Source organism: Streptomyces sp. NPDC003036 (assembly GCF_040611175.1).
Taxonomy (GTDB): domain Bacteria; phylum Actinomycetota; class Actinomycetes; order Streptomycetales; family Streptomycetaceae; genus Streptomyces.
Window position 1 is genome coordinate 56,927 of the sequence record NZ_JBEXNO010000022.1, and the last position, 57,551, is coordinate 114,477.

Below are 57,551 nucleotides of genomic sequence, written 5' to 3' on the forward strand. Positions count from 1 at the left end.
CGAGGTGGGCACGGACGATCTCCTCCAGGTGCCCCGGCAGCGGCCGGCGGAGCTCCAGCGTCACACACCGGCGCAGGAACGCGGGCGGGAACTCGCGTTCCCCGTTGCTCGTCAGCACCACGAAGGGAAAGGCCCGGCAGCGCACCCGGCCGTGCCGTACCGGCACCCGATCGTCCGAGTCGGCGACCATCACGGCCGCCTCGGGGCGCGTGCGGGCGGCGCGGACCAGCTCCGGGATCTCGTACTGCCCCTCCTCCAGAACGTTCAGCAGATCGTTGGGGAGGTCGAGGTCGCTCTTGTCGATCTCGTCGATGAGGAGTACCCGGGGCCGTTCGTACGGCAACAGCGCGGTGCCCAGCGGTCCCAGCCGCAGGTGGTCCTCGATGGCGCTGTCCTCGGGCTGGTGGCCCGCGGCGTACAGCCGCGAGAGGGGGTCGTACCGGTACAGCCCGTCGGCCAGCGCCGACCGGCTGGTGACGTTCCAGCGCAACACGGGCCCCAGGCGCAACTCACGCGCCACCGCGTACGGGAGGCTCGACTTGCCGCTCCCGGGTGGGCCCGTCACCAGCAGCGGCCGGCGCAGGAAGAGCGCGGCGTTCACCAGCGCGACGCTCTGCTCCGTCGGCCGGTACGCCCGGGCGCGGTGCGCCCGGTCGGGGGAGTCGGCGGCGGCCGCGCGGGGGGCCGGGAGGGGCGGACCGCCGTCGAAGTCCCGCCACGGCGGCGGTGCGGGCAGGCGGTCGATCCCGTCGTGCGGTTCGTTCGATCCGTTGTAGACGGGCCATGGGGCCTGGGGCGTCATCGAAGCTCTCCGGAAGGGGTCAGCCGACGGGGGACCGGCGCAGCGGACGGATCTCGGGGAACCAGCGGGGGTCTTCCCACAGCAGGGACAGCTCGGCCGCCCAGTGCGGCTGCGGACCCTCGTGCAGAAAGGCCTCCTTGCGCAACTGGAGGATCCTCTCCGGCAGTTCCGCCGGAGGGAGGGCGGAGAGGTACGCGGCCAGCCGGTCCAGGAAGCCGTTACCGTCGCAGGCGCCGTGGCACGCCCCACCGGGCGGGCAGTCCGTACGCCGCGGCCACAGCACGATCGGCGCCGGGGCGTCCAGCGCGGCACCGTGCAGCTCCCGGTCGCGGGCGGCTCTGGGCGGTCGCGCGAAGCCGACCGGCGCGTACACGTCCTGCAACAGGACGGACAACCGCGCCGGCCGGTACGGCCCGTCGCAGCCGATCCGGTGCAGCGAGGAGCCGTCCTGCCGGTCGAGGTCCTCCCACATCCTCCTGAGCCGGAACTGCAGCCGCTCCCGTGCCCGCCGCTGATGGTCCATGACCACGACGGGCGAGTGGCAGCCGAGCGGCGCCTCCTTGTCCTTGCGCCGTGTCCACCGGTCGACCGGCTGGTTGAGCCAGTCGCGCGGCAGGGAGAAGGCGATCAGCTCCCGGCCGTCGGTGTCGATCTCACCGAAGGCCTCGTCGATCCGGTCCAGCACCCAGGAGCGGACCTGGCCCTTCGGCAGGCGCTTCTCACCGACGAGCAGCCGGCCGCCCTCGCGGTACGCGGACACCTCCGCCAGGACGACGTTGCGGTCCGCGCCGCTGCGCTCGATCTCGACGAGGATCGGCGACCAGCGGCGGCGTTCCCGCTGCCCGACCGTACGCGCGGCGGGGGCCGGGGCGCCGTGGCGCGCGCGGTGTGCCCGCGCCCAAGCGCGCAGCTCCCCGCCGAGCCCCTCGTCCGGTACCAGGTCGGCGAGGCGTACCGCCAGCTCGGCCAGCGGCAGGGCGCCGCGGCGCGGAGGTGCCTCCGACAGCAGGTACCAGACGGCGTGCCAGAGCCCGTTCAGCCGTCCGGCAGGCGGCGGAGCGATGCCGAGCGGGCTGACCGCCGAACGCATCAGCCGGTCGACGGGCACGTCCGGTGCGGTGACCCGCTCGACCAGTTCGCGCAACCGCCGCTTCTCCGCGGCCGGGTAGCCGGGGGTGGGCACGAGGTCGGCGAGCGCGGGCCAGTGCCGGACGAGCACCCGGGCGGGGAGCATGCGCCCGTTGCGGATGGCCGGATCGTGGGCGGTGACCATGCCGACCACGGTGCCGCTGCCCTCCAGCATCGCCGCGGCGCCGCTGAACCCGTGGGCGGGCTCCTGGCCGTAGCCGCTCCAGGACTCCAGCTGGGCCCACTCGTCCTGGATGAGCTGGTGGGAGGTGACGCGCAGCTCGCTCTGGACGCCGTCCTGGTCGTACCCGTCGGGGAAGCCGTACGCGACGATCCGCTGCGCACGGCCGTGCGCCGGGTACGGCTCGTCGAGCCCGGCGAAGGCGGCGGGCTCGATGTCCACCGGCCGGTCGAGGCGGAGCACCGCCACGTCGCCCCGGTCCAGCGGTCCGCTCGCCCAGGAGCCGCGTACCGCCACCGTCGCCGTCAGCCGTTCGAGGCCCGGCGCACCCGGGAAGGAGACCTCCGCGCGGTCCGCGGCGCCCACGACATGGGCGCAGGTCAGCACGGAGTCGGCGGTGACGAGGAAGCCGGAGCCCGCCACCACGCCGTCCAGCTCCACGCGCGCGTGCCAGGCGGGGGAGGCCGTCACCGGTCGGCCGTGCCGGCCTGATCCGTGTCGGCCTGGGCCGTCGCCCCCGGGTTCCAGGAGAGCTTGACCGTCAGGTGGCCCTCGAGCGCGCTCTTGGCGATCACGGCACCGGCCTCCGCCGTGAGCCTGACGCCGAACTCCAGCTCCACCCCGTCCGGCCTGAGGGAGCCGTCCCTGAACACGGTGAGCGCGGACTCGGCCGCCGAGCGGATGCCCTGAAGCGCTTCGTCGAAGGTCCGGCCGGCCACGACCAGGGAGTTGCCGCCACGCGAGACCAGCTTCGCGCCGGGCTGGTGGCGGTCGACCTCCACCACGACCTGAGCGCCGCTGTCCGTGGTGAATTCCATCAGTGCGCTCACGACAACCCCCGCGGTGATACGACGTGGACCAGGTGTTCATTCTGTCCGACCGTCAGGGCCGGTGTCAGGCGTCCAGCGGTTCAGGCGTTCGGACGCCTAGCCTGGGAGTCGTGTACGAGGAACGACCCGCACGCCTCGACGGCGCCGTCGTGTGGAGCCGGACCGGTTCCCCGGGCCGCGTCGGCAGGGTGCTGCCCGACGGGTGCATGGACCTGCTGTGGACCGACGGGCGGCTGCTCGTCGCCGGTCCCGACACCCGGGCGTACGTCCCCGAGGACCCCGGTGCCGCGTACGCCGGGGTCCGGTTCGCGCCCGGGGACGCGCCGCTGATCCTGGGCGTGCCCGCGCACGAGCTGCGCGACCGGCGCGTCGACCTGGACGCCCTGTGGCCCGGCGCGCGGGTGCGGCGCCTCGCCGAGCGCGTGTCGGCCGCCCCCGACCCGGTTGCCGCGCTGGAGGAGCTGGCGCTGCGCCTCGCCGCCGAGGCGCCCCGGCCCGATCCGCTGCTGCGGGCCGTGGTCGCCGGCCTGGCCGCCGGACGGCCGGTCGCCGCCACCGCCGCGGCCGTGGGGCTCGGCGCCCGCCACCTGCACCGGCGCTCGCTGGACGCCTTCGGCTACGGCCCCAAGACGCTCGCGCGTGTGCTGCGGCTCCAGCGCGCGCTCGCGCTGGTACGGGCCGGCGTGCCGTACGCGCGGGCGGCGGTCGAGGCGGGCTGCGCCGACCAGGCGCACCTCGCGCGGGAGGTGCGCGCCCTGGCCGGCACCACGCTCAGCGCCTACGCGGCGTCGGTACCGGCGTCCGTACCCGCGTCGGCGAAGAGGGACACCCCGCAGCCGTCGGGGTCCAGCACCACCGCGTAACGCTGGCCCCAGGCGGCGTCCCAGGGCTTCAGGTGCCCGCGGTGGCCGGCGGCGACCAGCGACGCGTACAGCGCGTCCACCGCCGCCGGGTCCGCGCAGCGGAACGCGAGGCCGACGCGGTCGCCGCCGCGCGGGCGCGTCCAGTCCGGGTCGAAGGAGCGGATGACGTCCTCGGTGTCCCACAGCACCCGCAGGCCGCCGGGCAGCGTGACCTCGACGTGCGGGGCCGCCTCGGCGCCTGCGGGGATGTCGAGGCCGAGGCGGCGGTAGAAGGCGAGCGAGGCGGCCATGTCGGAGACGACGAGACCGAGGGCATCCAGTCGTGGAGTAGTGGTCATGACGGCACGCTAGGCAGCCGCCGCTCGGCCGGTCTTGTACGAATCGGACGTCACCGAATGGTCATCACCGAGGCCGCGGCGTTGTCGGTGCCGTGCGCCAGACTGGCGGACATGCGCACCATCCTCGTCGTGGACGACGACCCCACCGTCTCGGAGGTCGTCACCGGCTATCTCGAGCGGGCCGGCTTCTCCGTCGCGCGCGCGGCCGACGGACCCGAGGCGCTGCGGCTCGCCGCCGCGCGGTGGCCCGACCTGGTCGTGCTGGACCTGATGCTGCCCGGCATGGACGGCCTGGAGGTGTGCCGCACGCTGCGCGAGCGCGGACCCGTGCCGGTCATCATGCTCACCGCGCGCGGCGACGAGGAGGACCGCGTCCTCGGCCTGGAGATAGGCGCCGACGACTATGTGACCAAGCCCTTCAGCCCGCGCGAGCTGGTGCTGCGCGTCGAGTCGGTGCTGCGCCGGACCGCCGTGCCCCCGCCTCCCGCGCCGGCCAGGATCGCGGGCATCGTCCTCGACCCGGCCGCCCGGCGGGCCACCAAGGACGGCCGCGAGCTGGCGCTGACACTGCGCGAGTTCGACCTTCTCGGCCATCTCATGCGGCACCCGGGGCAGGCCCACAGCCGGGAGGCGCTGATGCGCGAGGTGTGGGGCTGGGAGTTCGGCGACCTGTCGACCGTCACCGTCCATGTGCGGCGGCTGCGCGGCAAGATCGAGGACGATCCGGCCAACCCCCGGCTGATCCGCACGGTGTGGGGCGTCGGCTACCGCTTCGACTCCGGGTCGGGAGGCGGCGATGCGTGACCTGCTGCTCATCGCGGCGTACGCCTTCGCCGGCGCGGCCGCCGCCGGGATCGTCGGGGCCCTGGTGCTGCGCGTGCTGCGCCACCGGTCGGTCGTCGTCTCGCTCACGATCGTCGCCGCCGTCACCGTGACCGCGATGCTGGCGGGCACCCTCACCGTCTGCAAGGCGATGTTCCTCGAGCCGCACGACTTCTCCGTGATCACCACGGTCGTGGCGATGGCCGCCGTCGTCGCCCTCGCCACCGCGCTGCTGCTGGGCCGCTGGGTCGTCGCCCGCAGCCGCGAACTGGCGCGGGCGGCCCGCTCCTTCGGCGACGGCGGCAGCTTCGCCGCACCCGGTGGCGCCGCCACCGCCGAGCTCGCCGAGCTCAGCCGCGAGCTGGCCGCGACCAGCGCCAAGCTGTCCGCCTCCCGGGCGCGGGAGCACGCCCTGGAGAAGTCGCGGCGCGAGCTCGTCGCCTGGATATCGCACGACCTGCGCACCCCGCTCGCCGGCCTGCGCGCCATGTCCGAGGCCCTGGAGGACGGCGTCGCGCCGGACCCGCAGCGCTACTTCCGGCAGATGCGCACCGAGGTCGACCGGCTCAACGCCATGGTCGGCGACCTCTTCGACCTCTCCCGCATCCACGCGGGCGCGCTCTCCCTGGCGCCCGCCCGGATATCCGTGTACGACCTGGTGGGGGAGGCCATCGCGGGCGCCGATCCGCTCGCCCGCGAGCTCGGCGTGCGGCTCGTCGGCGACCGCGTCGACGCCGTGCCGGTGGAGGTGGACGGCCGCGAGATGACCCGGGTGCTGGCCAACCTGCTGGTCAACGCCATCCGCCGCACCCCCGCCGACGGCACCGTCGCGGTCGCCGCCGAGCGCCGCGCCGACCAGGTGGTGCTCTCCGTGACCGACGGCTGCGGCGGCATACCGGAGGATGATCTTCCTCGGGTGTTCGACACCGGCTGGCGGGGCACCGCGGCCCGGACGCCGCCGGCGGGAGCGGGCCTGGGCCTGGCCATCGTGCGCGGCATCGTCGAGGCGCACGCCGGCCGCGCGGACGTGCGCAACGTCCAGGGCGGTTGCCGCTTCGAGGTCGTCCTCCCGGCCGCCCCGGAGGCCTGAGCCTCGGGGGCGTAAGTCCTGGTGGCGTAAGACTTTCGTCATCGGGTCCCACACCCCTGCCGCCGGGTACCCCGCGTTGAATGGGACCAGGAACAGCGGATACCAGGAGGCAGATATGAGCCGCGTACGACGTCTGATGACCAGCCCGGTGGTGATCGGCGCCCTGGCGCTCGCGTTGGTGGCACTCGGCTTCGGGCTGTACTGGTTCCAGCCGTGGAAGCTGTGGAGCGACGCGACCGTCGACGAGTCGGTGCCGTCGGCCGTGGCGCCGCCGCCCACCGCAACGCCCACCGCCACACCGGCCGCCCCGACCGCCCCGGCCGCGCCCCGCACGGTCGCGAGCGGCACCTTGATCAGCCACGAGCACGGCACCTCCGGCACCGTGCGTCTGCTGAAGCTCGCCGACGGCTCCCACGTCCTGCGGCTGGAGAACCTCGACACCAGCAACGGCCCCGACCTGAAGGTCTGGCTCACCGACGCCCCCGTCCGCGAGGGCAAGGCCGGCTGGCACGTCTTCGACGACGGCGCGTACGTCAGCCTCGGCGACCTCAAGGGCAACAAGGGCGACCAGAACTACCCGCTGCCCGCCGGAGTCGACCCGGCCGCGTACACCAGCGTCAGCATCTGGTGCGACCGCTTCGACGTTTCGTTCGGTGCCGCGGCACTGAAGGAAGTGTAATGATAGGGTAAAGAAGATCCTTTTCTGGCCACTTCTTTTCGGCCATTCTTTCTCGCCGCCATTGACCGCGCACATGCGCCACCTCGGGAGGGGCGACCATGGGAACCCGCCGGACCCCGCTGCCGGGCGTCGGAACGCAGTACGACTTCACCACCGAAGCGGGCCAGCACATCTCCGTCGTCGTCCACAACGACGGCCGCCGCTTCCTCGGCTTCTACCGCGCCGACGACCCCGACACCTGCGAGGCGTCGGTGCCGCTCACCCCCGACGAGGCCACCGCGCTGGCCCATCTGATCGACCAGACACCGCTCGACGCCATCCGCACCGACGGCCTCGACCTCGTCACCGAGCACATCCCCGTCAACAGCCGCTCGCCCTACGCGGGACGGCTGCTCGGCGACACCCGGGCCCGCACGCGCACCGGCGCCTCCATCGTCGCCGTCCTGCGCCGCACCAGCGTCCACCCCTCACCCGGCCCCGAGTTCCGGCTGGCCGTGGGGGACACCCTGGTCGCCGTCGGCACCCGTGAGGGCGTGGACGCCCTCTCCGCGATCGTCGCCGGAGGATGACATGCACGACACCACCGCGCTCCTCATAGAACTGGGAGCGGTCATCCTCGGCCTCGGACTCGTCGGACGGTTCGCCGGGCGCATCGGCCTCTCCCCGATACCCCTCTACCTCCTCGCCGGACTCGCCTTCGGCCACGGCGGCCTCCTCCCGCTCAAGGCCAGCGAGGACTTCGTCGCCGTCGGCGCCGAGATCGGCGTCATCCTCCTCCTGCTCCTCCTCGGCCTGGAGTACAGCGCCACCGAGCTCGTCACCAGCCTCAAGACACAGTCCCGGTCGGGCGCCGTCGACTTCCTCCTCAACGCCACCCCGGGCGCCGCCGCCGCCCTCCTCCTCGGCTGGGGCCCCGTCGCCGCCGTCGCCCTCGCCGGCGTCACGTGGATCTCCTCCTCCGGCGTCATCGCCAAGGTCCTCACCGACCTCGGCCGCCTCGGCAACCGCGAAACCCCCGTCGTCCTGGGTGTCCTCGTCATCGAGGACCTGTCGATGGCCGTCTACCTCCCCCTCCTGACCGCCCTGCTCGCGGGAGTCGGCCTCGCCGGCGGCAGCATCACCGTCCTCATCGCCCTCGGCACGGTCGGCCTGGTCCTGTACGCCGCCCTCCGCCACGGCCGCCTCATCAGCCGCGCCGTGTCCTCCGACAACCCGGAGATGCTGCTCCTGGTCGTCCTCGGCCTCACCGTGCTCGTCGCCGGTGTCGCCCAGGAGCTCCAGGTCTCCGCGGCGGTCGGCGCGTTCCTGGTCGGCATCGCGCTGTCCGGCGAGGTCGCCGAGGGCGCCCGCAAGCTCCTCACTCCGCTGCGCGACCTGTTCGCCGCGGTCTTCTTCGTCTTCTTCGGCCTGTCCACCGACCCGGCCGACATCCCGCCGGTGCTGGTGCCCGCGCTGCTGCTCGCCCTCGTCACCGCCATCACCAAGATCATCACCGGCTGGTACGCGGCCCGCCGCGCCGGCATCGGCAGCCGGGGCCGCCTCCGCGCGGGCGGCGCGCTGGTCGCCCGCGGCGAGTTCTCCATCGTCATCGCGGGCCTCGCGGTCGCCACCGAACCGCGCGTCGGGCCGCTGGCCACGGCGTACGTCCTCATCCTGGTGATCCTCGGCCCCCTCGCCGCCCGCTGGACGGAGCCGGCCCTGCGGCGCGTACGCCTCTTCCGCCGCCCGGGGCCGCGCGCGGATCCGCCGCCCGGCCACGAGCACGAGCGGATCGCGGACGGCGCGGGGAACGGTGCGAGGGACGGCGTGACCGTCAGCGGCCCGGCCGAAGGTCGATGAACACCGCGCCGTGGTCCATGGCCACGGCGACGTACTGGCCGGCGGCGGTCAGGGAGCGGGCGGGACGCGGCAGGACGATCGTCTGCTTCCAGTCGTTCGTCAGGTCCCGGACCGCCAGCGAACCCGGCAGCTCGGCCGTCACGATGTGTGGCCGGCCGTCGAGGACGGTGGTGGCGAGGGCGGTGACGGCGCCGTCGGCGCGGAACAGCTCGGTCTGTACGTCCGTCGCCGCGTTCCAGGCGTACACGACCTCGTCGCCCCTGCTGTGCAGCACATGAGGGTGCCCGTCGAGGGTCGCCCCGGTCATGGCCGCCACGGGCCACGACGAGATCCCCGTCGTCTCGCCGACGAAACGCCAGACGGCAAGGGACTCGGCCGTCCCCAGCGCGGCGAACGGGCTGCCTTCCACGGTCGCGCACACCAGTGAGGTGACAGGCCGCCGGGTCGGCCGTCCCGATACCCAGCGCCGTTGTCCGCTCCACGGAAAGCGGAGCACGTCGATTCCCTGGTCCGTTCCCAGTACGGCGAAGGAAGCATCGTCGATCGTCGTACAGGCCAGCGCACGCACGGGGCGGTCCTCGGGCAGCGTGTACTCGGAACGGCAGGCGCCGGTCGCCAGGTCCCAGACGCGTACCGTCCCGTCCTCCCCGCCCGTGACCGCGTGCGGCCGGTCCTCGATGGTGATGCAGTCCAGGGCGCGCACCGGCCCCTCGTGCCCGGCCAGCACATGGTCTCGCGTGCCCCCCGGCAGCTGCCGTACGACGACCGACCCGTCGTCGCAGCCCAGGAACAGCGTCGGCACCGGCGTGATCGTGGTCGAGAAGACGCCCACCACCGACAGGCCCGCCACCCCCGCCGAGACCGGATACCACGGCAGGTGCCGCGCGAAGGAGTCGGCCAGCCGCCGGAACCCGCGCCGCGTCGCCGCCTCGACGGCGAGGACACCGCCCCGCTCCCGGGGGCCCAGCCCGAGATGGGCGGGCGCCGACGCCTCGTACACCTCCGCCACCCGCCGGCCGTGGTGCGTCGTGACGGAACCGAGCGCGCGCAGCAGCCGGTTCGGCTCGGCGTGGAGCACGAACTCCCGGCCGTCGAGCAGCGGGTCGAGGGCCCCGGCCGCCGCCGCGTGCGTGGACAGGTGCGCCAGGACGTACGGCGGCGCCGCGGGCCAGTCCCGCCGGCCGTCGTCCGCCCTGCGCGGCACCAGATCCAGCAACGCTTCCGTGATCAGCGCCTGTACGGACCCGGGGTCGTCGCCGGCGCGCAGGTAATGGGTCACGGCACGGCAGAGCCGGTACGTGCCCAGCTCGAACAGGTCCGCGGCGGCCTTCACCACCCAGCCGGTGTCCCGCCGCCCGCCACCGCCGCCTGACAGGGCGTCGGCCAGGGCCGTCCACACGTCCGACGGCAGTGGCGAACCCGTGTGCTCGGCGTACGCGAGCGGCAGCAGCCACCGCTCCATCTCCGTCCGGTCGTCCCCGAAGCGGCTCAGCCGGGCGTCGGCGGCGGCCTCGGCCTCGGCCTCCCATGAGTCGTCGGGCGCGTCGGAGGAGAGCCGGGCGTCCAGCACGGCGCCCGCCAGCGAGCGTGCGAGGGCGATGGACCCGCCCGCCCAGTCGACGACGGTCGCCGCCAGCGCACGGGCGTCCGGGACGCCGGTCAGCAGCGCGCGCACGAAGTCCTCGGGCGCGGCACGGTAGGCCTCCTCGTCGAGGTCGAGGACCTCGACGGCCGGGCCGAGCAGCGGCAGCGACTCCGGGCGGGCGGCCACGACGAGCCGGACGCGGGGAAGCGCGCCGACCGGCCGCAGCCGCTCCCGGGCGACTTGCTCCGGATCCCCGGCCTCGTCCAGGCCGTCGACGAGGAGGATGACCGGCTCCGGGCCCGTGCCCGCCGACATCAGAGACTGGTTCAGGGACAGTCCGAACCTGCGGTCGTTCGCCTGGAGCCAGGACGCCGCGGGGAACAGCCTGGCCAACCGTCGCAGCAGCTTCCCGGTGCCGGGAGAGCCGGTCACCACACGCATGCGGCCGTCGTGGCGGTCGCCGCGCAACCAGGACCACAGCGCGGCGAGCGCGGGGGTGCGCAGGGGGTTCGGGAAGAGCGGGGCGCCCGGGCCGCCGTCGGTGGCCCACAGGGCCCATGACGGTGCGGTGTCGTCGTCTTCGACGACGTCCTCGTAGGTGCGTCTGATGCTCTCCAGCGTCTCCGCCGTGTCCAGGAACGCCTGCCCCTCATCGGCCGTCGCCTTCCCGAGGACCCGCGTGGCGGCCTCGGCCAGCGCGGTCCCGCCGCCCGGCCCCGCGCGCATGGCGGCCGCCAGCACGGACAGCGCGGTGCGACCCAGCGGCACGCCGACGAGCGGCAGCCCGCCCGGGTTCCGCTCGGATTCCACATCCAGCAGGAACAGCACGTGCCCCGGCCCGCGGGCGTGCCCCGGCCCGCGGGCCGCCAGCAGACGGTAGAGCGCCTCCGGTGTCACTCCCGGACCCCCACCGTGCGCGAGCAGCAGGTATCGTCCGGCCGCCCAGTCCGTGTGGCCGCTGTACACCACCACCGCGTCCGCCGGACCGAGCTGTGCTTCCGCCGCCCACGCGTCGATCTCGCGCAGCGCCCCTTCGGCGCCGTCGGTGCGGAACGTGAGCTGTGGCAGGGCGTGGACGTAGCCCGAGTCGATGAGGAGGCCGGCCATGTCGCCGACGCTGTGCACGCTCACCGTGCGGCGCTGGCCCGCGGCCTGCTCCGCCCCCAGCGTGATCAGGAACCGCCGCCCCTCCGCCGCCTGCGCCTCCTCCCGCAGGCCCTGTCGGCGCCGCACCAGACCGCGCACCTCCGCCCAGTGCCGCGCCCCCGCCGGAAGGGCGAGCGGGCCGCCCGGGGCGGGGGCCGCCGCGGTGAAGCGCGGGCCCGCGCCGCGCGTCCGCCCGTCGGTGTACGCGGAGACCGCCGCGATCACCTCGTCGGCCTCGTCGCGCCGGATGGTGCCCAGCAGCCGCTCCCGCACGCCCGGCGCGAACTCGTACGCGGCGTCCAGCCCCTCCCCGCCGTCCGGCCCCGGCAGCCGGCGCAGCAGGCCGCTGAAGACGATCTCCGCGAGGTCGGACAACGGGCTGTCCGGCACCATCGTGGACTGCACCATCCGCATCACCGGCAGGTTCAGCGGCGCCGCCGCGAGGTAGGCCGCCAAGCGGAAGACGCGCGGCTGCGTGGTGGCGCGGAAGTCCTCGAAGGCCACCGGGAGCGCCGGCTCCGGCCCGCGGGGCAGCGGTGCCTCGGACGCCGCGGGCAGCAGCACCGCCGCGCCGTCGAAGGCGCCCGCCCCCGCCACCGCCGCCGCCCACGGCCCCAGCCACTCGGGCGTGGCGCCCAGCACCGGCACGGCGACGTCGCCCGGTTCCGGAGCCCGGGCACCGAGCCCGTACGGGGCGTACGCCAGGCGGGCGCCGCCCTGCGTGCCCGGCCCCGTGGAGCGGAACCGCACCGGTGCGGGCGGCAGCGCCGTGCGGTCCCAGAGATGTTCGGGCAGCGGCTGGACGACCGCCGCGGGGCCTGCCGTCGCCCAGTCCCGCAGCGCCGTGCGCAACGCCGCCGACCGCCACTGCGGCGCGACGCCGTCCGTCAGCACCAGCGTGATCGTGCGGCCCGTCGGGTCGAGCGTCGTCGCCGGGGCCCGCAACGCGGACGCGACGTCGGTCCCGGCGGCTGACGCGGCCGGTGCCAGACCGGGCCGCCCGTCGGCGCGCGGCCGCAGGCAGTACGTCCGTACGTCGCGGAACGCGCCCGTCCGCCGCAGCAGCTCGGTCAGCTCCCGCCCGAGCGGAGCCCAGAAGGCTGCGCCGTCCCCGTACGCGTCCAGGATCAGCGTGACGTCGAACCAGCGGTCCGCCGCCGGGGCCAGCACCGGCAGCCAGTGCCGCCGCTCGGCGGCCAGGTCCGCCGTGGCGTCCTCGTCGAGCACGGTACGGACAGCCGACGCGACACGCCGCTTCAACGGCCGGAGCGTACGCGCCAGTTCGCGGGCGCGCGGCAGCGTGGCCGGGGCCGTCAGGCGCACTGGGACGGCAGCGGTCGGAGCGGCCGTCACGGCGGGAGCCTCCGGTGACGCCTCCGGCCGCGGCAGGTACAACCGCGTACCCGGATCCGCCGACGCGGGGGGCTCCGAGGCCGACCGGGACGAAACCGGACCGGCCCGGCCGGGCGGGGACGAGTCCGGCGGGGACGGGTCCGCCGTCTCGGCCGCGCCGGAGGCCCCGCCCGACGCGGGCACCTCCCCGGGCGGCGGCGCGGGCAGGTTCCGTGCCAGCCAGATCAGTTCGGCGACGTCACGCGGGCCCGGCGGCCCGCCGCCTTGATCCAGCGCGCCGAGCAGGGCGCCGAGCCGCTCGATCGTCACGACCGGTCACGACCCGGCCGACGGCGCCCGCGGGGGCGCGGGCACCGTCACGTCGAGGTGCTGGAACACCAGCTCCGTCAGCCGCTCGAGGTCCGGCGCGCCGTCACCGCTCGTACGGCTCACCAGGTACACGGCGTTGAGGAGCTGGTCGGTGGCCAGCTCACCCGTCGCCGCGTGCGCCAGGAACCGCCTGATCACCTCGTCCGCGTCGTCCGCAGCCGTCGCCAGATGGGCCCGCACGATCGCGCGCAGCCGCTCCTCGTCGTCGACCCCCGGCAGGTGGAGGCGTACGCAGCGGCGCAGGAACGCGGGCGGGAACTCCCGCTCGCCGTTGCTGGTCAGGATGACGAACGGGAAGGTCCGGCACCGCACCGTGCCGCCGGTCACCGTCACCGGCTCACCGTCGTCGGCCGGGCGCACCCGTACCGTCGGCTGCCGGTCGGCGACGCGCGACAGCTCCGGGATCTCGAACATGCCCTCCTCGAACACGTCCAGGAGGTCGTTGGGCAGGTCGATGTCGCTCTTGTCGATCTCGTCGATGAGCAGGACCCGCGGGAGTGCGTACGGCGCCAGCGCCGTGCCCAGCGGCCCGAGCCGGACGAACCGGCCGAGGTCCGTGACCGGCGCCGGATCGCCCGTCTCGCGGGCCACCCCCGCCTCCTCGAGCCGCCCGAGGGAGTCGTACCGGTACAGCCCGTCCCGCAGGGCCGACTTGCTGTTGACCGGCCAGCGCAGCACCCGGCCCAGCCGCAGCTCGCGCGCGACCGCGTGCGCGAGCGTCGACTTGCCGGTGCCCGGGTCCCCCGTCACCAGCAGCGGCCTGCGCAGGTACAGCGCGGTGTTGACCGCCTCGACGGTGGCCTCGTCCGCGCGGTAGGCGTCCGCGTGCGGCAGCCGCCGCCCGCCGTCCGCGTCCGCGTCGCGGTCGAACGGCGTCGGCTCGACGCCGCGGCCGAAGTCCCGCCACGGTGGGGGAGCGGGCAGCCTGTCGATGCCGTCGTGCGGCTCGCTGACGCCCTGGTAGATCCGCCACTCGCCCGCCGTGCGCGCCGTTCGCCTCATGTCGTATGCCTCATGTGGGTTGCCTCATGTGGTCCTGCCAGTCCTTCCTCGGCCCCCGCCTCGGCGGGGGACAGGGGCCGTCGGGGGATCTGCCGCCGCGGGTCGTCCCAGAGCAGCACGATCCGCTCGCCGATGTGGTCCTCGCCCGCACCCGCCGCGGCGACCGCTTCGTTGCGCAGCGCGCACACCTTCTCCGGCAGCTCGTCCCGGGCCGTCCCGGCCAGCGCCGCCCGCGCCTCGGCGAAGAACCGGTCACCCGGGCAGGCCTGCCGCCCCGGCGCCCCGCACCTGCCGCCGTCCCCGCGCGCGCAGGCCGCCGCGCCCCGCCGCCACGTCATCAGCGGCACTCCGGAGGCGACGGCCACCCGGTACGCGTCCGACACCGGCGCCGACGAGCGCGGCGAACCGGCCAGCGCCAGCGCGGCCAGCGTGGGGTCCCCGTCGAACGACGCCCCCAGCGCCGCCTGGTTCTGCCCGTCGCGGCCGCACACGCACACCAGCGCCTCGCCGATCGCCCGGCCGTCCAGGTGCTCCCAGCGCCGCTCCCACGCGGCGTGCAGCTCGGGAGCCTCGTGCCGCTCCAACGGGCGCACCACCACGTGCTGCTTGCGGCCCAGCGCGAACCACGGGTAGTCCGGCCACAGCAGCCAGTCGGGGAACTCCTCGTCCAGCGCCTCCTTCGGCAGGATCAACTCGATCAGACCCGGGCTGGTGACCCCGCCCATGATGTCGATCTGTTCCGGCAGCAGCTCCGCGAGGAGCCCCAGCGCCTCCTTCAGCGGCAGCGCCTCCGACTCCGCCGCCACCGGCACGATGTCCGCACGGGAGCGGTAGCGCCACACCATCACGTGGTACAACTCCCGGTCCCGCAGGGAGTGCCGCACCCGCCCGATGATCGACGGCCGCTCCCCGGCCGCCCGCCCGCCGGCCAGCCGCCGCTGCGCCTCGTCGCCGAGCCCCAGCCGGCCGGCGACGATGAGCACCCGGTCGCGCAGTTCCTGTACGGCGTCCCGGGGCCCGCCGCCCCGCGCCGCGCGATCGGCGGCGAAGGCCAGCTCGTACGGCAACTCCCCGTCCTCCGGCGGCATCTGGGCGGCCAGATCCGTGAAGACGTCCCGGTGGTCCAGCAGTGGGTAGTCCTCCTGCGGCGCGGCGCCGGGCGCCGCCGCCGCGAGGAACGCGGCGCGGTGCGCCCCGGCCGACGGGGCGACCGGTAAGGCGGCGAGCAGCGCGAGCAGGTGACGGTGCTCGTCGCTGCTCAGTCCCGCCGCCAGAGTGTCACCGCCCTCCGTGGGTCCGTACGCGTGGACGCGGTCGGCGGCCCGCGACCAGCGGGCGTCCTCGCCGTGGAACCGGTCGTGGGCCCGTATCAGAGCCCGGTAGACGTCCGGGTCCAGCAACCGCAGCGCGCTCACCGGCGTGGCCAGCCCGCCCATGTCGCTGCCCTTGAGTCGGGTGGCCTTGACGACCCCGCACACGCCGCCGGACGCCTGGCTGAGCACGGGCCCGCCGGACAGGCCCTCGTTCACCTCGGCCCCGGCCAGCTCCATCATCCGGCCGCCGTGCAGGAAGGTGCTCCCGCCCCGGCGCAGCTCGGCCGTCCGCGCGGCGGGCACGCCCGGTTCGTACGTGTCCGAGAAACCCGCCGCCGTCAGCGGCGTGCCCGCCGCGGGCAGCAGGCCGTGCAGCCAGACGCACGGGTGGCCCGGCGGCGCGTCGCGCAGCTCCAGCACGGCCAGGTCGGGGTACGGCCACAGGCCCCGCCCGGGCCGGGGCGGCGGCGCGGACGCCGTCCGCACGATCCCTTCGTAACGGACGCCCTGCCACTCGATGGGCACCCGCGCGCCGGGCCGCGCGCCGGCGACGTGCGCGCACGAGACCACGAAACCGGGCGCCACGAAGAAACCCGCCCCTCTGGTCACGCCGTCGACGCGGACGCGGCAGCTCTCCAGCAGTTCCTGGAGCAGCGCGAGGGGTGGAGGCCGGTGCATCGGGGTCGTCGTGATGGGGCTCGGCTCCTCAGTCCTGGGAGGTCGCGGACGGCGAAGCCGGTGCCGTGGCCGGCGGCCGGCTTGCCTGCGGCGGCAGCGGCGGCTGCGCCGGCACCGCGGTCGGCACCGGTGCCGCTACCGGTACCGGCACCGCCCCGGGGCCGTTCCACTTCAGCGTGACCTTGAACGCGGCCTTGCCGCTGCCGCCGACCACGGCCGCCACCACGCCGTCCTGGCCCGCCGCCAGCTCCAGCCCGAACTCGACGGTGACCTCGTCCGGCATGGCCCCCGCCACGGCCGCGCGCGTGTTCGTCGCGATCGCGCGCAGCGACTGCTGGAACCCCTCCAGGCGCTCGACCAGCCGCTCGCCGATCCCGGAGTCGCTCGGTCCGCCCTCCTCGGCGACCGTCGCCCAGATGACCTGGCCGTCCGGCATCTCCAACCGCACCGGCTGTGACATGAGCCCCCCTCAGTTCCTCAACGACCGCCCGCCGCCCACCCGTCGCGTCACATGCTAGGAAAAAACATTGGCGCGAGTGGGCGGAAGTGGCCTACGGTAAAGCCGTTCGCACGACCACGACGAGAACGTCAGAACTATGGGCGGGAGGTGTTGACCGATGACTGTCATTGCGCTGGGCGCTGCCCGCATCCAGTCCTTTGTCATCGCCATTCCCGTGGCCTCCGGCTGACGCAACGCATTCCTGAGCCGCGTGCCCGTCCGGGCTCGCGCCCTCGCCGGAGGTCACCCTTCCTCGAAGGGTTTCCCCCTTGTCCTCGTCGACTTCGTCGTCTTCTTCCTCTTCTTTTGCCTTCACCTCTTCCTCCGCGCCGCATCCCCTCGCCCCGTACGGCTGGGATGCGGTGTGGGAGGCGGAATTCGCCCCGTATGCCGCCCAGGGGCTGCTCGCCGGCCGGGTGGTACGGGTCGACCGCGGCCAGTGCGACGTCGTCACGGCCGACGGGCTCGTCCGCGCGGACACCGCCTTCGTGACGCCGCACGATCCGCTGCGGGTCGTCTGCGCCGGTGACTGGGCCGCCGTCGACCCCGACGGCACTCCGCAGTATGTACGCGCGTATCTGCCGCGCCGTACCGCGTTCGTGCGCTCCACCTCCTCCAAGCGGTCCGAGGGGCAGATCCTCGCGGCCAACGTCGACCACGCCGTCATCGCGGTCTCCCTCGCCGGTGAGCTCGACCTGAACCGGATCGAGCGGTTCCTCGCGCTCGCCTGGGAGTCCGGCGCCCAGCCGCTCGTCGTGCTCACCAAGGCGGACCTGGTGCCCGACCCCGTGGGACTGTCGTATCTGGTGCAGGACGTCGAAACCGCCGCACCCGGCGTGCAGGTCCTGCCGGTCAGCTCCGCCACCGGCGAGGGCGTCGACGTGCTCGCCGCCGTCGTGGCGGGCGGCACCAGCGTGCTGCTCGGCGTCTCCGGCGCGGGCAAGTCCACCCTCGCCAACGCGCTGCTCGGCGAGGACGCCATGGCCGTCCAGGCCATCCGCGACGTCGACGGCAAGGGCCGGCACACCACCACGACCCGGAACCTGCTCCTCCTGCCGGGCGGCGGCGTGCTGATCGACACGCCCGGACTGCGGGGCGTCGGCATGTGGGACGCCGGGACGGGCGTCGGGCAGGTGTTCTCCGAGATCGAGGAGCTGGCGGCGGAGTGCCGGTTCCACGACTGCGCCCACCGGGCGGAGCCCGGCTGCGCGGTCCTCGCCGCCATCGAGGACGGCACCCTCCCGGAGCGGCGCCTGGACAGCTACCGCAAGCTCCTCCGCGAGAACCAGTACATCGTCGCCAAGACCGACGCCCGCCTGCGCGCGGAGATCCGCAAGGACTGGAAGCGCAAGGGCGCGCAGGGCCGCGCGGCGATGGAGGCGAAGCGGGGGCGCGTGAGCTGACGCGGTACCGCCGGCACGACCCGTACGACCGGGCCGGCCGGCACGGGTGTCCGTGCCTTCCCTACCTTCCGGGCACGGGCACCCCGCGTGGGCACCCCTCGTCAGTGAGCGGCCGCGTCAGTGAGCGGCCGCCTCCGCGACGCCGCCCCGCAGCGCCTCGGCCAGCGGCAGCACCGTCTCGTCGTGGCCGAGGTACTTGACCGCCGGATGCGCGTCCAAACCGGGGTTCGAGACCTTCCTCGTCTCCTCCAGCGCCTCGCACGGACCCGTCAGCACCTTGCGCAGGTTCATCGACGCCACGATGTAGTCGTCGCGGTCGGCGACGTTCACCCAGCGGGCCACTTGAGGGGGCGCGCACGGCGGCTGCGGCCGCACCCGCTCCCGCACGATCGTGCGCAGCCCCAGCGGCGAACCGAAGGTCACCAGCAGCGGCAGCGGCGCGTCCAGCCGGTGCAGTGCCTCGTACGCGACGACCGTCCCCAGGGAGTGCGCGTACACCGCGCGCGTCTCCGGCCCGATCTCGGCCAGCACGGCCTGCTGCGCCCGCTCCCGGATGTCCTCGTCCTCCAAGTACGCGGCGACCTGGGCCAGGTTCCGCAGAAGCGTGGTCTTCAGCGCGCCGAAGACCGAGCGGGCGACGATGCCGCAGCGGGCCAGGCTGCCCACCGTGAGCCGGAGCAGCTCCGGAACGCCCTGCTCGGGCCCGAGATCCTCACGGAACGCCGTCAGTTCCCGTGCCGCCTCCGCTCGGTCGTCCGGGTTGGCGGCGTGGTCCTCCACGTTCTCCAGCAAGTCCCGGCCGACGCGCTGGGCGGTGGCCGCCATCGTCTCGGGCAGCGGCTGGTCCCACTCGTCGCGGGGCGTGTACGGCTTGAAGAGGTCGCGGTAGTACGCCATGGCGGTGGTGACGTGCCCGGTCGCGAGCCGGTCGGCGAGGTCCGTCTCACCGGCCGCCCGCAGGGTTCCGCTGATCGCCGCGGTCCACTCGCCGTGGAGTTCGCCGACGGACTGGTCCAAGGGGCCGATGCCATGGACGAGAACGACTTCTGCCACCGTGCGCGGTCCCCCTCCGCCGGCCCGGCGCCGACCGTCACCGGCCCGGGCTTGTCGCTGTCGCACCAGGATCCCTTCTCACCCTGCGGACGGTCAACTCGCCACCGTGCACCGGCCCTTGCCCGACCCTCACCGATAATGGCGCGATGTCGAACCGCTTCTCCTTGGTGATCGCCGCGCAGTGGGACGGCTCCGGCCGGCACCTGGACGACCTCGCGCGTCAGGCGGAGGCGCTCAACGCGCATTTGCTCGACGACGACCGCGGCGGCTGCCTGCCCGCCCACGGCGGCGGCCTGCTGCTCGACCCGGACGGCGTCGAGGCCGTGCGGGACGCGGTCGCCGCCGCCTTCGCCCACACCACGGCGTCCGCCCAGGACGGGCCCGCCACCCTCCTGCTCGCCTTCCTCGGCCACGGAGTCGGCGTCCGCCACGACGACTTCCTCTACCCCGTGGCCACCAGCCCGGCCGCGCTCGACGTACGGACGGCCTACTCGGTCCCGGCAGGCCTGCGCGACGGACTGACCCGGCACGGGGACGTCCGCGCGCTGGCCGTGGTCATCGACGCCTGCCAGTCCGGTGTCGCCGCGCTGGCCGCCGCCCAGGACTGGTTCCCCGCCTCCATGGAACGGGGCCGTGAGATCGCGGTCCTCACCTCCGCCTCCACCGACCAGCCCGCCTACGGCCTGTCGTTCGTACGCGAGGTCAACCGGGTGCTGCGGGACGGCCACGCGCGTCTGGACCGCCTGCTCCACCACGACCAGCTGCGCTGGGCGGCGGGCTCGGCGACCAGGGGGCAGCAGCCGCAGACGGTGGCGCACGGCGGCGCCTACAGCGGCCCCGACCCCGCGCGGCCGCACTGGATCGCCAAGAACGCCGCCTACGTCAAGGCGTTCAGCGTGCTGGCGTTCAGCCCGCCCGGCGAGGCGCAGCTGACGCATCTACGGCGGTTCCAGACGCCCGAGTCGCTGCCCGGGATCATCGACGCGGTGACGACCCACCGCGCGGTGGCGGTCGTGGGCCGCAAGGGGTACGGCAAGAGCGTGCTCGCCGCCGCGCTGTGCAGACCGGAACTCCTCGCGCACGCCGCGAAGTTCCGCGTCAGGGCCCTGCACCACCTGGGTCCGACCTCCGCGGACGAACGGGTCCTCTCGGACATCGCCCGCCAACTCGCCGCCTACCTCCCCGGGTTCGCGGCCGCCCAAGCGGCGTTCCGGAGCGAAGTGCCGCAGTCCGAACGCAACGCGATGCCGCCGCAGCGGCGCCTGCTGGCCGAGCCCCTGTCCCGCTGCGCGTCCACCGAGCCCGTACGCGTCGTCGTGGACGCCCTCGACCAGATGGAACCGAGCCAGATCCCGCGCCTGACCGAGGCGCTGGACAGCCTCGTCGAGGGCACGCCTCCCTGGTTCGGCATCGTCGTCACCAGCCGCGACGGGATCCGGCTGCCCGCCTCCTGGCACCGGCTGCCCATGACCCCCGCCTCCGACGAGCAGATCAAGGGGTACCTCCGCACCGAGGGCGGCGGGGCCGGTCGGCGTGCCGACATCCTCCGGCGGGCCGCCGGCAACTGGCAGACGGTCCGCCTGTTGGTCCAGGCCGGGACCGCGGCCGGTTCCGAAACCCTCCACGACGCCCTGTACGAGGAGGCCTGGGACCGCGCCCGCAGGAACGCGCCCGGCGGCCGGGCGGAGTGGGTGGACGCCGTGCTCAACGTCCTGGGCGCCGTGGGCCAGGGCCCGGTGCTGCCCCGCCCGCTCCTGCTCCAGGCGGCCGCGCACCTCCACGGCCCCGGCACCGAACCCGAACTCGACCAGGTGCTGGAGCTGCTGCCCGGGCTGCTGAGCCGGGTCCCCGAGCCCCGCGTCGGCGAGATGATCGGCGCCGACCACCAGACCATGGTGGACCACATCGCGGAGACGGCCGAGCTCGAGGGGCGGCTGTCACCGGCGGAAGGGCACCGCGCCCTCGCCGAAGCGCTCGGCACAATGGCACCCATGACCCAGCACGATCCGGACGATCCCCTCCACGCGTACGCGCGCGACGCCGAGCCCGTACACCTGTGGGAGCTGGGGGAGTACCAGCGCGTACTCGCCAGTCTTGAGGCCCGGCCCTCGACCGACGCGGCCGCCAACCGCGACCGGTGGCTGGCCTGGTGCGAGCGGCTGTCCGCCCGGCCCGGCCCGGAGCACATCGCGACCCTGCGGGCCCGCCAGCACGCCGCCTACTGGGCCGGACGCGCCGGGTCGTACAGCACCTCGCGCGCGATGTACGAGGCGGTGATGGAGGTGCAGTCGCGCGTCCTGCCGCCCGACGACGAGGACACCCTGGAGAGCAGGCACCGCATCGCCTACGCGACTGGCCAAACGGGCCGCTTCGCCGAGGCGGTGGCGCTCCACCGGGAACTCCTCGCCACCCAGACCCGGGTCCTCGGGCCCGACGACCGGCGGACTCTCGAAACCCGCCACCACATCGCCTACTGGACCGGGCGCGGCGGGGCGATGGCCGAGGGCCTGCGGCTCCACGAGGAGCTCCTCCCGCACCAGATCCGGGTCCTCGGGCCCACGCACCGGGACGTCCTGGAGAGCCGCCACTACATCGCGTACTGGTACGGCCGCCTCGGCCGGCCGGATGAGGCGCTCGCCATGCACGAGCGACTGCTGCGCGACCGTGTCGAGGTCTTCGGCGAGGACCACGAGCAAGTCGTCTTCAGCCGCATGAACATCTGCAAGTTCACCGCCGAGGGCGGCCGGCCCCGGGAGGGCCTCGCCGCGTACCGCGACCTGCTCCCGCAGGTGGAGCGGGTCAAGAGCCCGCACCACCCCGACGCGCTCCTCGTACGGCTCAACATCGCGCGCTACACCTGGGAGCTCGGCGACCCGGTGGAGGGGCTGCGGCTCCACGAGGAACTCCTCGCCGACCAGCGGCGCGTCAACGGCGACCGCCACCCCACCGTGCTGATCACCCGGCACAACATCGCCTGGATCCACGGGGAGACCGGCGACCCGGAGCGCGCGGTGCGGGAGCTCACCGCCCTGCGCGACGAGCGGATCGAGGTGTACGGCTCCGAGGACCACCCCGAGGTCCTGACGACCCGCCTCGGCATCGCGTGGTGGACCGCCGCCGCCGGAGACCCGGAGGCGGGCGTGGCGCAGCTGCGCACGGTCCTCGCGGACCGGGCCCGGGTGCTGGGCGACGGCCACCCCGACGTACTGGACGCCCGCTCACGCCTCGGAGAGCTGCTCGGGCGGGCTGGGGCGGGACACGCGGTGGCGGCGGAGGAGGCGGTGGAGCTGCTGTCCGCGACGGCGGCCGAGCAGGCGCGGCGCAACGGCGCCCGTCACCCGCACACCCTCGCCACCCGGGCCCGCCTGGCGGACGTCCTGCTGCGGACGGGCCGCCCGGCGGAGGCCAGGGAGCTGCTCGCCGGGCTGCTCCCTCACCAGGCGGAGGTGCTGGGATCACGGCACCCGGCCACGCGGGCGACCGAGAACGCGCTCGCACCGGGATGAACGACCGGGTGATCGGGAGAACGAACGCGGTGTCCGAAAACCGCCGGACCGCGCCCGGCGGCCCGGCGACACTGGAGGCGTGACACGGACGGACAGCGGGGCGGACACCAGGTACGAGGCGGTGTGCAGCCGCGACGCGCGCTTCGACGGGGAGTTCTTCTTCGCGGTGGTGACCACCGGCATCTACTGCCGGCCCAGCTGCCCGGCCGTCACGCCCAAGCGGCAGAACGTCACGTTCTTCCCGAGCGCCGCCGCGGCCCAGCGCCACGGCTTCCGGGCCTGCCGGCGCTGCAGGCCCGACGCCGTGCCGGGGTCCGCCGCCTGGAACGTACGCGCGGACGTGGTGGCGCGGGCCATGCGTCTGATCGGTGACGGGGTCGTGGACCGCGAGGGCGTCCCCGGACTGGCGGAGCGGCTCGGGTACAGCGCGCGGCAGGTGCAGCGCCTGCTCAACGCCGAGCTCGGCGCCGGGCCGGTCGCGCTCGCCCGGGCCCAGCGCGCCCACACCGCGCGTACGCTGCTCCAGACGACGTCGCTGCCGGTCACGGAGATCGCCTTCGCGTCCGGGTACTCCAGCGTGCGGCAGTTCAACGACACGATCCGGGAGATCTACGCGCGCACGCCGAGCGAGCTGCGCGCCGAGCGGCGCGGCCGGGCGGCCGCCGGGCTCGGCGGGGTGCCGCTGCGGCTCGCGTACCGGGGCGCGTATGCCGCGCGGGAGGTCTTCGACCTGCTGGAGGGCGAGGCCGTCGACGGTGTGGAGGAGGTCGCCGGCCGCCCCGGCGCGCGCACCTACCGGCGCACGCTGCGGCTGCCGTACGGCTCCGGGATCGCCGCCGTCGACGAGCGGTCCTCCGGGCCGTGGCTGGAGGCCCGCATCCATCTGAGCGACCTGCGCGACCTGACGACCGCCGTCCAGCGGCTGCGCCGCCTGTTCGACCTGGACGCCGACCCGTACGCGGTCGCCGAGCGGCTCGGCTCCCTCGCGGCCGCCCGCCCCGGCCTGCGGTCGCCCGGCGCGGCGGAGCCGGAGGAGTTCGCGGTCCGGGCCGTGGTGGGGCACGCGGAGGCGCGACGGCTGGTCGCGGCGTACGGTACGCCGCTCGACACCCCGTGCGGCGGCCTCACCCACCTGTTCCCTGAGCCCGCCGCGCTCGTCGGACACCCGGGGGTCGGGGCGCTCGCCGCCGCGCTGGCCGGCGGTGACCTGCGGCTCGACCCGGGCGCCGACCGCGACGAGGCCGAGCGGGCCCTGCGCGCACTGCCCGGGGTCGGCGCCCGGCCGGCCGCGCTGATCCGGATGCGCGCCCTCGGCGACCCGGACGTGGCGCTCGACGAGCGCGCGGACCGGGAGGAGTGGCGGCCCTGGCGTTCGTACGCCACCCGATACCTCGCCGGTGAGGCGCGAGGGGGCGTCTTGCCGATCTTGCCGGGCTCGCGGCGCCTGGCACGCGCGCTCGCCGCGTTGTCGTCGGTCGCCGATGGCCCCCGTAGCCCTTCGGGCACGGGAGGTGCCCCCACCGCATGGACTCCCTCCTCCGCCTTGCGATCGCACGCTCCCCCAGAGCTTCGCCTGGGGGGACCCCCAGACGCCGCTCGCTGATCCGGCCTGATCGACAAGACGCCCCCTAGGGGCCCTCAGCCGCCGACCACCGCGCCGATCCAGCCGCCGACGACCAGCAGGCACGCGAACAGCTCCACCAGCACGCTCGCGCCGATGGCCCGCATCACCGTCCGGGTCGAGGCGACGGCCGGCCCGTGGCCGCCCAGCCGGAACCGCTCCGAGAGGTAGATGCCGCCGATGTAGCCGGGTACGGCTCCGACCACCGGGACCAGCACGAAGCCGAGCAGCGCGCCCACACCCGCGTACACCACCATCCGGACGGTGACGCCCACGCCGCGCAGCCGGCGCGCGGGCAGCTGCCAGACCACGACCTGGGTCAGCAGGAGGAGGGCCGTCGCGCCGACGAGCAGCCACCAGGCGAGGCCGCTCTTCTCGTGGAGCGACCACCACGCGGTCGCCGCCCAGACGAGCCAGGTGCCCGGCACCCCGGGGACCAGCACGCCGAACAGGCCGAGCAGCATCACCGACCCGGTCACGACGAGCTGCCACGCACTCACGCGTCCAGCCTGCCGGACCCGCTCCTTCCACGCAGGTCGGCGTCAGCCCCGCGCCACCCACCCGCGTGCGTACGCGTGCCAGCCCAGTTGGAGGCGCGTCGTCACGCCCGCCGCCTCCATCAGGGCCTTCACGCGGCGCTGGACCGTGCGCAGGCCGAGGTCCAGCTGCTTGGCGACGCTCGCGTCCGTCAGGCCCGCCAGCAGCAGCGAGAGGATCTCCAGGTCCGTGGTGTCCGGGCCGGGGGCCGCGCCCTCCGCCACGCGGTTCCCGGAACCCGGCCGCAGCGGCACCGCCTCGCGCCACACCGCCTCGAAGAGGGCCGTCAGGGACTCCAGCAGCCCGCTCGCGTGCACCACCAGCGCCGCCGGTTCCGCGTCCCGGCCGCCCGTCAGGGGCACCACGGCCACGGTCCCGTCGGCGATCACCAGCTCCGAGGGGAGCCGGTCCGCGACCCGGAGCCGTGCCGCGCCAGGGAGCAGCCCGGCCACCCCGTCCGGCCGCGACAGCACCTCGCGCGCCACGACCGCGCGGTGCTCCACGGGCGCGTGCCCGGGCTCGACATCGGGCTCGGGATCGGGACCGGGGGCATACGGCTCCGTCACCAGCGCGCACACCTCCCGCACCGCCCCCAGCCGGAGCTGCCGGAGCCGGTGCGCCACCGCGCTCGCGCCCGTCACCACCTCCACCAGGTCGTGCGCCACGGGCCCGGCCGCCTCCGCCCGGTACTCCTCGGCGAGCGCCGCCGCCGCCTGTTCCGCCCGCTCCAGCTCGTGCCGCTGCCGCGTCAGCAGCGCCCCCAGCGCCACGACGGGCGGCGCCGCCACCCAGCGCCCCGCGCCCGCCGACGACCGGGCGGCCAGGCCCCGCGACTCCAGGCGCCGCAGCGCACGCTCGGTGTCCGGCTCCGGCAGCGCCAGCCGGTGCGCGAGATCCGCGACCTCCGCCGCACCCAGCGCCACCAGCGCGCGATACGCCGACTCCTGCCGTTCGTCCAGCCCTATCGCGGACAGCACCCCTGAAGCCCCCTCGTTCCAGTGGCCGTGGCGAGAAACGGCCACGGCGTGAATCCGCCGCGCTCATCATGACCGCCCCACCCGCCCCCCTGCCATGGTGCCGTCACCGGAACCTCTATCGGCACGGTCATCAGGATCGGTCGTCTTTTTCCGGATGCCCGTTTTCCTCCCCACCGGGCGGTGGACAATTAAGGGCATGAGCCCACAGGGGGAGACGCCCACCGCCGGCGAGGACGACTGGTGGGAGAAGCTGTACGACGACGGCGCACCGGACACGGCCCCGGCCGCGACGGGCGACACACTGGACGACCGCTTCGACTCGGCGTCCGGCACGGTGGCCGACGCGATGCCCGACGCCCCGCCCGCCGGTTCGCCCCACCTGCCCGGCCCGCGCGCCGGGTACGTGGGCGACGGCCCGCCGACGTACGACGCCGAGCCGACCGCCCTGCCTCCGGCCCGCGCCGGGCAGTTGGGGCAGCTGGTGGCCGACACCGTGCTCGACGGCGCCCGTTACGGCACGTACACCCTGCGCGCCGCGTCCGTGCGGGGCGACTCCGCGCGGTACCGGGGCGAGCCGCGCCGCGACGCGCTGCTGACCGCCCGGTTCGGCGGCGGCGACGCCGCGCTGGTGCTGGTCGCGATCGCCACCGGAGCGCGCGCCGCCGAGGCCGCGCACCTCGCCGCCGCCGACGCCTGCCGCCGCATCGGCGACGCGGTGGGCCGCAGCCACGCGCGGCTCTCCGAGGACATCAGGGCCGGCCGCCGCCGGGACCTCAAGTCGGGCCTGCAGCGCCTGACCGACCGCACCTACGGCACGCTGCGGGCCCGCGCCGCCGAGCTGGGCGTCGCGCCGGAGGAGTACACCGCCGGGCTGCGCTGCCTGCTGATGACCGCCGACCCGGCTTGCCGTACCCGCGTGTTCTTCGGCGTCGGCGACGGCGGGCTGTTCCGGCTGCGCGGCGGCGTCTGGCAGGACATCGAGCCGCGGCCCCCGGAGCGGAAGGACCTCACGGGCGAGCCCGTCGTCGGCTACGGCTCACCACCGGACCCGGCAAGGGCCGACGCAACGCCCGCCGAGACGCCGGAGGGCGACCGGCTGACCATGGATCTGGGCGTCCCCACGCCCCCCTCCCCGTACATCGAACCCCCGGTCCCGCCCCCGGCGGAACCGTTCCGCTTCCGCGCCTCCGTCGCCCGCCCCGGCGACACGCTGCTGCTCGCCGGTCCCGGGCTCGCCGAGCCGATGCGCGGCGAGGGCGCGCTGGCCAAGGAGCTCGCCGAGCGGTGGGGGAGCGGCGGGCCGCCCGGCCTGGCGCGGTTCCTCGCGGACACCCAGGTCAGGGTGAAGGGATACGCCGATGACCGTACGGCCGTGGCCCTGTGGGAGGAATGAAGAGGCGTGAACGCCGCGGCCGTGAGATGGATGGACCATGGCCAAACAGAGCGTGGCAGAACAGTTCGTCGACATCCTCGTGCGCGCCGGCGTCCAGCGGATGTACGGCGTCGTCGGCGACAGCCTGAACCCCGTCGTCGACGCCATCCGCCGCACCCGCTCCATCGACTGGGTGCAGGTGCGCCACGAGGAGGCCGCCGCCTTCGCGGCCGGCGCCGAGGCGCAGCTCACCGGCCGGCTCGCCGCCTGCGCCGGCTCCTGCGGCCCCGGCAACCTCCACCTCATCAACGGCCTGTACGACGCGCACCGCTCCATGGCTCCGGTCCTCGCCCTCGCCTCGCACATCCCTTCGGGCGAGATCGGCCTCGGTTACTTCCAGGAGACCCACCCCGAGCGGCTCTTCCAGGAGTGCAGCCACTACTGCGAGCTGATCTCCAGCCCCCAGCAGATGCCCCGGGTGCTCCAGACCGCGATCCAGCACGCCGTCGGCCGCGGCGGGGTCAGCGTGGTCGCCCTGCCCGGCGACCTGGCCGCCCAGTCCGCCCCCGACAAGCCCGTCGAACAGGCCCTGGTCACCACCCGCCCCACCGTCCGCCCCGGCGACGCCGAGATCGACGCCCTCGTCCGGCTCATCGACGACGCCGACAAGGTCACGCTCTTCTGCGGCGCCGGCACCAAGGGCGCCCACGCCGAGGTGATGCAGTTCGCTGAGCGCGTCAAGGCACCGGTCGGCCACGCCCTGCGCGGCAAGGAGTGGATCCAGTACGACAATCCGTACGACGTGGGGATGAGCGGGCTGCTCGGCTACGGCGCCGCCTACGAAGCCACCCACGAGTGCGATCTCCTCCTGCTCCTCGGCACGGACTTCCCGTACACCGCCTTCCTCCCGGACGGCGGCGTCAAGATCGCCCAGGTCGACGTGCGGCCGGAACACCTCGGCCGCCGCACCACACTGGACCTCGCCGTCTGGGGGGACGTGCGCGAGACCCTGCGCTGCCTCGTGCCCCGCGTGCGCCCCAAGTCCAGCCGCAAGTTCCTCGACAAGATGCTGAAGAAGCACGCCGACGCCCTGGAGGGGGTCGTCTCGGCGTACACGAGAAAGGTGGAGAAGCACACCCCGATCCACCCCGAGTACGTGGCCGCCGTCCTGGACGAGATGGCCGACGACGACGCGGTCTTCACCGTGGACACCGGCATGTGCAACGTGTGGGCCGCCCGCTATCTGACGCCCAACGGGCGGCGGCGCATCCTCGGCTCGTTCCGGCACGGCTCGATGGCCAACGCCCTGCCGCAGGCCATCGGCGCCCAACTCGTCGACCGCAAGAGGCAGGTCGTCTCCATGTCGGGCGACGGCGGCTTCTCGATGCTGATGGGCGACTTCCTGACGCTGGTCCAGCACGACCTGCCGGTGAAGGTGGTGCTCTTCAACAACTCCTCGCTGGGGATGGTGGAGCTGGAGATGCTCGTCGCGGGCCTGCCGTCGTACGGCACCGGCAACCACAACCCCGACTTCGCGGCCATCGCCCGGGCGGCCGGCGCGTACGGCGTGCGCGTCGAGAAGCCGAAGCAGCTCGCGGGCGCGCTGAAGGACGCCTTCAAGCACAAGGGACCGGCGCTCGTCGACGTGGTGACCGACCCCAACGCCCTCTCCATCCCGCCGAAGATCAAGGCCGAGATGGTGACGGGCTTCGCGCTCTCCGCAAGCAAGATCGTGCTGGACGGCGGCGTGGGCCGGATGCTCCAGATGGCCCGCTCCAACCTGCGCAACATCCCCCGCCCCTGACGCCCGGGCGTACCCCGATGCGCCCCCCTGACCGCCCCCCTGGCCTGGCAATCGCAGGCGTGACGGCGTGTGGGCAGGGGCATGCATCCCGTGAACCAGTTCGAGTGAAAGGGCCGACGACGTGCGGGTGGGGGCTATGAGTGGGCGTCAGGCAGCGGCACGACCGACGCGGTGGCGCAAGCACGTGACCGGCGACGACCTCACGGCCGTACGGGAGGTGAGGCACGGACTGCGCGAGCTGCTGCGGCACTCGGGTCAACCGGGCTCCGCCGACGCGGCGGAGCTGCTCACCAGCGAACTGGTGACCAACGCGCTGATCCACACCCGGCACGGCGCGGTCGTCACGGCCACGGTCCACCCGGGGAGCGTGTTAAGGGTGGAGGTGCGGGACTTCGACGGGGCGCCGCCCCTGCCCCACATATCCGTGGCCGACGACAGCACGCACGGCAGAGGACTCTTCCTGGTGCAGGCGCTCGCCGACGCGTGGGGGGTACGGGGGCACGGGATGGGCAAGACGGTGTGGTTCGAGCTGTCCGGCTCCGACGGGCCCGCCTGACGCGCGCACGCGCGAACGCCAGGACGGACCCGCCGACGAGGCACCCGGCCGGGCGCTTCGGCCTCACCCGAACTGCTGCTCCAGGTGCTTGAGCTTCATCTCCAGGGACTCCATCTGCGGCTCCAGCGACTCCAGCCGTGGCAGCGTCTGCGTGTCGTCCTCGGCGGTGAGGTCGACCGTACGCGGCTCAGTGTCCTTCACGGCCTGGAGGGAGGGCCGGGATCGGGGCGGCGGCTCCCCCGTCCCCGGTATGGCAGGCTCCGCGATGGAGGACCCCACGGCCGCCGCCGCGGAGCCGTGACCAGAACCGGAACCGGAGCCGGAGGAGCGGTTGGCGGTGTTCACCGCCTGCACCTCGACGTGGGCGGAGCCCAGGGCGGAGTTCATGGCGGCGCTCATCGCGGGGTTCATGGTCCGGACGTCGACCTGGCGGCCGCCGCGCCCGAGCCCCCAGGCCCGGTGCTGGCGGTTGAACGCCCGCAGGCGGGCCCGCTCCCGCTTCGCCTCCTCACGCCGCCGCAGCCGGCTCTGCTGCTTCTGCCGCCGGTCCTCGCGGACCTCGTCGACGGCCTCGTCCAGCGTCCGTACGCCTTCGAGTAGCATCAGCGACCACGCGCCGAACGTCTCGCGGGGCGCCCGCAGCCACCGGACGATCCGGATCTGCGGCAGCGGCCGGGGCACCAGCCCCTGTTCGCGTAGCGCCGCCCGGCGGGTCTGCTTCAGCGCCCGGTCGAACAGCACGGCCGCCGACAGCGACATGCCCGCGAAGAAGTGCGGGGCGCCCGCGTGTCCGGCGCCCCGGGGCGCGTGCACCCAGTTGAACCACGCCGCCGCACCCGCGAACGTCCACACCAGCAGGCGGGAGCCGAGCGCCGCGTCACCGTGGCTGGCCTCGCGCACCGCGAGGACCGAGCAGAACATCGCGGCGCCGTCGAGGCCGAACGGCACCAGGTACTCCCAGCCGCCGGACAGGCTCAGGTTCTGCCGGCCGAAGCCGACCAGACCGTGGAAGGAGAGCGCGGCGGCGACCGCGGCACAGCAGAAGAGGAGCAGGTAGGAGGCGGTGCCGTAGACGGCTTCCTTGCGGCGGCGGCGCTCCTCGCCGCGCTCCCAGGAGTCGTCGGCGGCCTTCTCGCCGGCACGCTTGCCGCGCGTGAGCACCGCCACCGCCGCCACGACCCCCACCAGCATCACGCCGCCCGGAAGCAGCCAGTCCAGCGATATGTCGGTCAGTCTCATGCGGTGTCCCTCGCATCGTCGCTCGCGGTAGGGCGGTCGGCCGCCATATTGGCCGACCGCCGCGGGGGACCACGGGGTTTCGGAGCAAGAGGACGCCATCGGGGCCGCACGGCATACGAATAGGTGCGATCTGCTCGAACTGCCGTAGGAATTGCGCGAGTTGCGTTCGATTCACACCACCCGGGCGGGTGGCGTGGACGTCACGCCGATGCGCTCAACTTGCGTACGCGGTCGGCGTCGCAGGTACGCGGGCAGGTGACGCAGGTGTCCTCGGGACGCAGGGTGTAGAAGAGGCAGCAACTGGCCCGGTCGCGGGTCGGCAGCGTCTCGCCGTTCGGCCCGGTCAGCTCGCGGAACCCGGCGGAGCCCACGTACGGCTTGAGCGCGGCGGCGCGGGCGGCGGCCTCGGGACCGGTCCTCGCACCGGCGTGGCCCGCCCCCGGCAGCAGCAGGTCCAGCTCCGCCATCGCGCGCGGCTCCTCGCCCAGCAGGTGGCCGATGTACCAGAGCCCCTCGACGATCTCGTCCGTCACCATGCCCCACAGGGCCCGCTTGCCGCGCCGCATGCGCGGCCCGAAGCCCTCCAGGACCGGGCCCAGGTGCTCGGCGACGGCCGCCCGCACCTCGGCGCGCAGCGCCTCCTCGTCCGGGACGACCCGGGCGCCGGGCAGGGCTGCCGCCGGGTCGCCGGGCAGGCACGCGAACTCCCGCACCCGGACGGTCATGCGGCCCAGCGCCCGCTGGAACGCCACGTCCGCGACCGGCAGCCGGGGCACCCGGCGGTGCAGGAACCACGGCACGGTGACGAGGAGGCAGGCGGGCCATGCGTACCGGTGCAGCGCGAAGCTGGCGACGACGTCGGGCCGGGCCCGCTGCCCGTAGTCCCGCAGCACCTGCGCGTCGTCCCAGGCGAGGAACGCGTCCAGCGCCTCCCCGCCACCCGCGAGCTCGTCCGCGCCCACCCAGCCGCCACCGCGCGGCGCCGGCTCGCCGTCCGCCGACTCGCGCACCCGGAGCCCGGGGAACACCTCGGCGAGGCGGGCGTACGCCTCCGCGACGGGCGAGGCCACGAGGGCGGGGCGAGCGGTCGGGAGGAGCGCGGGGACGGTCATGCAGGGACCACCGATCACGATCGTTGGCAGGTTAGCCTTACCTTACCCGATCTGATCGACATGGGAACCGCGACTCCGTGGCCTTATCGTGCACACGGGCCCTCTCCACCGCGAGCCGGGCCCTGGCACCCAGCACCAGGAGGACCCGAGTGGAGCAGCAGGGCAGCGCGCGCGAGAGGGCGACGACCCCGCCGCACCAGCCACTGCCCGGACAGCGGCCCGGCGGGCACCCGGCGGCCCGCCTCCCCGAACAGCAGGCGCGCGGCGAACACACCCACAGCGAGCCCCCGGCCCCCACCGTTCCCGCCCCGGGCCCCGTCCCATCGCCGCTCGTGCAGCGCCACTCCGTACGCGGGCAGATCCTCGACGCCCTGCGCACCGCCCTGGTCAGCGGAGAGCTCGCCCCCGGCGAGGTGTACTCGGCGCCCGCGCTCGGCGCCCGCTTCGGCGTCTCCGCCACCCCGGTCCGCGAGGCGATGCAGCAGCTCGCGCTCGAAGGCGCCGTTGAGGTCGTACCGAACCGCGGCTTCCGCGTCACCCGCCGCACCCCGCGCGAGCTCGCGGAACTCGCCGAGGTCCGCGCCCTCATCGAGGTGCCCGTCATGCTGCGCCTGGCCCGTACGATCCCCGCCGACCGCTGGACCGAGCTGTGGCCCCTCGCCGAGGCCACCGCCGCGGCCGCCGCCAGGGGCGACCTCGCCCACTACGCCGAGTCCGACCGCGCCTTCCACCGCGCCGTCCTCTCCCTCGCCGGCAACGCCCAGCTCGTCGACATCGCCGACGACCTGCACCGCCGCGCCCAGTGGCCGCTCACCGACCAGCCCCGGGCCCGCCGCGCCGACCTCGTCGCGGACGCCGCCGAGCACAGCGCCCTGCTGGAGGCGCTGATCGCCCAGGACCTCGTGGTGGTGCAGTCGCTGGTGCGCGAGCACTTCACCAGCGCCAAGTGAGCGGCACCGGCGTGACCGGGCGCGCGGCGGTGTGGATGCTGGCCAACCGGCTGGGCGTGGTCGCGGGGACCCCGGCCGAGCTGCTGTCCGCGCTGCTGGCGGGCCCGCCCCGAACCGTCCGGGTGGACCTCGCCCCCGACGACGACCTCGTCCACGCGCTCCGCGCCCTGGGCCACCTCGACGTCACCGCGACCGGCCCGCCGCCCCCTGCTCCCTACTCCACGCCGACCCTCGACGACCCGGCCGCCGTGTGCGCCGCCGACCCGCTGTCCGTCACCGAGGCGTACGCGTCCGGCACCGACGCCCACGGGGGCTTGCGCGCCGCGTGGCTGCGCGCCGGGCAGGCCCTGGTCCGCGACGACCAGACCCCGGCGGGCCGCGCGCTGGTCCTGCTCACCGCGCTCGACGACACGGCCGACCCCCGGCTCGCGCCCGCGCTCGCGGAGCTGTCCGCCGGGCAGCCGTGGCGCCTGGCCTGGTCACGCCGTACGCCCGGCACCGCGCTGACGACCACGACCGACGGGCGGCTGATCGCGGCGGACGAGCCCCGCGCCACTGCGGTCGCGTGCCTCCCGGACGGTACGCGGCTGGAGCTGGACGAACGGGGCCGGCTGCACACGCGCGGCGGCCCGCCGACCCGGCTGACGCAGGCGGTGGCCGCCACCCTGGCCCAGCACCCGGCCACGGCCCTCGCCACCGCCGGACCCACCGTGCTGACCGGCGACCGGATGGGCACGGTCCACGCCTTCGGCCTCGGCGGGGTGGACCAGGCGGCGCTGCACTCGGGGCGCGTCACCGCGCTGACGGCCACGGCGTCGACCGCGTACACCGTGACGTACAGCGGCGGAACGGACGGCACCGTACGCGCCTGGCGCCCCGGCCGCGCACCCGCACGCCGCCCGGTGGCCGCACGCCCGCACCCGGTCGTCGCCCTCCACGCCGGCGACCGGTTCCTCGCGGTCGCCTGGGCGGACGGCCTCGCCGAGCTGCACGGCCTCGGCACCCGCCGGGTCCTGCGCTTCCGCCCCGGGCCCCGGATCCGCGCGGTCGCCGTGACGGCCGACGGCTCGCTGGTCCTCGGGCTGGACGACGTACTGCTCTGCCTGGCGCAGGCGGAACGCTCCTGCGGGTGATCAGGCGTCCCCACCCCACGCCCGGGGCACCCGGGTGGTCAGGATCCCCTCGAAGCCACCCCGCACGCCCGAAGGGACGCCGCCCATGAGCTCCTCGCGCCGCCGCCGTCGCCGTACCGCCGCGCTCTGCGCCCTGGTCGCGCTGCCCGCCTCGCTCACGGCCATGGCCCCCGCGCGGGAGGCCGCCCCGGAGCCCGCCCCGGACTCCGTCTACGCCGTCGCCCTGGGCGACGGCTTCATCGCCGGCGAGGCGGCCCGCTGGAAGGGGAACGCGGAGGGCGACTGGGCCAAGGGCGGCGTCCCGGCCGAGCTGCGCGCCGCCACGGACCGCACGCAGGCCGAGAACCTCCCGCTCGACTCCGTGTACGCCCCCAGCGCTTCGGACTGCCACCGCTCCGACACGGCCGAGATCCACGGCGCCAAGGGCGCGCCCAGCCCGCACGGCGAGATCGCCTTCCCCCTCAACCTCGCCTGCTCCGGCGCGCAGACCCGGCACGTCCTGAGCGAGCCCTACCGGAGCGAGCGGCCCCAGCTGGAGCAACTGAAGGCGCTCCTCGCCTCGGAGCGCACCAAGGTCGGATACGTGGTCGTCTCCGTCGGCGGCTCGGCCCTGCCGGAGGCCGCCCGCACCTGCGCCGCGTCCTGGAAGGCCAACGCGTACTGCTCGACGGACCCCGCGGTGACCGAGCCCGTCCTCAAGAGCGTCAAGGCGGCGGAGCAGGAGGCGGCCGACACGGTCGCCAAGGTCAAGGAGGCCCTCGCGGCCGCCGGTTCGTCGGCCCGGATCGTCCTCCAGTCCTACCCCGCCACCCTCGCCCCCGGAGACCCGGCCACGACCGCCGGCGACGAACACACCTGGAACCGCTGGTCCACCTTCGGCTGCCCCTTCTACAACCGCGACCTCGCCTGGCTGAACACCGAGGTCTACCCTGCCCTCTCCGCCTCCCTGAAGAAGGCCGCCACGGCCCAGCAGGTCTCGTTCCTCGACGTCCGCCGGCTCCCCGAGGGCCACGAGGTCTGCCAGAAGGCCACCCACCAGGCGGAACTCACCACCCGCGGCCGCGTCTACCTCCCCTCCGCCGCCGACGCCCAGTGGGCCCGCTACTTCGAACGCTCCAAGACCCCCCTCCCCGCCACCGACGAGGCCGAGTCCCTCCACCCCAACTTCTACGGCCAGCAGGCCCTGCGCACCTGCCTCTCCGACGCGCTGCGGAAAATCGCGCAGGCCGGCCAGAACCTCGCCCTGCAGTGCGCGGGCGCGCAGCGCAAGGCACCGACGGACGTCACGGCGACGACGGCGGCGGGCTGAGGGTTCGCTGGGCGCGGTCGGCGACGCGAACCCAAGGTGCGGCCCCGCACCGCAACGAACTGCGGACGGCCTACCCCGACGCGTCTGCTCCGCGCCCACGGGGATCTTCTTGACCCGGCGGCCCACCATCCGGGGCATGAGCGGCAGCAGGGCCCTGACGGCGTCATCGGCGTTCTCGGCGAAGACATCCGTGAACAGATCACCGTGACGATCGTCGGCGTCCCGGACGGCCGCACCGGAGTCGCCGGCACAGTGGCCTGACGCACGCGGTGGGCCGGGACCGCCGGTTCCGGCCCCCACACCGCGCAACCTTCGGCGTCGCTCGACAAGCCCTTCCCCCGGTGCGCATGCTCCGTACGGGGCAGCGGCGATCGGCAAATTACACGGTCACAATCCGTTTTCGCCGCCGCCGAACCCGTCGGCACGTCACGTGATCAACAGCCGGTCCTCCATGGCAACCTGCTGGCACAGGCAGTGACTTGGAGCCGGAGGTACACCGCCCGTGGCGGCGAACAACCACCCCACCGTCAGGGGGCGACGACTGGGAGCGGAGCTGCGCCGGCTCCGTAAGGCCAGCGGCCTGACCGGCACGCAGGTGGCGGCGCGTCTGCTGATTTCCCAAGCCAAGGTCAGTCACATGGAAACCGGTCGCCGTGCCGTCAGCCCCCGCGACGTGCGCGACCTGTGCGACCTCTACGGCGTCACCGACCAGGATGTCGTCGACTGCCTCATGGAGCTGGCCAGGGCATCGAGCCGACAGGGCTGGTGGCATGCCTACGGCGACATCCCCCACGGCGTCTATGTCGGCCTGGAGACGGAAGCCGCCTCCATCCATACCTACGAGTCCATGGTGATCCCCGGCCTGCTGCAGACCCCCGCCTACGCGGCCGCGGTCATCGAGGAAACGATCCCCCTGGCCACTGTCGAAGAAGCCGCTGCGCGTCTGAAGGTGCGGCTTCGCCGCCAGCACCGGATCTACGACCCCGCCCGCCGCCTTCGGCTGTGGGTCGTCCTGGACGAGTCGGCCCTGCGGCGCGTCGTCGGCAGCCGGGAGATCATGCGCGAGCAACTGGAGCACCTTCACGCACTGAGCACCGAGCCGCACATCACTGTGCAGGTCCTTCCCCACACGGCCGGCGCTCACCCGGGCCTCTCAGGACAGTTCTCCCTCCTGCGGTTCCCCGACAGCCGCGAAGCAGTGGTGTACCTGGAGCAGTTCACCAGCGGCCTCTGCCTGGAAAGGCCGGCCGAGGTGCAGCAGTACGACATGGTGTACGCGCACCTCCAGGCTCAGGCTCTCAGCCCGGACCACACCCGGCACTTCATCACCGACACGATCAAGTGCTACACATCGCTGGCTGTCGAGCCGAGCTGCGACAACGACACCCACCCCCGCCACCCCGAATGAACCGGGGCAACCGTCCGCTCACACCGAGACGGGAGCTGCGCGGAACGGCGGCTGTGGGCTTCAGCCCTCGTCCCGGTAGGTCATGAACCAGTGGGTGTCGAAATAACCCGCCAACGTGAACCGGTGCTGCGGGTCGACGAGGACGCGGCAGACGAATTCGGCGGTCTGGCAGCCGAAGGGGACGTCCTCGCCGTCGAACGTCTGGACCACGACGGGCCAGCGGTCGGGGTCGTCGCCGTCCGTCCTCCAGCAGTACAGTTCCTCGTGCTCCGTGCCCGCCCAGATGAGCAGGCCGTCCTCCCGGAGATCCGTCCACGGCTCCTGGTTCAGGTCCAGCCACCCGTCGAAGGCGCCCTCTCCGAACGTCTCGACCATCCGCTTGTAGTCGCTCGGCAGCGCGGTGCCGAGGCGCGACTCCACCTCGGCCCAGTCCACGTCCGGCCGCTGCGCGGGCTGTGTCCAGCCGGTGATCCGTATGAGCCGCCGCACCCAGTCGACGTCCTCACCCGGAGCGACCGCCACGGGCTCGGGCACCACCCTGCGCGCGACCGCCAGCACCGGTCGCGCGGTCCCCTCCGCGTCGCGCGCCGTGCCGGTGCCGATCCACTGACCCGCGTACGCCCACGCCCGTATCCTCACGGCCCGGCCCTCGAAGAAGGCGAGGAGCGCCGCGCCCCTGGACTCGTCGACCGTCGGGTCGGTGAAGCCGTCGAGGACGAGGGTGCGCGGGGCGCCGAACATGCCGGAAAGCAGGTCGGTCAGCACCTGCGGCTCCACGCCGCTGGGCAGGTACATGTAGCCGCCCGGCGGGTCGAGTTGGTCCAGCAGGTCGTTGACCCTCGCATGCGTGAGCTCCATGGAGGACAGTGAAGCGCACGGCACTGACAAGGGACGGGAACCGCCGCCCGCCGCCCGGCGTCCTCAGTGATCATGATTACTGACGCGGACGAGTTGATCGCCGACTGGGAGTCGCTGTATCAGGGCTACTTCCTCGGGGAGCACGACGAGACCTTGCTGGAGTGCGTGGAGCGGCTCGAGAAGGCGCGGGCCGAGCAGCCGGGTGATCCCGATGTGACGGCGTTCTACACGCTGGGCCTGGTGTGGACGCACGGCTCTGCGATGTACGACGCCGATCCCGAGGTGGCCCGGCGGATCGTGGCCGCGCTGTCGGCCGCAGCCTCGGACCCCGCCGTCGCGCAGGCCGCGTGCCCTCACGCGGGCCATCCGTGCGACGACGACCTGGACACGCACCTGGAGTCCTTCGAGACCGTGGTGTCCCTGCTGACCGGGGGCACCGACTACACCTGGGCCGACCTCGATGCGAAGGGCGAACCCGACGCGGGCTCCACCTGGCGCTGCCCGCGCAACCTGGCGGGCTTCGCGCTGGCGGCCGCCCGCGAGATCGAGCACCACCGGCGGTAGCGCCGCGAGCCTGCGAGCGTGTCCGGTGCCTGTGCCTGTGCCTGTGCCGGTGCCTGTGCCTGTGCCGGTGCGTGTGCTGGTCGAACCGCTCCGCACGTGCGTACGGTTGGATCATGCCTAGACCCGACGACACCGCGCTCTTCCACCTCGACGCCTACCTCGCCCACATAGGACTCCCCGGCCCCCACACGCCCGACGCCGACACGCTGCGTGCCCTGAACCGCGCGCACCTCTACACCGTCCCGTTCGAGAACCTGGACCCCATCCGGGGCATCGCGCCGTCCCTCGCCCTCGACGACCTGGTCGCGAAGCTGATCCACGGCGGGCGCGGCGGCTACTGCTACGAGCACAACACCCTCTTCGCCGCCGCCCTCGAAGCCCTCGGCTTCGGCGTGACGCGGCTCGCCGCCCGCGTCCTCGTCGGCGCCGATGGCGCGGTCCGGCCGCGTACGCACATGTGCCTGCTCGTCCACGTACCGGGCGAGGGCGACTTCCTCGCGGACGTCGGCTTCGGCGCGGCGGGTTCGCTCATCGAGGCGGTGCCGCTGGTCGCCGACACCGAGTTCCGCGCGGGTGCGCGCCGCCACCGTCTCGTGCACACGCCGCACGACGGCCCGCTGAAGATGTGGGTGCTCCAGGCGTACGAGCCGGCCGAGGACGGCGGCGCCGGGACGTGGGCCGACCAGTACGGGTTCACCGTCGAGCCCTTCGAGGCGCCCGACTACGAGGTCATCAACTGGCACATCGCCACCAATCCCCGTTCCCCCTTCTCCCGCACCCTCTACGTCCAGCGCGTCACCGACGACACGCACCTCTCCCTCGCGAACCGCCGCCTCACCGAGACCCGCGCGGACGGCACCCGCACCGAACGGGACGTGACCGACGAGGAACTCCCCGCCGTCCTCGCCGCCACCTTCGGCATCACCCCGCCCGACGATCTCCCGCCCGTCACCGCCGCCTGACCCCCGGATCCGACGCGGCAACGCGGCGCCGGCGGGCACCGTTCACCCCGCACCCCTTGTGCCGGTCGCGAGTCGCTCACCACGCTGGACCCGGTCCATCCGTCTCCCACCGAGCGACTGGAGTCCCGTCATAAGAAAAATCGTCGGCACCTTACTGGCGGGCACGCTCGCCCTCGCCGGGCTCGCCGCCACCAACGCGAGCCCCGCGGCCGCCGCGGACAGTGCCTCCGGCGCCTTCAACGTCCTCACGTACAACATCGCCGGTCTGCCCGAGGGGTTGAGCTCCGGCAACCCGAAGACGAACACCCCGCTCATCGCCCCGCGCCTGGCGGCGTACGACATCGTCAACGTGCAGGAGGACTTCAACTACCACGCCGCCCTGTACGCCGGCGACAACCACCCGTACCGCACGGCGACGAGCGGCGGTGCCGGAATCGGCGACGGGCTCAACACCCTCTCCGACCACCCCTTCGAGGACTTCCAGCGGGTCGACTGGAAGGCGTGCGCCGGGACCGACTGCCTGACTCCCAAGGGGTTCACGCTCGCCCGCGTGCGGCTCGCGGAAGGGGTCTTCGTCGACGTGTACAACGTCCACGCGAACGCGGACGTGACCGACGCGGCGCTGGCCGCGCGCCGGGCCAACATCGAGCAGCTCTCCGGTTTCATCCGGGCGAACTCGGCCGGCAACGCGGTGATCGTCATGGGCGACACCAACACCCGCTACACCAGGACCGGGGACAACATCCGCACCCTCGCGCAGGAGAACGGTCTGACCGACGCGTGGGTGCAGCTCGTGCGGGGCGGCAGCGCCCCGGCGCAGGGCGGGGACGCGCTCGTCTGCTCCGGTACCGCGCCGACGAACGACTGCGAGGTGGTGGACAAGATCCTCTACCGCGGCGGCAGCCTGGTGAACCTCTCCGCCACCCGCTACGACAACGCGTGGGAGTCGTTCCTGGACGCGGGCGGCCGGCACCTCTCCGACCACTTCCCGCACACGGTGGAGTTCTCCTGGACGCGCGCCCCGAAGCTCCGGGCGAGCGACTTCTTCGGCGGCCCGCACGGCACCGCGTTCAACGACGCGGCCGCCCTGCCTTCGCCGGTCTCGCCCCGCACGCTGACGCTGCGCGCCGCCGCCCGCCTCGACGCGGTCGCGCTGACCCACGACGACGGTACGACGCTGTCCCACGGAGGTACGGGCGGCACGGCCACGTCCCTGACCCTCGCCCCCGGTGAGCACCTCACCTCGGTGACGCTCACGCGCGGCGTGAAGGACGGCCGGACGCGGATCTTCTCGGCCGCCTTCACCACCGACGAGAACCGCACCCTGACGGCGGGCGCGGCCACCTCGGACTCCGTGACCTACGCGGCCCCCGCCGGCTGGCGGATCGTCGGCTTCACGGGCCGCTCAGGAGCCGAGATCGACAAACTGGGCGTGGTGTACGCCCCGATCGGCTGAGAGGCGCCCCGCCCTACGCCTCCTTCCTCGGTATCGCCGCCACCAGGCGACCCCCGGCCACGAAGTGGAGGTGGTCCAGGGAGTCCGCCTCGTAGAACCAGGCTTCGGAGCGGTAGAAGCACAGGTCCGTGGGGATGGGGGAGTCGCGCAGGTCGGCGACGTGGGTGCCCGGGGGGAGCTCGGCGAGCGCGGCGCGCAGCGGGTCGGGGGAGTCGGACCACTCCTCGACGGGGACCGGGCGGGTCCACGGCTCGCCGGTGTTGGGCATGAACCAGCCGAGGGCGGACGAGACCCAGCGGGCGAAGTCCGGCGACTCGATCGCCTCGCGGGCGACGCCGGCGACGGTCAGCAGCAGGTGCGGCAGGGACTCGGCCAGCAGCGACAGCTCCGGGTCCTCGGCGAGCTCGCGCGGGCCGGTGGGGATCGAGACGGCGTAGCCCCACTCGCCGGTGTCCGAGTCGATGCGGATCTGGGCGAGCGCGACGCTGGGGCCGTACGTGACCCGGGCGATGGGCCAGTACGTGCCGTCGCCGCCCATCATGCGGTGCACCTCGGGCTCGACGGCGTGCTCCGGCACGCCGGGCAGGAAGCGCAGGGTGTGCAGGCCCGGCATGCGGACGCCGCCGATCTCGCGGAGGACCGTGCGGATGTCCTCCGGGACCGGGACCGGCCAGGTGTCCATCTCGGCGTCGGCGCAGCCCGGTTCGAGGGTCACCAGGTCGGGGTGGTCGGCGGCGAGGGCGCGCAGTGCGGTGACGGCGAGGCGCGGGGCGTCGGCGGGGACGCGGTGCCGGCGCACGGGGCGGCCGAGGAAGTCACCGCTGGGCACGCTGCGGAGCAGCAACACGCGGCCCCCGCGCATGAGTTCGTACTCGATGTCGCTGCTGCCCGTGTCGGCGGTCTCGTACTCCAGTGAGTGGTACGGCTCCCACGCCACCCGGCACGGGTAGCCGGGGACGGCCCGCAGGTCCACCAGGTCGGTGAGGGAGTCGCCGCCGGCGGCCAGGGCGGCCAGCTCGGCGTCCGGGCCCTCGGCCGCCTCGATGGACGGGATGGCCGCCATGGACGCCGTCGGCGCCCGCCGCTCGGCGCCCAGGGTCGTCAGCCAGGAGAGGAACGACGGTGCCTCGACCACGATCTCCACGTCGTCGTACGGCTGGACGTGGACCACCGGACCCCAGTCCGCGCCGTCGCTCACGCCCACGAGCAGTTCGCCGATGCCCCACTGGTCGGCACCGGGCCCCGGGGGCCCGAAGTCGTAGCGCTCACGCCCCACGCGCACGCCCCCCACCTCGCGCAGCACCGCGCGTACGGCTTCCGGTATCGCGATCGGCCAGGTGTCGAGCTCGGTGTCCGGGATGCCGTCGAGGAGTTCGACACCCTCGCGCGCGCGGGGGGTGTCGACGGCTCTGCGTGCCTGGTCGAGGCTGGTGTCGTTCATGGCCCCGATGATCGCAGAGCCCTCTGACAACGCCCTCCGAGAAGGTCCTCAGGCCGCCGGTTGGGCGGCCAACTGCCCCGCCAGCCAGGTCGGTACGCCGCCCAGCAGCCGGAACAGCCGCCGCGCCTCCTCGCGCAGCCGCGCCGCCTCCGGCTCCGGCTCGGCCTCCGCGAGGGCCGCCAGGGCCGGGGCCGTACCGACCAGGTAGCCGAGCTCCTCGCGCAGCCGCAGCGACTCGGCGAAGCCGTGCCGGGCCTCGGCCAACTCACCGTCGCGCAGGGCCAGCCCCGCCAGATGCCGCCAGGTGAAGGACATCAGCAGCCGGTCCTCCTGGGCGGTGGCGCCCTCGTGGGCGCGGCGGTACGCGGCACGGGCGGCCTGCGGCGAGTCGGCGAGGTTCTGGGCCAGCAGCCCGCGCCGGAAGTCCAGCAGCGGGCGGCCCGGCGCGGTGGGGCCGATCAGCGCGGCGGCGCGGCCGAGCGCCGCGCGGGCCTCGTCGGCCCGGTCCCGCACGCCGAGCAGCGTCGACGCGTAGGCGAGGTAGCCGCGTTCGCAGGCGGCCGCGCCGCGCTCGCCGTCGTCGTGGGCGAGGGCCTCCGCCACGCGCAGGGCGTCCTCGGCCTCGGCCCAGCCCTGTTCGGTGTACAGGCACCGCTCGATCAGCAGGGCCGCGCGCTGGAGCGCCGGCGCGGGGTCGTCCCCGCCGGACGTGAGGAGGGCGGCCGCGTCGCTCCAGCAGCCGCGGGAACGCAGCCGCCATACCGCGGTCTGGAGGGGATCGTCGCCTGCGGTCGTTCCGGAACCAGACATGGCGGTATGCGCCACATTGCCCTCCCCGAGCGCGCCATTGAGCTGTCGAGTGCCGTTGAGCCCGGACGAATCTCAGCACGGAACGGCACACCCGGCCAAGAGGGTCAGGTGAATTAATTCACAATCAGTGGGCGCTCGGCCACCCTCGGCGGTGCCCGCCGTACCCCCTCAGCGGCCCACCGGGTCGCCCCAGGCGCCGTCCCCCGGGGCCGTCAGGGCCAGGTGGCCGCCGTCGTCGAGGGGGGTCGGCAGGGTGTAGGTGGCCACTGGCTCGGTTCCGTCGAAAAGGTGAACCTCGCCGTGGCCGCCCCGGGTGACGGCGACGAGTCCCGCGCCCGGTGAGGCGGCGATCGCCCGCCGCTGCACCCCGTCCCAGGGTGTGGCGCCGGGCTTCGGCGCGCCGTCCATGGGCGGCAGCGGCCGGCGGGCCACGACCCTCGGCTCGTCGCGGTCGAGCAGCACGAGTTCGTCGCCGTCCGGGTGGACGCGCGCGTACGCCACGTGGCGCGCGGCGACCGCGAGCCGGAAGACCAGACCGGGCCCGAGGGGCACGCGTCCGGTGTGCCCGCCGTCGAGGGCGTGGAACCAGGCGTCGTTGGTCCACTCGGGCCAGCGGCCGGGGGCGGCGGGCCCGCCGCGTACGCAGGACCACAGCACCCGGCGTACCGGATCGAGGCGCAGGTAGTAGCCGCGCCCCGGGCCCGCCCAGGGCAGCGGCTCCTCGGTCACCAGCCGGTCGCCCTCGCGCCGGGCCCGGTGCACCCCGGAGCCGGCGGCCGCGAACAGCCGCCCGGTGAGCGGGTCGTGGGCGTCGCCGTGGCCGTCGTGGTCCGGCAGCTCCGTCTCGTACGCGGGCGTCGCGGGCGGGCACGCGGGCGCGGCGGCCAGCAGGTCGTCGTACCGGTACGCGGCCAGCGCGCCGGGCTCCCGGTGCCGCAGGACGACAAGCGGGCCACCGGGACCGCCCAGCACCGTCACGCCCGGCTCGCCCACCCGCGTGCGGACCCGGACGGACCTGCCGCCGTCGAGGTCGACCACCGTCAGCAGGTCCGACCACGTCTCCCAGCTGCGCCCGAGACCGGTCGTGACCGCCGCGTACCGGCCCGACGGGTCGACGGCCAGGTGTTCGGCCGGGATCGCCACCGGCGCGGTCGCCGCGACGAGCGGGCGGCCCGCGTCCGGGCCGTACGGGTCGAGGACCACGAGCTCGCCCGCCAGGTCGTCGACGAACGCCCAGCGCCCGCCGGGCAGGGCCAGGAACCCGGCGTGCTCGGCGAGGTGCCGGCCTTCCACGACACCGGAGACGCGGCCGTCCGGAAGGTTCAACACGCGTATGCATCCGGCGACTTGATCGGCTACCAGCAGGCGCGGCGCGAGGGGCATGGCGGGGCTCCCGGAGGGGTCGGAGGGCTGGTGGAACGGCGACATTGTTGATAATGATTATCATGTGGCACATCTGTGTGGTGGGGGGAGCGGCCCGGGGCGCCTCTGCCGCACGCCCGATCCCACCCCGGGACCGAGACAGAGAACCGAGAGCCATATGTCACGCAGGACGCTGGGAATCACCGTGCGCCGCTGGGCCGCCGCGGCGGTCATGGGGACGCTGCTCGCCGGCTGCGGCTCGGCCGCCGACAGCACCAAGGGCGGCGCCGAGGACGGCGCCAAGGCCGGGGCGAAGACCGAGGTCAAGGTCGAGCCCATCACCGCCGCGCGCTCCGTCACCGACGCCAAGGGCGTCACCGTCACCACCAAGGCGCCGCCGCAGCGCGTCGTCTGCCTCGTCGCGCTCTGCGACGACATGCTCGCCGAGCTCGGCATGACCCCCGCCGCCACCAACTCCAAGCTGCTCGCCCACCCGAAGTTCCTGGGCAAGGAGAAGGCCGCGAAGGTCCCCGTCGTACCGGGCGGGTTCCTCGCCCCCGAGGCCGAGGCGATCCTGTCGTACAAGCCGGACCTCGTCATCGGCCTGGAGGACACGCACGGCAAGCTCGCCCCCGCGCTCAAGGGCGCCACCGTCTTCTGGCCGGTCCAGCCCAACAGCTGGGAGGACAGCGTCGGCTACCTGCGCGACCTCGCGGCCCTCACCGGGCATACGCGGCAGGGCGAGGCGGCCGAGAAGGCGTTCCGGGCCAAGCTCGCCCGGGCGGAGAGCGCCAAGAGCGACAAGACCGCGCTGATCATCTTCGGCAGCGACGAGAACTTCGGCGTCGCCACCCCCGGCAACGACGTCGCCGCCGGGCTCTTCCCGAAGATCGCCCACTACCCGTGGAAGAGCCGCGGCGTCGACGGCACGTACAGCATGGAGGAGATCCTCGCCGCCGACGTAGACGTGATGTTCGTCGAGACCCTCTCCTTCGGCGGGCCGTCCGACGGCAAGCTGTCCGACAAGCTCGCCAAGAACCCGCTCTGGTCGCGCATCCCGGCCGTCAAGAACGGCGACGTCCACGAGGTCGACTCCGAGGTCTGGGCCAAGGGCCGCGGTACCCGGTCGCTCGGCATCGTCCTCGACGAGGCGACGGCCGCGCTGAAGTGAGCGTGCGCCAGCTCACCGTCGCCGCCGCCGTGCTGTCGCTGGCGGTCATCGGCAGCGCGCTCTGCCTCGGTACGCCGTACGTGCCGCCCGCCGCGCTCGCCGACGTGCTCGGCGGGGACGGGCTCGCCGGCGTCATCGTGACCGAACTGCGGCTGCCCCGGCTGGTACTGGCGCTGGTCGCCGGCGCCTGCCTGGGCGCCGCGGGGCTCGTCCTCCAGGAGGCGCTGCGCAACCCGCTCGCCGTCCCCGAGATGCTCGGCGTCTCCAGCGGGGCCGCGCTCGGGGTCGCCGCCCCGCTCGTGCTCGCGCTGTCCGTGCCGCTCGCCGTGCAGCCGCTCCTCGCCATCGGCGGCGCGGCCGTCGGCGGCGTACTGACGCTGCTCGCCGCCGGGTTCGGGCGCAGCCCGTCCGCCGTGCTGCTCACCGGCGCGGCCGTCGCCGCCGCCCTCCAGGCCGGGCTGCTGGTGCTGATGGTGCTGGCCGACCAGCTCGACCTCCAGCTCATCTACCGCTACCTCCTCGGCAGCCTCTCCGCCCGCACCTGGGACGACGTCACGGGCCTCGCGCCCTGGCTGGTGGTGGCCGTACCGGCGCTGGTGCTCTGCGCGCCGGTGCTGAGCGTGCTGCGCCTCGGCGACGACGACGCCCAGGCCCTGGGCGTACGGGTCCGGCACGCGCGGCTCGCGGCGCTCACCATCTCCGTGCTGCTCATCGCGCCGGTGGTCGCCGTGTGCGGGCCGGTCGCCTGGGTCGGCTTCCTCGCGCCGCACCTGGCGCGGCGGCTGCGGCCGGGCTCGGACGCGGTGGGCTGGCTGCCGTGGTCGGCGGTGTGGGGCGCGCTGGTCGTGGCCTGCGCCGACCAGCCGGCGCGGCTCGCCCTCGCGCCGATCGAGACCCCGGTCGGCGCCTGGACGGCGCTGGTCGGCGTCCCCGCCGGAGTCGCCCTGCTGAAAGCGAGGTCGCGCCGATGACGTACGCACGGCGAACCACCTTTCTCCTGCTGCTCGTCGGCGCCGTGGCCGCCGCCGGGCTGATCGCCGGACGCGCCGTCTCCGCCTCCGGTGTGTGGGACGTCCTGGGCGGCGGCGGTGACGCCACCGCCCGGCATGTCGTCCTCCACCTGCGCCTGCCGCGCACCCTGGTGGCCCTGGCCGCGGGCGCCTCGCTGGGGCTCGCCGGCACGGTCCTCCAGTCGGCGCTGCGCAATCCGCTCGCCGGGCCCGAGGTCACCGGCGTCGCGCCGGGCGCCGTGCTCGGCGCGGTCGCCGCGTCCGGGCTCGGCCTGGCCGGCTGGGAGTCCCCGGCGGCCGTGGTGTCCGCCGCCTGCCTGGGCGGGTTCGCCGGGGCGAGCCTGCTGTGGCTGCTGGCCGGGCGCGAGAAGGGCGATCCGGCGCAGATGGCCGTGTACGGCGTGCTGGTCTCGGCGGTGCTCGCCGGGCTGACGGCCGTGGTGCTGCTGGTCGCGCCCGGCGAGCTCGGCAGCGTCGTCCAGTGGCTCGTCGGCTCCACCGAGGGCCGGGTGTGGGCCCACTGGAACCTGCTGTGGCCGTGGGCGACCGTGTGGGCCGTCGCGGCCTACGCCCTGGCCGCGCCCCTGACGCTGCTGCGCTGCGGGGACGAACAGGCCGCCGCGGCGGGGCTGCACACCGGCCGGGCGCGGGTCGCGGCGCTCGTGTGCGCCGTGGCGCTCACCGCCGGGGCGGTCTCGACGGTCGGCGCGCTCGGGTTCGTCGGGCTGCTGGTGCCGCACCTCGCGTTCGCGCTGTTCGGGGCCGACCTGCGCCTGGCGCTGCCCGGGGCCGCGCTGCTCGGCGCGGTGGTGGTCGGCGGGGCGGACGCGGGGGCCCAGTGGCTGTCGCAAGCGGCCGCGCGGGCCTTGGACATGGACCGGCTGAGCGTACCCGCCGGGGCGCTGACGACCTGCGTGGGCGCGGCGCTGCTGCTGATCGTGGCGCGCCGCCGCACGGCGAGTGAGGAGTGAGGAAGTGAGCGTTCTACTGGACCCGGTGACCACGGCCACCGGCTCGGTACGCGTCGAGGGGCTGCGCTTCGGCTACCCGGGCCGCGAGGTGCTCGACGGTATCGACCTGGCCATCGCCCCGGGCGACCTGGTCGCCCTCGTCGGCCTCAACGGCTGCGGCAAGAGCACCCTGCTGCGGCTCTGCGCCGGGCTGCTGAAACCGGCCGCGGGGCGGGTGCTGCTCGACGGCGACGACCTCGCCCGCCTGTCGCGCCGCGCCGCCGCCCGCCGGGTCGCCCTGCTGCACCAGCAGGCTCCGGCCGTACCTGGTATGACGGTGCGTCAGCTCGTACGCCAGGGGCGGTACGCGGCGCGCGGGCCGCTCGGCATGCTGCGGGACGGCGACGACGCGGTGTGCGCCCGCGCGATGGCGGACGTGGGGGTCGCGGAGTGGGCCGACCGGCCGGTGGACGCGCTGTCGGGCGGTGAACGGCAGCGCGTGCGGCTGGCCATGGCACTCGCCCAGGACACGCGTGTGCTGCTGCTCGACGAGCCGACCACGTACCTCGATCTGCGGCATCAGCTGGAGGTCATGCAGACGGTCGTACGGCTGCGTGAGGAACGGGGGTTGACGGTGGTGATGGTGCTGCACGACCTGGGGCATGCGGCGCGGTTCGCGGACCGGATCGTGGCGCTGCGGGACGGGCGCGTGGCGGCGGACGGACCGCCTGCCGAGGTGGTCACCCCGGCGCTGCTCGCCGATGTCCTCGGCGTGGCGGGCCGGGTCGGGCGCGATCCGGAGGGGGGCTGGCCCGTGTGTTACCCAGATCACCCTCTTCCCTCCGCTCAGGCCTTGCGAAATGAAAATCATATTCATTAGTGTCTGCAGTGCGTCGCCGGTCCGGCGGCGCGGTCACCCGTAGAAAACGGAGGCTCAACTCATGGAGCAGAACAAGGTGTTCACGCCGATCGCCGAGCAGGGTCAGCTCGCCCACCTGTCGGCGACCCACTCCAACGCCCTCGTCGAGAACCCCTTCGACGACGCCGTCGAGGCCGACGCGGCCGAGTAAGTCCGCCTCAGCGTCACCCGTGCCTGGGCCCGCCCGGATCGCCTTCCCGGGCGGGCCCGTCCCGTCCCGTCCCGCCCGTCTCTCTTGGAGGAACATCGTGGCCACCGTGCGGCTCGCGCCCGGCGTCGCCCTCGTCACCGTCCCTGACCGGGGCCTCGCCGTCCGCACGCCCGACGGAACGTTCCTGCGGGTGAACACGGGAGACGTGGACGAGACGGAGCTCCTGGCACATCTGACGACCGGCCTCCCGGCGACCGGCGAACTGGCAGCCCTCGCCGACGTCTTCGAGGAGGCCGGTTACACCACCCGCACGCAGGTTCCCGCCCCGCTCGACGGACGCACCGTGGTCGTGCTCGGAGACCCCGGGCTGACAGGGCCGCTCACGCGGTGCGTCCGCGACGCGGGAGCCCGCGTGCGGGAGGAACTCCCCGACCGCGACCCGGACCCCGCACGGACGGCGGTCGTCTGGTGCCTGGACGGGCCCGCCCCCGAAGGCGTCTGGGACGAGGCCGACCGGCTCCCCGCCCGCGGCACCGCCTTCCTGCGCTGCCACCGCGAAGGCGCCCACGCCTGGCTGGAGCCGCTTGCCTGCGCCCCCGGCGACGTCACCTCCGCGCACGTACGCCTCCGGCGCCTCGCCGCCACCCCCGCGCACCGCGAACTCGCCGCCTACTGGGCCGGACACACCACCCCCGACGGCGGCCGCCACACCGAGGCCTCCGCCGCGCTCACCGCCGCCCTCCTCACCGGCGACCTCCTCGCCTGGGCCAATGGCGCCCCCCTGCCCGTACGGCGCCGGCTGCGCCGCCTCGACCTGCGCGACCTCACCGTCACCGAACACCCCGTCCTCCCGGTGCCGGACGTCGCCCCGCTGGACGCCCGACCGTGACCAGCACCGTCCGCATCGAGGGGCTCGCGACCGACGTCTGCCTGCCCCCGACGCCCGGCCCCCACCCCGCCGTCGTCGTCCGCACCCCCTACGACCGCCGCCACCACCGCGCCGAGCTGCGCGGCTGGGCCGCCCGGGGCTTCGCCGCGCTCGCCCAGGACGTACGCGGCCGGCACGGATCCGAGGGCGACTGGCAGCCGTACGGCGACCACGAGCGCGCGGACGGCGAGGCGACCCTCCACTGGGTCCGCGCCCAGCCCTGGAGCGACGGCCGGGTCATCGCCGCCGGTGCCTCCTACGCCGCCCACTGCGCCCTCGTCACCCCCGGCGCCGACGCCGTGATCGCCGCCGTCCCCGCGCTGGGGCTCGCCCAGACCGCGCGCGAGACCACCGGCCCCGAACGCCTCCAGGCGCGCGTCGGCTGGTGGTCCCAGCACGGCGACCTCCCCGCCACCCCCCGGGCGCTGGACCACCTCCCCGTCACCGGAATCCTCGACTCCCCGGCCTGGCGGGCCCTGTGGCGCGCACCCCGCCGCGAGATACCCGCATCCGCCGTGCCGCTGCTCGCCGTCGGAGGCACCCGCGACCCGTTCGCCGAGGACACCCTCCGGCTCTGGCGGCGCTGGCCCGGCCCCGCCCGCCTGCTGCTCGGCCCCTGGGGCCACCGGCTCACCGCCGAACCGGCGCCCGAGGCCCGCCCCGCACACCGCCTCTCCCTCGGCGCCCTCTACACCGGCTGGGCCCGCGCCGCACTCGACGGAGCGCTCACCGGCCGGACCGGCGCGGTCGCGCTCGGCGGCAGCGACCACTGGTACCGCCCCCGGCCCGTCCAGCCCACGCCGTACGCCTTCGGCACCGGCCTGCGGCTGCTGCGCGGCGCCGACTTCGTCGCCGACCCCGAGCACCCGGTCCGCTCCGACGGGCTGGACGTCCCCACCGACGGCCCCCCGGACCGCTGCCTGCTCCTCTCGCCGCCGCTCCCGCGCCCCCTGGACCTGCTCGGCCCCGCCGACGTGTCCCTGGACGCCACCGCCGACGCGCCGAGCGCCGACTGGGCCGTACGGCTCGTCGCCCTCGACCCCGAAGGGCGGGCCGACCCGCTCGCCACCGGCGTCGTGCGCCGCACCGGACCCGGGCCCTTCACCGTCCCGCTCGGCCACCTCGCCCGGCGCCTGCCCGCCGGTACGCGCCTGCGCCTGGAGGTCGCGGGCCACCACTTCCCGGCACACGCGCGCAACCCGCACACCGGCGAGGACCCGGTGACCGCCACGCGCCTGCTGCCGTCCCACCGCACCGTACGCACCCGGGGCAGCGCCCTGCTCCTCCCCGTCGTCCGGGGCGCCCGCCCCGTCGACCCCGTACAGGAGATCCAGACGTGAACATCGAAGCCCTCGTGGACCCGGTCTGCGGGCTGATACGCGGCGTCGAGCCCGTACCGCACCCCACCGGCGCCCCGCCCCGCTACACCGCCATGACCGCCGACGTCTCCGACGCCCGCCGGTTCGGCGCCTGGCCCGCCGACCGGGTCTCCCTCGGCACCACCTTCGGCGACCCGGCCGGCGCCCGCGTCGCGGCCATCGCCGAGGCCGTCGAACGCTACTGCGGCAACCGCGTCCCGCCGCCCGGCCACCCCGCCGCGCCGCGCCGCGCCACCGCCGCCGAACTCGCCGCCGAGGGCAAGCGCCTGTACGGCCCCGGCGACCTGCCCGCCTACGCGCCCTGGCAGTACGCCCGCCCCGGGTTCCCGTACCGGCCCCTCACCCCCGAGACCCCCGCCCTCTGGGCGCGCGGCACCGAGGACGGCGAGGAGGTCTGGGCCCCGGTCGCCCTCACCCACCTCAACTGGCGGCAGGGAGCCCACCGCTCGCTCCCGCGCACGCACCACCTCAACTACGCGGGCATCGCCACCGGCCAGGGCCTCGACGACGCCGTCGAACGCGCGCTCCTGGAGATCGTCGAGCGCGACGCCCTCGAACTGTGGTGGCACCTCGACGGCCCGACCCGGGGCATCGACCCCGCCAGCGTCCCCGGCCTGACCGACGACCTCGCGGGCTGCGACCTCGACGTGTGGATCGTGGAGATGCCCTCCGAGTTCGCGCCCTGCATGGCCGCGCTCGTCCACGACCCCGCGCGCGACCTGTACGCCGCCGGCTTCGCCTGCCGCTACGACCCGGCCGAAGCCGCCCGCAAAGCCGTCCTGGAGGCCGTCCACACCTGGGTCTTCACCCAGGGCACCACCGACGCCGACGGCTGGGTCTTCCAGGCCATCGAGGCGGGCATGCTCGCCCGCGGCCTCTACCTCGACCACCGCCCCGACCGCCGCTACCTCGACGACTGCGGCGAGGACTTCGCCGCCGTACGGGACCTCGGCGCCCACGTCCAGGTGTGGCTCGACCCCCGCATGGCGCCGTACGCACGCCGCTTCACAAGCCCGTCGCTCGGCACCGTCCCCGTCACCGACGTCAAGGCCGGCACCCGTGGCGAGCTGGAGGCCCGCCTCGCCGGCCACCGGATCCTCACCTTCGACCTGACGACCGAGGACGTCCGGGAGACGCCCCTGCGCGTCGCCCGCGTCCTCGTCTCCGGCCTGATCCCCAACCAGCCGGCGGCCTTCGCCTACCTCGGCTGCCCCCGCTTCGCCGAGGCGGCCCTCGACCGCCACTGGCGTACCAACGCGCCCACCACGGCCGGCGACTTCACCCTCGCGCCGCCGCCCCACATGTGATGAACCCCCTGACCCGAGCCCGTTCCCCCCAGCCGCCCGGCCCGGACTTCCCGGCCGGACGCCAGGTCACCCCCTGGCCGGGCGAGCTCCGGCCGGTCCCGCCGCCCCTGGACCGGCTCCTGCGGCTGTCCCTCGCGGGCGGCCGCCTGCGCCCGGCCGCGTCCGCGGGCGCCCTGCACCCGGTCAACGCCCACCTCCTGCTGGGCCGGGGCACCCCGCTCCCGCCGGGCCGGTACGCCTACGACCCCGTACGCCACCGCCTGATCGCGCGCACCACCGCGCCCGCCGACGCACCGCCGGGCGCGGTCGCCGTCCTGACCGTCACCGCCCGGCGCACGGTCTGCCACTACGGCCACCGCGCCTGGCCGCTGCTGCTCCTGGACACCGGCCACGCGGCGGCCGCCCTCGCGCTCGCGGGCGCCCCGGAGTGGTGCCCGGACGCCGACGTCACGCTCCTCGCCCAGGCGGCGGGCCTCCCGCCCGACTGGCGCGGCGCCGAACCGGAACACCCGCTGGCCGCCGTCCGCCTGACACCCGGCCCGCGTGACGTCCTGGAGCGCTGGGCGGCCCACGGGCCCGGGGCCCCGCCCCCGCCGACGCCTCACATGCCGCCTCCGGTCCTGGAGGAGACGTGGCGGATCCTCGACGGGCTTCCCGGAGCGACGGCGTGGCTGCGCGCGGAAGCGCCCGCGCTTCCGGAGGCCGCGCTGCTGTCGCGCCGCAGCGCGGAACCGCCCCTCGGAGGCGTACCGGAACGGCACCTGCTGGAAGCGGTCCTGGCGACGGCCCGTCGCACCACCGCGGTGCGGTGGGGGCTCCGCACCGACACAGCCCCCGAGGCCCTCGCCGCCCGCGCCGCGGGCCAGCACTGGGTCGGGCACGCGGGCGCCCTGCTGCTCGCGCACGGCTGCCCCGACGACGCGCCCCCGGCCCACGTCCGCCATACCCACCTGCACGCCGGTTACGCCGTGGGCCTGGCCCAGGCCGTGGCCGGCCACCTCGGGCTCGCCTCGCGTCCCGTCGGCTCATGGCAGCACGGCCCGGGCGGCCCGCCCGACATCGTCCACGCCCTCACCCTGGGCGCTCACTCAGAAGGGACCCATCGGCCATGATGCTCCACCCGGAGCTGCTGCGTGCCGCCCGGATCGCGCGGCGTCCCCTCCTCGGGGCGACCGCTCTGCTGGGGGCCGTGGCCGCGACGCACCTGGCGCAAGCGGTGCTGCTCGCCCTCGCCCTGGCCCGGATCGCGCGGGGTGAGACGCAGACCCTGCCCGCCCTGCTGGCGGCCGTCCTCGCCACCGTCGCCGTCCGCGCCGCGCTGACCCGCCGTCAGCGCACCCTCGCCGTCCGCGCCGGGGCGCGCGTACGGACGGGCCTGCGCGACGCGCTCCTCGAACGGCTCGGCACCCTCGGCCCCGTCGGCCGCGGCACGGACGCCCGCGCCGGAGCCGTACGCGCCACCCTCGTCGACGGCGTCGAGGGCGTCGACGCGTACGTCTCCCGCTACCTGCCGCAGCTGCTGGTCACCTGCGTGCTGCCGCCGCTGCTCCTCCTGGCCGTCGCCGTGGTGGAGCCGGTCGCGCTCCTCGCCCTCGCCCCGGCCCTCGTCCTGGCCCTCTTCGCGCCCCGCTGGTGGGACAAGCTGCTGGCCCGGCGCGGGCAGGAGCACTGGGGATCGTACGAGGCGCTCTCCGCCGACTACCTGGAGGCGCTGCAGGGCATGCCGGCGCTGCGGGCCGCCGGGGCGGTCGCCCGCGTCCGCGCGCGCCTGGAGGAGCGTTCGGCCGCCCTGCACCGCGCCACCGTCGCCAAGCTGCGGGTGTCGCTGATCGACACCGGCATCACGGACCTCGCCGTGCAGGGCGGCACGGTCGCCGCCGCGCTCGTCGCCTGCGCGTCGGCCGCGTCCGGCCGGACCGCCGCCACCGGTACGTACCTGCTCCTCATGCTGGCCTCCGAGTGCTTCCGCCCGGTCCGCGACCTGTCGCGCGAGTGGCACGCGGGCTACCTCGGCGTCTCGGCCGCCGACGGCATCGCCGAGCTCCGTACCGCGCGTCCGTCCGTACGCGACGGGGGCGGCCGGCGACCCCCCGCCCACCCCCCGGCCGTCCGCTTCGACGACGTGCGCTTCACCTACCCCGGCGCCACCGCGCCCGCCCTGCGCGGTGTGTCGTTCACCGCCGAAGCGGGCCGCACGACGGCCGTCGTCGGCCCCTCCGGCGCGGGCAAGTCGACGCTCGTCGCCCTGCTCCTGCGCCACTGGGACCCGGACGGCGGCCGCGTGACGCTCGACGGCACCGACCACACCGCCTACGCGCTCGCCGCGCTGCGCCGTGGCATCGCGGTGGTGTCGCAGGAGACGTACCTCTTCCACGCCTCCATCGCCGACAACCTCCGCCTGGCGCGCCCCGGCGCCACCGACGACGAGCTGTACGCCGCCGCCCGTGCGGCGGGCGTCCATGACGAGATCACCCGCCTGCCCGACGGTTACGGCACCCAGGTGGGGGAGCGCGGCGCGACGCTCTCCGGCGGCCAGCGCCAGCGCCTCGCGCTCGCCCGGGCGCTCCTCGCGGACGCCCCGGTCCTGGTGCTCGACGAGGCGACGAGCGCCGTCGACGAACGCCGCGAGGCCCTCATCGGGCGCGAGCTGCTCCGCGCCGCGCGCGGCCGTACGTGCCTGGTGGTGGCGCACCGCCTCGCCTCCGTACGGGACGCGGACCGGATCGTCGTGCTGGACGGCGGCCGGGTCGACGCGGTCGGCACGCACACGAGCCTGCTGGCCCGCAGCTCCCTGTACGCGCGGCTCGTCGCCGCCGGACGCACCCACGAGGAGGCGGCGTGAGCACCCATCTTGTCGACAAGCCCGAGCGGGGTGCCCTGCGGGCCCTGCTGCCCGTCCTCGCGGCCCACAAGGCGATGACGGTACGCACCTTCGCCGCCGCCCTCGTCGACCAGGCGGCGCTCGTCGCGCTGGTCACGCTCGCCGCGCACACCGTCGGCACCGCCGTCATGGAGCGCGCCGCGCCCGCCCCGGCCGCGGTCGGCGCCCTGACCGCCCTGGTGGTGGTCCGCTCGCTCGCCACCTGGCGCGAGATGGACCTGTCGCACGACCTGGCGTACCGGGTGCTGGCGGAGCTGCGGATACGGGTCTTCGACGGCCTGGCCCGCAGCGCGCCCGCCCGGATAGCCGGCCGCCGCAGCGGCGACCTGGCGGCGGCCGCGCTGGGCGATGTGGAGGCGCTGGAGTTCTTCTACGCGCACGCCGTCGCGCAACTCCTCGCCTCCGGCGTGGTGTTCTCCGCCGGTACGGCGGTCCTCGCGGTGCTGGACCCCTGGCTGCTGGCCCCGGTCCTCCCCGTGGCCGGGCTGCTGGTCCTCGCGCCGCTGCTGGAGGGCCGGGGCAGGGCGGAACGCGGAGCCCGGACCCGGCGGGCCGCGGCCGAACTGTCGGCCGAGGTGGTCGAGACGGTCGACGGGATGCGCGAACTGCTGGCGTTCGACGCGCTGGACCGCCGCCGCGCGGGGCTGCGCGCCCACGGCGAGCGGCTCGGCGAGGCCCAGCGGGCCGAGCACGCGTGGGAGGCGGGCGCGGCGGCGGTGCGCGACCTGCTGGTGGTGGCGGCGGTCGTCGGGGTGGTCGCGGCGGCCGCGCACACGCTCGGCGGGGCGTGGGCCCCGGCCGCCATGGCCCTGGCGCTCGGCGCCCTGGCGCCGGTCGCCGACTCGGCCGCGGCGCTCGGCCAGGCGGGCGGGCTGCGCGCGGCGGCGTCCCGCGTCGGCGCGGCGATCCGCGCCCGGGCCGGTGCGCCCGAGCCCGCCGCGCCGAGGCCGGTACCGGCCGGACCGCTCGGGATCCGGCTGCGGGGCGTCCGCTTCGACTACGGCGGCGCTCCCGTGCTCGACGGCCTCGACCTCACGGTCCGCGCGGGGGAGACCCTCGCCCTGGTGGGGGCGTCGGGCGCCGGCAAGTCGACGTGCGCGGCGCTGCTGGCCCGGTTCTGGGACCCGGCGGAGGGGGCGGTGGAGCTCGTCGGCGCGCACGGCGATCCCGTCGACGTACGCGACCTCGCGGACGAGGAGCTGCGGCGCACGGTCGCGGTGGTCGGCCAGGACGCGCCGCTGTTCCACGGGACGCTCGCCGACAACCTGCGCCTGGCGGCGCCGGACGCGACGGACGGGGAGCTTCGCGCCGCCGCCCGCCTGTGCGGGGTGGACCGGATCGCCGAGGCGCTGCCCGACGGCTACGGCACCCACGTGGGGGAGCGGGGCGCGACGCTCTCCGGCGGCCAGCGTTCGCGCGTGGCGCTCGCCCGGGCGCTGCTGACGGACCCTCGGGTGCTGGTCCTGGACGAGACGACGGCCCATCTGGACACGGCGGGGGACGCGGAGCTGTCGGCGGCGCTGGCGGCCGCCTCCCGGGGCCGTACGACGGTGGTGATCGCCCACCGCCCGGCGACGGTCCGCCGGGCGGACCGGATCGCGGTCCTGGAGGGCGGCCGGATCGCCGAGACCGGTACGTGGGAGGAGCTGTCGGCGGCGAAGGAGGGGGCGTTCGCGCGGGTGCTCACTCGGTGACTGCGAGCGGGAAATGGGCGCGCGCGATGTGTTTTGCGCGCCGGGCGGCGACATACGCGCCAGATGTGCGCCCCCGAGTACCGGGAGCGCTGAATTCCGGGAAAACGCAGGTGGCGAAGTGTTGCCACGACGCACGGAACCTGACGCGAAATCACCCCTCCGGGCGCGCACCGGACGTCTCTGCGATTCCCCGTGTGCTTTCAACCCCCAACCATCAGATTAGTACGACAATCTGAGAAACAGACCGACTCTTGCGGTACGGCGTTGACCTGGGGCTTGCTTCTGTTACCGGGCCACCCGCCATCACAGGACGGGTGGACAACCGAACAGAAGGAGACATCCATGAAGAAGGCATACGAGGCACCGATGCTCGTCCGCCTGGGTTCCTTCCGTAAGAAGACCGGGCTCCTCCAGAGCTCCGGCAACGACCGTCTGATCCTGAGCAAGAACTGACGGTCGACGGGTCGAGCGAATCGACGCCATGACACACACGCACGAGAGTGCGGGACCGGGCCCCGGCGACGCGGATTTCGTGGTCCTTCCGGACCACGCGGCCGCGCCCGCCGTGGCCCGGCTCTTCTCCCGCACCACCGACACCCGCGCGGCCACCCGCACGCTGCCCCACCCCTCCGGGCGGCCCTGGCTCGTCGGCCGCTGGCACGACGACGAGATCGTGGCCGCCCGTGCCGGGGCCACGCTCCTCGCCGTCATCGGCTGCTGCCCGCTCGACGAGGCCGAACTGCAGCGGCACGCCGCCCGCTTGCGGGACCTCGCACAACTGGACGCCCTGGCCCGTACGCTGCCCGGCAGCTTCCACCTGGTGGCCGTCCTCGACGGCCGGCTCCGCGTGCAGGGAACCGCCTCCGGGCTGCGGCTGGTCTTCCACGCGGCGGTCGGCGGCGTACGGGTGGCCGCGTCGCGCGCCGACGTGCTCGCCGCCGCGCTGGGCCGCGACCCCGACCCCGAGCAGCTCGCCGTCCGGCTGCTGTGGCCCGTGCCGCACCCGCTGGCCGAGGCGCCGATGTGGCGCGGCGTCACCGCCGTACCACCCGAGGACGCGCTCGTCGTCGCGCCGGATGGACGCGGCGCACGGCACGCTCGCTGGTGGACCCCGCCGGAGCCGGCGCGGACGCTCGCTCACGGCGCGCCGCTCGTCCGCGAGGCGCTCACCGAAGCCGTCGACGCGCGCACCCGAGCCGGAGGCACGGTCA

At 74.9% G+C, this 57,551-nt stretch carries 48 protein-coding genes and 1 pseudogene (2 of these 49 running past the window's edge); 32 read left to right on the top strand and 17 right to left on the bottom strand.

Going from position 1 to position 57,551, the window contains the following annotated elements:
- The 3 genes in view from ABZX67_RS18040 to ABZX67_RS18050 are tightly spaced (at most 19 nt apart) and all read right to left on the bottom strand, a layout consistent with a single transcriptional unit that may run on beyond the window.
- Window positions 1-802: the 5' portion of a MoxR family ATPase gene (locus ABZX67_RS18040; RefSeq protein ID WP_355361164.1), read on the bottom strand. Its footprint begins 206 nt before the window's first position; 802 of the gene's 1,008 nt are visible here — the first part of the coding sequence; the start codon lies at window positions 800-802; its stop codon lies off the left edge, out of view.
- A 19-nt stretch (window positions 803-821) separates the two neighbouring features.
- Window positions 822-2,582 (bottom strand): trypsin-like peptidase domain-containing protein, encoded by a 1,761-nt coding sequence (locus ABZX67_RS18045; RefSeq protein WP_355361166.1) that lies wholly within the window; start codon window positions 2,580-2,582, stop codon window positions 822-824.
- Entirely contained in the window at window positions 2,579-2,941 is a 363-nt protein-coding gene (locus ABZX67_RS18050; RefSeq protein ID WP_355361168.1) for a CU044_2847 family protein, read from the bottom strand. The genes ABZX67_RS18045 and ABZX67_RS18050 overlap by 4 nt, the downstream gene beginning before the upstream one ends.
- 101 nt (window positions 2,942-3,042) lie before the next feature.
- On the opposite strand from ABZX67_RS18050, the gene ABZX67_RS18055 reads away from it, so the two are divergent.
- Entirely contained in the window at window positions 3,043-3,804 is a 762-nt protein-coding gene (locus tag ABZX67_RS18055; RefSeq protein ID WP_355361280.1) for a helix-turn-helix domain-containing protein, read from the top strand.
- Here ABZX67_RS18055 and ABZX67_RS18060 read toward each other — a convergent pair.
- Window positions 3,720-4,142, bottom strand: a complete 423-nt coding sequence (locus ABZX67_RS18060; RefSeq protein ID WP_355361170.1) for a VOC family protein — start codon at window positions 4,140-4,142, stop codon at window positions 3,720-3,722. The genes ABZX67_RS18055 and ABZX67_RS18060 overlap by 85 nt on opposite strands.
- Window positions 4,143-4,253: 111 nt before the next feature.
- On the opposite strand from ABZX67_RS18060, the gene ABZX67_RS18065 reads away from it, so the two are divergent.
- The 5 genes from ABZX67_RS18065 (at window position 4,254) to ABZX67_RS18085 (ending at window position 8,572) form a co-directional block, all read left to right on the top strand.
- Window positions 4,254-4,946: a response regulator transcription factor gene (locus tag ABZX67_RS18065; RefSeq protein WP_355361172.1), complete on the top strand. Its 693-nt coding sequence runs from the start codon at window positions 4,254-4,256 to the stop codon at window positions 4,944-4,946.
- On the top strand, window positions 4,939-6,054 hold the full coding sequence (locus ABZX67_RS18070) for a HAMP domain-containing sensor histidine kinase (RefSeq protein ID WP_355361174.1): 1,116 nt from the start codon (window positions 4,939-4,941) through the stop codon (window positions 6,052-6,054). The genes ABZX67_RS18065 and ABZX67_RS18070 overlap by 8 nt, the downstream gene beginning before the upstream one ends.
- A 115-nt stretch (window positions 6,055-6,169) precedes the next feature.
- Window positions 6,170-6,733, top strand: a complete 564-nt coding sequence (locus ABZX67_RS18075) for a DM13 domain-containing protein (protein ID WP_355361176.1) — start codon at window positions 6,170-6,172, stop codon at window positions 6,731-6,733.
- A gap of 98 nt (window positions 6,734-6,831) precedes the next feature.
- Entirely contained in the window at window positions 6,832-7,302 is a 471-nt protein-coding gene (locus tag ABZX67_RS18080; RefSeq protein WP_355361178.1) for a TrkA C-terminal domain-containing protein, read from the top strand.
- Window position 7,303: 1 nt separating this feature from the next.
- The gene (locus tag ABZX67_RS18085) at window positions 7,304-8,572 is read left to right on the top strand and encodes a cation:proton antiporter (protein ID WP_355361180.1); all 1,269 of its coding nucleotides are present in this window, start codon (window positions 7,304-7,306) and stop codon (window positions 8,570-8,572) included.
- Here the strand turns inward: ABZX67_RS18085 and ABZX67_RS18090 are convergent.
- From ABZX67_RS18090 to ABZX67_RS18105, 4 genes are read right to left on the bottom strand one after another with little or no spacing between them, the layout of a single operon-like run.
- The gene (locus ABZX67_RS18090) at window positions 8,547-12,965 is read right to left on the bottom strand and encodes an SAV_2336 N-terminal domain-related protein (protein WP_355361182.1); all 4,419 of its coding nucleotides are present in this window, start codon (window positions 12,963-12,965) and stop codon (window positions 8,547-8,549) included. The genes ABZX67_RS18085 and ABZX67_RS18090 overlap by 26 nt on opposite strands.
- A 6-nt stretch (window positions 12,966-12,971) precedes the next feature.
- Window positions 12,972-14,027 carry a MoxR family ATPase gene (locus ABZX67_RS18095; protein ID WP_355361184.1) on the bottom strand — a complete coding sequence of 352 codons (1,056 nt, stop codon included), beginning with the start codon at window positions 14,025-14,027 and terminating at the stop codon, window positions 12,972-12,974.
- Window positions 14,024-16,018, bottom strand: a complete 1,995-nt coding sequence (locus ABZX67_RS18100) for a trypsin-like peptidase domain-containing protein (protein WP_355361186.1) — start codon at window positions 16,016-16,018, stop codon at window positions 14,024-14,026. Before ABZX67_RS18100 ends, ABZX67_RS18095 begins: the two co-directional genes overlap by 4 nt.
- Before the next feature lie 28 nt (window positions 16,019-16,046).
- Window positions 16,047-16,478, bottom strand: a complete 432-nt coding sequence (locus tag ABZX67_RS18105) for a CU044_2847 family protein (protein ID WP_355361188.1) — start codon at window positions 16,476-16,478, stop codon at window positions 16,047-16,049.
- Window positions 16,479-16,786: 308 nt separating this feature from the next.
- Between ABZX67_RS18105 and rsgA the strand changes: the two genes are divergently transcribed.
- Complete coding sequence (rsgA, locus tag ABZX67_RS18110) at window positions 16,787-17,920, top strand: ribosome small subunit-dependent GTPase A (protein ID WP_355361190.1); 1,134 nt, start codon at window positions 16,787-16,789, stop codon at window positions 17,918-17,920.
- Window positions 17,921-18,037: 117 nt separating this feature from the next.
- Here the strand turns inward: rsgA and ABZX67_RS18115 are convergent, their stop codons facing one another.
- On the bottom strand, window positions 18,038-18,973 hold the full coding sequence (locus tag ABZX67_RS18115) for a hypothetical protein (protein ID WP_355361192.1): 936 nt from the start codon (window positions 18,971-18,973) through the stop codon (window positions 18,038-18,040).
- Window positions 18,974-19,119: 146 nt separating this feature from the next.
- On the opposite strand from ABZX67_RS18115, the gene ABZX67_RS18120 reads away from it, so the two are divergent.
- Together ABZX67_RS18120 and ABZX67_RS18125 are read left to right on the top strand one after the other, a co-directional pair.
- Window positions 19,120-22,479 carry a tetratricopeptide repeat protein gene (locus ABZX67_RS18120; RefSeq protein WP_355361194.1) on the top strand — a complete coding sequence of 1,120 codons (3,360 nt, stop codon included), beginning with the start codon at window positions 19,120-19,122 and terminating at the stop codon, window positions 22,477-22,479.
- A gap of 79 nt (window positions 22,480-22,558) precedes the next feature.
- Window positions 22,559-24,082, top strand: coding sequence for an Ada metal-binding domain-containing protein (locus ABZX67_RS18125; protein ID WP_355361196.1), 1,524 nt, complete (start codon window positions 22,559-22,561; stop codon window positions 24,080-24,082).
- Window positions 24,083-24,117: 35 nt separating this feature from the next.
- On the opposite strand, the gene ABZX67_RS18130 is transcribed toward ABZX67_RS18125, so the two are convergent.
- Complete coding sequence (locus ABZX67_RS18130) at window positions 24,118-24,600, bottom strand: DUF456 domain-containing protein (RefSeq protein WP_355361198.1); 483 nt, start codon at window positions 24,598-24,600, stop codon at window positions 24,118-24,120.
- A gap of 42 nt (window positions 24,601-24,642) precedes the next feature.
- Entirely contained in the window at window positions 24,643-25,614 is a 972-nt protein-coding gene (locus ABZX67_RS18135; RefSeq protein ID WP_355361282.1) for a helix-turn-helix domain-containing protein, read from the bottom strand.
- Between the two features lie 196 nt (window positions 25,615-25,810).
- On the opposite strand from ABZX67_RS18135, the gene ABZX67_RS18140 reads away from it, so the two are divergent.
- The 3 genes from ABZX67_RS18140 (at window position 25,811) to ABZX67_RS18150 (ending at window position 29,346) form a co-directional block, all read left to right on the top strand.
- Window positions 25,811-27,007 (top strand): protein phosphatase 2C domain-containing protein, encoded by a 1,197-nt coding sequence (locus ABZX67_RS18140; RefSeq protein WP_355361200.1) that lies wholly within the window; start codon window positions 25,811-25,813, stop codon window positions 27,005-27,007.
- Window positions 27,008-27,044: 37 nt separating this feature from the next.
- The gene (locus ABZX67_RS18145; protein WP_355361202.1) at window positions 27,045-28,790 is read left to right on the top strand and encodes a pyruvate dehydrogenase; all 1,746 of its coding nucleotides are present in this window, start codon (window positions 27,045-27,047) and stop codon (window positions 28,788-28,790) included.
- Between the two features lie 136 nt (window positions 28,791-28,926).
- Window positions 28,927-29,346, top strand: a complete 420-nt coding sequence (locus ABZX67_RS18150; RefSeq protein ID WP_355361204.1) for an ATP-binding protein — start codon at window positions 28,927-28,929, stop codon at window positions 29,344-29,346.
- A gap of 63 nt (window positions 29,347-29,409) precedes the next feature.
- On the opposite strand, the gene ABZX67_RS18155 is transcribed toward ABZX67_RS18150, so the two are convergent.
- Together ABZX67_RS18155 and ABZX67_RS18160 are read right to left on the bottom strand one after the other, a co-directional pair.
- A complete protein-coding gene (locus ABZX67_RS18155) occupies window positions 29,410-30,585 on the bottom strand; it encodes a DUF2637 domain-containing protein (RefSeq protein ID WP_355361206.1) in 1,176 nt (391 codons plus the stop codon).
- 200 nt (window positions 30,586-30,785) lie between these two features.
- Entirely contained in the window at window positions 30,786-31,697 is a 912-nt protein-coding gene (locus ABZX67_RS18160) for a (2Fe-2S)-binding protein (protein ID WP_355361208.1), read from the bottom strand.
- A gap of 203 nt (window positions 31,698-31,900) precedes the next feature.
- Between ABZX67_RS18160 and ABZX67_RS18165 the strand changes: the two genes are divergently transcribed.
- The 4 genes from ABZX67_RS18165 to ABZX67_RS18180 all read left to right on the top strand — a co-directional run bounded on the left by ABZX67_RS18165 (window position 31,901) and on the right by ABZX67_RS18180 (window position 36,497).
- On the top strand, window positions 31,901-32,647 hold the full coding sequence (locus tag ABZX67_RS18165; protein ID WP_355361284.1) for a GntR family transcriptional regulator: 747 nt from the start codon (window positions 31,901-31,903) through the stop codon (window positions 32,645-32,647).
- Window positions 32,644-33,780, top strand: coding sequence for a hypothetical protein (locus ABZX67_RS18170; RefSeq protein ID WP_355361210.1), 1,137 nt, complete (start codon window positions 32,644-32,646; stop codon window positions 33,778-33,780). The genes ABZX67_RS18165 and ABZX67_RS18170 overlap by 4 nt, the downstream gene beginning before the upstream one ends.
- An 85-nt stretch (window positions 33,781-33,865) precedes the next feature.
- A complete protein-coding gene (locus ABZX67_RS18175) occupies window positions 33,866-35,089 on the top strand; it encodes a hypothetical protein (protein WP_355361212.1) in 1,224 nt (407 codons plus the stop codon).
- A 502-nt stretch (window positions 35,090-35,591) separates the two neighbouring features.
- Complete coding sequence (locus ABZX67_RS18180) at window positions 35,592-36,497, top strand: helix-turn-helix transcriptional regulator (protein ID WP_355361214.1); 906 nt, start codon at window positions 35,592-35,594, stop codon at window positions 36,495-36,497.
- A 60-nt stretch (window positions 36,498-36,557) separates the two neighbouring features.
- Here the strand turns inward: ABZX67_RS18180 and ABZX67_RS18185 are convergent, their stop codons facing one another.
- On the bottom strand, window positions 36,558-37,355 hold the full coding sequence (locus tag ABZX67_RS18185) for an SMI1/KNR4 family protein (protein WP_355361216.1): 798 nt from the start codon (window positions 37,353-37,355) through the stop codon (window positions 36,558-36,560).
- A 72-nt stretch (window positions 37,356-37,427) separates the two neighbouring features.
- Here ABZX67_RS18185 and ABZX67_RS18190 point away from each other — a divergent pair, with 72 nt between their 5' ends.
- The 3 genes from ABZX67_RS18190 (at window position 37,428) to ABZX67_RS18200 (ending at window position 40,337) form a co-directional block, all read left to right on the top strand.
- On the top strand, window positions 37,428-37,919 hold the full coding sequence (locus tag ABZX67_RS18190; protein WP_355361218.1) for a hypothetical protein: 492 nt from the start codon (window positions 37,428-37,430) through the stop codon (window positions 37,917-37,919).
- A 113-nt stretch (window positions 37,920-38,032) separates the two neighbouring features.
- Complete coding sequence (locus ABZX67_RS18195; RefSeq protein WP_355361220.1) at window positions 38,033-38,881, top strand: arylamine N-acetyltransferase; 849 nt, start codon at window positions 38,033-38,035, stop codon at window positions 38,879-38,881.
- A 130-nt stretch (window positions 38,882-39,011) separates the two neighbouring features.
- Entirely contained in the window at window positions 39,012-40,337 is a 1,326-nt protein-coding gene (locus ABZX67_RS18200) for a jacalin-like lectin (protein ID WP_355361286.1), read from the top strand.
- Window positions 40,338-40,350: 13 nt separating this feature from the next.
- On the opposite strand, the gene ABZX67_RS18205 is transcribed toward ABZX67_RS18200, so the two are convergent.
- The 3 genes from ABZX67_RS18205 to ABZX67_RS18215 all read right to left on the bottom strand — a co-directional run bounded on the left by ABZX67_RS18205 (window position 40,351) and on the right by ABZX67_RS18215 (window position 43,971).
- Entirely contained in the window at window positions 40,351-41,778 is a 1,428-nt protein-coding gene (locus tag ABZX67_RS18205) for a hypothetical protein (RefSeq protein WP_355361222.1), read from the bottom strand.
- A gap of 48 nt (window positions 41,779-41,826) precedes the next feature.
- Window positions 41,827-42,603, bottom strand: a complete 777-nt coding sequence (locus tag ABZX67_RS18210; RefSeq protein WP_355361224.1) for a hypothetical protein — start codon at window positions 42,601-42,603, stop codon at window positions 41,827-41,829.
- A gap of 153 nt (window positions 42,604-42,756) precedes the next feature.
- Window positions 42,757-43,971 carry a hypothetical protein gene (locus tag ABZX67_RS18215; protein ID WP_355361226.1) on the bottom strand — a complete coding sequence of 405 codons (1,215 nt, stop codon included), beginning with the start codon at window positions 43,969-43,971 and terminating at the stop codon, window positions 42,757-42,759.
- A gap of 157 nt (window positions 43,972-44,128) precedes the next feature.
- Between ABZX67_RS18215 and ABZX67_RS18220 the strand changes: the two genes are divergently transcribed.
- From ABZX67_RS18220 to ABZX67_RS18280, 13 genes and pseudogenes are all read left to right on the top strand, one after another.
- Window positions 44,129-45,121, top strand: a complete 993-nt coding sequence (locus ABZX67_RS18220; protein ID WP_355361228.1) for an ABC transporter substrate-binding protein — start codon at window positions 44,129-44,131, stop codon at window positions 45,119-45,121.
- 32 nt (window positions 45,122-45,153) lie between these two features.
- The gene (locus tag ABZX67_RS18225) at window positions 45,154-46,092 is read left to right on the top strand and encodes an iron ABC transporter permease (RefSeq protein ID WP_355361288.1); all 939 of its coding nucleotides are present in this window, start codon (window positions 45,154-45,156) and stop codon (window positions 46,090-46,092) included.
- On the top strand, window positions 46,089-47,102 hold the full coding sequence (locus ABZX67_RS18230; RefSeq protein WP_355361230.1) for an iron ABC transporter permease: 1,014 nt from the start codon (window positions 46,089-46,091) through the stop codon (window positions 47,100-47,102). The genes ABZX67_RS18225 and ABZX67_RS18230 overlap by 4 nt, the downstream gene beginning before the upstream one ends.
- A 4-nt stretch (window positions 47,103-47,106) precedes the next feature.
- The gene (locus ABZX67_RS18235; RefSeq protein ID WP_355361232.1) at window positions 47,107-47,961 is read left to right on the top strand and encodes an ABC transporter ATP-binding protein; all 855 of its coding nucleotides are present in this window, start codon (window positions 47,107-47,109) and stop codon (window positions 47,959-47,961) included.
- Window positions 47,962-48,022: 61 nt separating this feature from the next.
- On the top strand, window positions 48,023-48,151 hold the full coding sequence (amiA, locus tag ABZX67_RS18240) for a streptamidine family RiPP (RefSeq protein ID WP_355361234.1): 129 nt from the start codon (window positions 48,023-48,025) through the stop codon (window positions 48,149-48,151).
- A gap of 97 nt (window positions 48,152-48,248) precedes the next feature.
- A complete protein-coding gene (locus ABZX67_RS18245; RefSeq protein ID WP_355361236.1) occupies window positions 48,249-49,040 on the top strand; it encodes a hypothetical protein in 792 nt (263 codons plus the stop codon).
- Complete coding sequence (locus tag ABZX67_RS18250) at window positions 49,037-50,419, top strand: CocE/NonD family hydrolase (protein WP_355361238.1); 1,383 nt, start codon at window positions 49,037-49,039, stop codon at window positions 50,417-50,419. The genes ABZX67_RS18245 and ABZX67_RS18250 overlap by 4 nt, the downstream gene beginning before the upstream one ends.
- Window positions 50,416-51,765, top strand: coding sequence for a YcaO-like family protein (locus tag ABZX67_RS18255; protein WP_355361240.1), 1,350 nt, complete (start codon window positions 50,416-50,418; stop codon window positions 51,763-51,765). The genes ABZX67_RS18250 and ABZX67_RS18255 overlap by 4 nt, the downstream gene beginning before the upstream one ends.
- Window positions 51,765-52,877 (top strand): hypothetical protein, encoded by a 1,113-nt coding sequence (locus ABZX67_RS18260; protein ID WP_355361243.1) that lies wholly within the window; start codon window positions 51,765-51,767, stop codon window positions 52,875-52,877. The genes ABZX67_RS18255 and ABZX67_RS18260 overlap by 1 nt, the downstream gene beginning before the upstream one ends.
- Window positions 52,874-54,607: an ABC transporter ATP-binding protein gene (locus ABZX67_RS18265; protein ID WP_355361245.1), complete on the top strand. Its 1,734-nt coding sequence runs from the start codon at window positions 52,874-52,876 to the stop codon at window positions 54,605-54,607. Before ABZX67_RS18260 ends, ABZX67_RS18265 begins: the two co-directional genes overlap by 4 nt.
- A complete protein-coding gene (locus ABZX67_RS18270; RefSeq protein ID WP_355361247.1) occupies window positions 54,604-56,340 on the top strand; it encodes an ABC transporter ATP-binding protein in 1,737 nt (578 codons plus the stop codon). The genes ABZX67_RS18265 and ABZX67_RS18270 overlap by 4 nt, the downstream gene beginning before the upstream one ends.
- A gap of 342 nt (window positions 56,341-56,682) precedes the next feature.
- Window positions 56,683-56,793, top strand: a complete 111-nt coding sequence (locus ABZX67_RS18275) for a keywimysin-related RiPP (RefSeq protein WP_355361249.1) — start codon at window positions 56,683-56,685, stop codon at window positions 56,791-56,793.
- Window positions 56,794-56,821: 28 nt separating this feature from the next.
- Window positions 56,822-57,551 (top strand): annotated as a pseudogene (locus ABZX67_RS18280) (asparagine synthase-related protein) (its annotated part continues 1,124 nt past the right edge of the window); the annotation flags it as partial.

Excerpts from the sequence above, each read along its gene's own strand:
- ABZX67_RS18060 (WP_355361170.1), bottom strand. The coding sequence starts at position 4,142 with ATGACCACTACTCCACGACTGGATGCCCTCGGTCTCGTCGTCTCCGAC.
- ABZX67_RS18065 (WP_355361172.1), top strand. The coding sequence starts at position 4,254 with ATGCGCACCATCCTCGTCGTGGACGACGACCCCACCGTCTCGGAGGTC.
- ABZX67_RS18070 (WP_355361174.1), top strand. The coding sequence starts at position 4,939 with ATGCGTGACCTGCTGCTCATCGCGGCGTACGCCTTCGCCGGCGCGGCC.
- ABZX67_RS18075 (WP_355361176.1), top strand. The coding sequence starts at position 6,170 with ATGAGCCGCGTACGACGTCTGATGACCAGCCCGGTGGTGATCGGCGCC.
- ABZX67_RS18080 (WP_355361178.1), top strand. The coding sequence starts at position 6,832 with ATGGGAACCCGCCGGACCCCGCTGCCGGGCGTCGGAACGCAGTACGAC.
- ABZX67_RS18085 (WP_355361180.1), top strand. The coding sequence starts at position 7,304 with ATGCACGACACCACCGCGCTCCTCATAGAACTGGGAGCGGTCATCCTC.
- ABZX67_RS18095 (WP_355361184.1), bottom strand. The coding sequence starts at position 14,027 with ATGAGGCGAACGGCGCGCACGGCGGGCGAGTGGCGGATCTACCAGGGC.
- ABZX67_RS18100 (WP_355361186.1), bottom strand. The coding sequence starts at position 16,018 with ATGCACCGGCCTCCACCCCTCGCGCTGCTCCAGGAACTGCTGGAGAGC.
- ABZX67_RS18105 (WP_355361188.1), bottom strand. The coding sequence starts at position 16,478 with ATGTCACAGCCGGTGCGGTTGGAGATGCCGGACGGCCAGGTCATCTGG.
- ABZX67_RS18120 (WP_355361194.1), top strand. The coding sequence starts at position 19,120 with ATGTCGAACCGCTTCTCCTTGGTGATCGCCGCGCAGTGGGACGGCTCC.
- ABZX67_RS18140 (WP_355361200.1), top strand. The coding sequence starts at position 25,811 with ATGAGCCCACAGGGGGAGACGCCCACCGCCGGCGAGGACGACTGGTGG.
- ABZX67_RS18145 (WP_355361202.1), top strand. The coding sequence starts at position 27,045 with ATGGCCAAACAGAGCGTGGCAGAACAGTTCGTCGACATCCTCGTGCGC.
- ABZX67_RS18150 (WP_355361204.1), top strand. The coding sequence starts at position 28,927 with ATGAGTGGGCGTCAGGCAGCGGCACGACCGACGCGGTGGCGCAAGCAC.
- ABZX67_RS18155 (WP_355361206.1), bottom strand. The coding sequence starts at position 30,585 with ATGAGACTGACCGACATATCGCTGGACTGGCTGCTTCCGGGCGGCGTG.
- ABZX67_RS18160 (WP_355361208.1), bottom strand. The coding sequence starts at position 31,697 with ATGACCGTCCCCGCGCTCCTCCCGACCGCTCGCCCCGCCCTCGTGGCC.
- ABZX67_RS18175 (WP_355361212.1), top strand. The coding sequence starts at position 33,866 with ATGAGCTCCTCGCGCCGCCGCCGTCGCCGTACCGCCGCGCTCTGCGCC.
- ABZX67_RS18185 (WP_355361216.1), bottom strand. The coding sequence starts at position 37,355 with ATGGAGCTCACGCATGCGAGGGTCAACGACCTGCTGGACCAACTCGAC.
- ABZX67_RS18190 (WP_355361218.1), top strand. The coding sequence starts at position 37,428 with ATGATTACTGACGCGGACGAGTTGATCGCCGACTGGGAGTCGCTGTAT.
- ABZX67_RS18195 (WP_355361220.1), top strand. The coding sequence starts at position 38,033 with ATGCCTAGACCCGACGACACCGCGCTCTTCCACCTCGACGCCTACCTC.
- ABZX67_RS18205 (WP_355361222.1), bottom strand. The coding sequence starts at position 41,778 with ATGAACGACACCAGCCTCGACCAGGCACGCAGAGCCGTCGACACCCCC.
- ABZX67_RS18215 (WP_355361226.1), bottom strand. The coding sequence starts at position 43,971 with ATGCCCCTCGCGCCGCGCCTGCTGGTAGCCGATCAAGTCGCCGGATGC.
- ABZX67_RS18220 (WP_355361228.1), top strand. The coding sequence starts at position 44,129 with ATGTCACGCAGGACGCTGGGAATCACCGTGCGCCGCTGGGCCGCCGCG.
- ABZX67_RS18230 (WP_355361230.1), top strand. The coding sequence starts at position 46,089 with ATGACGTACGCACGGCGAACCACCTTTCTCCTGCTGCTCGTCGGCGCC.
- amiA (WP_355361234.1), top strand. The coding sequence starts at position 48,023 with ATGGAGCAGAACAAGGTGTTCACGCCGATCGCCGAGCAGGGTCAGCTC.
- ABZX67_RS18260 (WP_355361243.1), top strand. The coding sequence starts at position 51,765 with ATGAACCCCCTGACCCGAGCCCGTTCCCCCCAGCCGCCCGGCCCGGAC.
- ABZX67_RS18265 (WP_355361245.1), top strand. The coding sequence starts at position 52,874 with ATGATGCTCCACCCGGAGCTGCTGCGTGCCGCCCGGATCGCGCGGCGT.
- ABZX67_RS18275 (WP_355361249.1), top strand. The coding sequence starts at position 56,683 with ATGAAGAAGGCATACGAGGCACCGATGCTCGTCCGCCTGGGTTCCTTC.